We start from the raw sequence: 54055 nt of genomic DNA on the forward strand, positions 1-54055 counted from the left end.
ACGCCGATGTTCGTCACCGATATCCACGCGCTCGGCCTGGAGACGGCGCAGGGTCTGCTGCTGGCCGAGGCCTTCTACTGGGACCTGAACGACCGCACCCGCGCCTTCCTGAACCGGGTCAAGCCCAAGGTGCCGAACAACTGGCCGAACCAGGAACAGGCCGGCACCTATTCCGGCGTGCTGCATTACCTTAAGGCGGTGGCCGACCTCGGCCTGCCGGCGGCGAAGGCGAGCGGCGCCGAGGTGGTGCGGCGGATGCAGGCCATGCCGACCGACGACGACTGCTTCGGCCCCGGCACGCTGCGCGCCGATGGCCGCAAGATCCACCCCTCCTACCTGTTCGAGGTCAAGGCGCCGGGCGAGAGCCGGGGTGCCTGGGACTACTACAACCTGCGCGGCACGCTGGCGGCGGAGGAAGCCTTCCGGCCGCTGAAGGAGGGCGGCTGCCCGCTGGTCTGAGGCCGCGCGCGGGGTCGCCCTCTACCGCAGCACCTGCGCGACCCTCTCCGCCTCCTTCTCCGGCATCTGCGCCGCGAGGGTGCCGATCAGACGGAGCAGCTCGGCCTGCTCCGGCCCGTTCCCCCGGGCCAGGAAGGTCGCCACCGGGATCTCGGAGACGGCCCCGCCGGAGGGAGCGTTAGGCTCGTGCCGCACGAGCGCGCCCCGGTCCGGGTCCTGCACGAGGTACCAGGAATCGCCATTGGAGCTGCCATGGATCAACCGCTCGGCCTTGGGCATCGGGACGCCTCCTTGTTTCCAGGAGGATGAACGTCTCGGCCGGCTTTTCGTCGCCGTCCTGTCCCGCGCTTTGGCCAATCGCTCCGCGGAGAACCCGCAAGTCCGGGATGAGCGCATGACGCCCCATGGCGGGACGGTGCCGCTGAGAGCCTGAGTTACGGCTCGGATCGGAGGAGGGAGGATGGTGCCCAGAGCCGGAATCGAACCAGCGACACTGCGATTTTCAGTCGCATGCTCTACCAACTGAGCTATCTGGGCCCATGGCCGGGGCGCCGTATCGGCCGCCCCCGGTAGAGGAGGCGCTGATTAAACCAAGGGTCAGGGCTTGTCCAGAGGCCGGGCCGGCGCCCTTGGAAAAAGCCCAGCGGAAAAAACCCAGCGGAAAAAACCCAGCGGAAAAATCTCAGCCCGGATCCTGCCGCCCGCCCAGCGGCACGATCTCGACCATGGCGGTGCCCTGCTCGCGCATGCCGAGCTGGGTGGCGACGCGCGGGCTGACATCGAGCACCCGGCCGCGCTTGAACGGCCCGCGATCCTCGATGGTGACGACGGCGGTGCGCCCGTTCTCCAGGTTGCGGACCCGCGCCCGGGTGCCGAGCGGCAGGGTGCGGCTGGCGGCCGAGGCGGAATTGCGATGGAAGCGCTTACCATTCGCCATCCGCTTGCCGTGGAAGCGCTCGGCGTAGAAGGAGGCGTGGCCGCGCTGTGGCTTGGCCTGCGGGCCCGCCACGCCGCGCTGCGCCGTCGTCTCGCGCCGCTCCCGCGCCCCGGCGGGCTCCGGCGGCAGGGCAAAGGCGAGGCCCAGCCCCAGGCAGGCTGCAAGCATGGTGAAACGTCGCATCCTATCCTCCTGTTCCGGCGAGCTTCCTAGAAATCCTTACGCTTGGCCCGTGGAATGGTTGCCCCGGGCCACCTACCGCTCCCCGTCCTCCTCCACCTCGGCGGGGGGGCCGGGAATGGCGTAATCGCCGTTCAGCCAGCGGCCGAGGTCGATCTGCTTGCAGCGGGTCGAGCAGAAGGGGCGGGTGTCCGGCTGCGGGGGCTTGCCGCAGACCGGGCAGCCGGCCTTGCGGGCGGGGCGGCGGGTTTCATCCGGCATGGACGTGCTCCTGTCCGGGGGGGCAGAGCGGGTCGGGCCGCAGGTGCAGCGGCCCGGCCGCGCGGTGGAACTCCTCCAGCGCGCCGGGCCAGTCGCGCAGGGCGGCCAGCACGGCGGGGGAGGCGGTCAGGGTCAGCGGGGCGCCGGGGCGGGCGGCGGCGTCCCGCAGGCCGCGCCGCAACGCCAGGAGGCCACGGCTGAGGGGCGAGGGCGGCAGGCCCACCACCTCGTGCCAGGGCCGGTGGGTGCGGCGGCGCTGCAACTCGATCAGGCCCAGCCCGGTCAGGCCGATCAGCCGCAGGTCGGGGTCGGGCGCGGCGGCCTCGGCCATGGCGGGCAGCAAGGCCTTGCGGCGCGCCACCGCGAGCCCCGCCATGTCGATCAGGATGGCGCCGGCGAGGTGCCGCAGCCGGATCTGCCGCGCCGCCTCGGCCAGCGCGGCGGTGTTCAGCGCCCGGTGCGCGGCGGCGTCGCGCCGGCCCGCCGCGCTGCCCGCGTCGATGTCGATGGCGACGAGGGCCGGTGTCGGATGGATCGTCAGCCGCCCGCCGCCCTCCAGTGGAACCTCGGGCGAGGCCAGCAGGTCGAACGCCGTCTCCAGCGCGTCGTCGAAGGCCGGAGCGGTGGAGAAGGCCACGCGCTCCGGCCCCAGCGCCGCGCGCAGCCGGGCGGCGCTGGCGGCGTCATCGGTGCACAGCAGGGCCGTGGGATGCGCGGCGGCGAGGCGCAGCGGCGCGTCCGGACCGCGCTCCAGCAAGCGCGGCGGGCCTTCGGGCGCGCCGTCCCCCGGCCGCAGCGCCAGGCGCGGCCCCTTGCCGCCCTGCGCCGCGCGGGTGACGGCGACGCGCAGCCACTCGCCCTCGCCGCGGCCCTTGGCGCCCGCGGAATCGGGCAGGAACCCGGTCTCGCCCCCGGCCATGGCCAGGAAGGCCCCGGCCATGGCCGGGGCGCGGGCGGCGAGGCGGGCGATGTGCAGATCGCCGATGCCCTCCGGCCGGCCCGGCCGCTCGATGAAGGCGGCCTCCAGCCGGCCATCGGCCAGGAGGGCGGTCCGCTGCTCGCCGGGCGAGGCGGAGACCAGGATCAGGGGCGCAGCCACCCGATGCCCCGCAGCAACTGCGCGGTCTCGTGCAGCGGCAGGCCGACGACGTTGGAATGGCTGCCCGACAGGAAGCGGACGAAGGCCTCCGCCGATTCCTGGATGGTGTAGCCGCCCGCCTTGCCGCGCCATTCCCCGCCGGCGAGGTAGGCCTCGACCTGCTGCGGCGTCAGGCGCTGGAAGGTGACCGTGGTCTCCACCAGCCGGGTCAGCACGCGGCCCTCCGGCAGGGCGAGGGCGACGCCGGTGTGCACGCGGTGGCGGCGGCCGGAGAGCAGGGCCAGGCAGTCCCGCGCCTCGGCCTCGGTCTCGGCCTTGGGCAGGATGCGGCGGCCGACCCCCACCACCGTATCGGCGGCGAGCACGAGATGCCCGGGCCAGCGGGCGCGCGCGGCCTCGGCCTTCTGGCGCGAGAGGCGGCCGGCGAGCTGGCGTGGCAGTTCGTCCCGCGCCGGCGTCTCGTCGATCCCGGGTGCCCAGATCGCCGCGGGGGTGATGCCGATCCGCGCCAGCAGGTCGCGGCGGCGCGGGCTGGCGCTGGCCAGCAGCAGCGGCGGGCGGGCGGGCCCGGAAGGGGGAGGGGGCAGGGCGCCCTCGCGGGTCGCTTCCAGGGCCGGCGGGCCCGCCACGGACATTACTTGAACCGGAAGGTGATACGGCCCTTGGTCAGGTCGTAGGGCGTCATCTCCACGTTCACGCGGTCCCCGGCCAGGACGCGGATGCGGTTCTTGCGCATCTTGCCGCTGGTATGGGCCAGGACCATGTGCTCGTTGTCGAGCTTCACGCGGAACATCGCGTTGGGAAGGAGCTCGACGACCTGGCCGCTGAACTCGATCATATCTTCTTTTGACATCAGGCCTCTTTCGGCATGGTTTCGGCTTGGGGGCGCACGGGAATGCGCCAGCGGCGCGGACCATGATGGCCCCTGCCCTGGCGGTCAAGAATGGCCGGGGCGGCGCGAGGCCGCGCCCGCCCTCCGGTCGGAGGCAGAAATGGCGTCAGGCGGCCGATTCTTCAACCATCGGAGCGCGCGGCTCACCCGGGCCCGTCACGTGGGCTCGCCGCCGCGCTGGCCCAGCCGGAGGGCCAGGCTGCGGGCATGGGCGGTCAGGCCCTCCGCCTCGGCCAGGGCGATGGCGGCGGGGCCGACCGCCTCCAGGCCCCGCGCCTCGGCGCTGATCCAGGTGGTGCGCTTGAGGAAGTCGAAGACCGACAGGCCGGAGGCGAAGCGCGCCGTGCGGCCGGTCGGCAGCACATGGTTCGGCCCGGCGACGTAGTCGCCCAGCGCCTCCGGGCAATGCGGGCCCAGGAAGGCGGCGCCGGCATGGCGGATGCGGGCGAAGAGCGCCTCGGGCTCGGCCACCATCACCTCGAGGTGCTCGGGCGCCAGCCGGTCCACCAGCGCCGCGCCCTCCTCCCAGTCGCGCACCACCAGGATGGCGCCGTGGCGGCGCCAGCTCTCGGCAGCGATGGCGGCGCGCGGCAGGCTGGCCAGCTGCTCCCGCACCGCCTGCTCGACGGCATGCGCCATCTGCCCGCTGGTGGTGATCAGGATGGCCTGGGCGCTTTCGTCGTGCTCGGCCTGGGCCAGCAGGTCGATGGCGATCAGCGCCGGGTCCTGCGAGGCATCGGCCAGCACCACCACCTCGGACGGGCCGGCGATCGAATCGATGCCGACCCGGCCGAAGACCTGCCGCTTGGCCTCGGCCACATAGGCATTGCCCGGCCCGGCGACGCGGTCCACCGGCGCGATGCTCTCGGTGCCCCAGGCCAGGGCGGCGATGGCCTGGGCGCCGCCGACGCGCCAGATCTCGGTGACGCCGGCCCGTTGCGCGGCGGCCAGCACCAGCGGGTTCAGCGCCCCGTCCGGCGTCGGCACGCAGATGGCGACGCGCGGCACCCCGGCGACGCGCGCCGGGATGGCGTTCATCAGCACCGAGGAGGGATAGGCCGCCTTGCCGCCCGGCACGTAGAGACCGACGGCATCGACCGCGCTCCAGCGCAGGCCGAGGGTCAGGCCCAGCGGATCGTCCATCTCGAGGTCGCGCGGCAGCTGCGCCTGGTGGAAGCGCTCGATGCGGGTGGCGGCGAGGTCCAGCGCGTCCAGCAGCTCGGGTGCGCAGGCGGCGGCGGCGGCCGCGATCTCGGCCTCGCCGACGCGCAGCGCCGCGGCATCGCGCGGGGTCCAGCGGTCGAAGCGGGTGGTCAGGTCGAGCAGGGCGGCGTCGCCGCGCGCGCGGATCTCGCCGATGATGCTGGCGACGGCGGCGTCGACCCGGGCGGTGGTGTCGCGCGCCTGGTCGAGCAGGGCGCGAAAGCCGGCCTCGAAGCCGGGCTCGGCGGTGGAGAGGCGGATCATGCGGCGACCTCGGCCAGGGCGGCGCGGAAGCGGGCGAGCCAGACGCCGATCGCCTCGGGCTGGGTCTTCAGCGCGGTGCGGTTGACGATCAGGCGGGAGGTGACCTGGGCGATGACGTCGGTCTCCACCAGCCCGTTGGCCTTCAGCGTCGAGCCGGTCTGCACCAGGTCGACGATGGCGCGGGAGAGGCCGAGCGAGGGGGCCAGCTCCATGGCGCCGTTCAGGTGCACCACCTCGGCCTGGATGCCGTGCGCGGCGAAATGGCGGCGGGCGATGTTGGGGTACTTGGTGGCGACGGCGAGGCGGGATTCGCGGGTCAGGCCGCCGGCGCCCGCCATCTCCTCCGGCTCGGCCACGCTGACGCGGCAGCGGCCGATGCCGAGATCGAGCGGCGCGTAGATCTCCGGATAGTCATGCTCCATCAGCACGTCCGCCCCGCAGATGCCGATCTGGGCGGCGCCGAAGGCGACGAAGGTGGCGACGTCGAAGGAGCGGACGCGCACCACGTCGAGCGCCGGGTCGTTGGTCTCGAAGCGCAGGCGGCGGCTGGACTCGTGGTGGAAATCCTCAGCCGGCACGATGCCGGCGCGGACCAGCAGCGGCCCGACCTCCTTCAGGATGCGCCCCTTGGGCAGGGCCAGCACCAGCGGCTGGGCGGCATTCCCGGCGACCGGGGTGAGGGGCGAGATCGGCAGGTCCATGACGGGTTGTATCACCGCTTCCGAGACGGAGCCATGTCAGCCGGGCAGACGTTCTATGTCCGCGCCGACCCCGGCGAGCTTGCGCTCGATCCGCTCATAGCCGCGGTCGAGGTGGTAGACGCGGTTGACCACCGTGTCGCCCTGCGCCGCCAGCCCGGCGATGATCAGCGAGACGGAGGCGCGCAGGTCGGTCGCCATCACCGGCGCCCCGGTCAGGCGGGAGACGCCGCGCACGATGGCCGAGGAGCCGTGCGCGTTGATCCGCGCGCCCATCCGCGTCAGCTCCGGCACATGCATGAAGCGGTTCTCGAAGATCGTCTCGGTGATCATCGAGGCCCCCTCGGCCACCGCCATCAGCGCCATGAACTGGGCCTGCATGTCGGTGGCGAAGCCGGGGAAGGGCTCGGTCACGGCATCGACGCCGCGCAGCCCGTCCACCCGCTGCACGCGGAGCCCGGTCTCCTCCTGGATCAGCTCCACCCCGGCCTCGCGCAGATTGGCCGAGACGGCACCGAAGATCTCGAGTCGCACCCCCTCCAGCAGCACCTCGCCCCCGGTGATGGCGGCGGCGCAGGCGAAGGTGCCGGCCTCGATGCGGTCGGGCAGGATCGGATGGGTGGCGCCGCCGAGGCTCTCCACCCCCTCGATCACCAGCCGGTCGGTGCCGATGCCGTCGATCCGCGCGCCCATGGCGGTCAGGCAGCGGGCGAGGTCGCAGATCTCGGGCTCGCGCGCCGCGTTGACCAGCGTGGTGGTGCCGCGCGCCAGCGTCGCGGCCATCAGCAGGTTCTCGGTCGCGCCGACCGAGACCTGCGGGAAGAGGATGCGGGCGCCGCGCAGCCCCCCCTCGGGCGCGCGGGCGTCGATATAGCCGCCCTCGAGGTCGATGCTGGCGCCCATGGCCTCCAGCCCCTTGAGGTGCAGGTCCACCGGCCGGGTGCCGATCGAGCAGCCGCCGGGCAGCGACACCCGCGCCTGGCCGTAGCGGGCGAGCAGCGGGCCGAGCACCAGGATCGAGGCGCGCATCTTGCGGACCAGGTCGTAGGGCGCCTCGAACTGCGTGGCGGCGCCCTCCAGCAGCAGGCGGCGGCCGGCGGTGTCGTGCTCGACGCGCGGCCCGTGCTGGGCGAGCAGCTGGCGCATGGTGGTGACATCGGCCAGCGCCGGCGCGTTGGTCAGCACCAGCGGCTGATCGGTCAGCAGCGCCGCCGCCATCAGCGGCAGGGCGGCGTTCTTGGCGCCGCCGATGGCGAGGCTGCCCCTGAGGGTGCGGCCGCCGCGGATGCGGATGCGGTCCATGCGCCTTACTCCCTTACTTCCTTGCGCCGCTCAGAGGCGCGGCAGCGCGACGCCGCGCTGGCCCATGTACTTGCCGCGGCGGTCGGCATAGGACACCTCCGGCGCCCCGGCCCCCTGCAGGAAGAGGAACTGGCAGATCCCCTCATTGGCGTAGATGCGGGCCGGCAGCGGGGTGGTGTTGGAGATCTCGATCGTCACCTGCCCCTCCCATTCGGGCTCCAGCGGCGTGACGTTCACGATCAGGCCGCAGCGGGCATAGGTGGACTTGCCGAGGCAGATCACCAGCACGTCGCGCGGGATGCGGAAATACTCGACCGTATGCGCCAGCGCGAAGGAGTTGGGCGGGATGATGCAGGTCGGGCCGCGGCGGGTGACGAAGCTGTCCTCGGCGAACTTCTTCGGGTCCACCAGGGCGTTGTCGACGTTGGTGAAGACCTTGAACTCGTCGGCCAGACGCGCGTCGTAGCCATAGGAGGAGAGGCCGAAGGAGATCACCCCCTCGCGCCGCTGGTTCTCGACGAAGGGCTCGATCATGCCGTGCCCCGTCGCCATGCGGCGGATCCAGCTGTCGGGCATGATGGGCATGGCGGCGGCGTCCTGGCACAAGGGCGGGCGGCAACGGGGGCGGGCGGCAAAGGCGGGCCGGGATAGCGCAGCGGGCTGGCCTCGGCAACCGAGGGCCGCCGCGTCAGTCCTGCGGCTTGGGCGGGGCCGGCTCGGCGGGGGGCGGGGGGTCGGCGCGGCCGCGGCTCTGCGCCTTACGGCGGCGGAGGTTCTCGCGCAGCGCGGCGGCCAGGCGGGCCTCGCGCTCGGCCCGTGCCTGCTCGGCGGGAGAAGGCGGCTTGCCGGGGGACTCGGTCATCGTCGGGTGCGGGGAAAACGGCCGGGGAAGGGGCGGCTGGTGCTGCTGGACAGGATTGAACTGTCGACCTCTCCCTTACCAAGGGAGTGCTCTACCACTGAGCTACAGCAGCGGGCGCCGGGAAAGCGAGGCGGTTCCTAGGAGGATGCGCGGCCCCGCGCAAGCCCCTTTGTGCCGCGCGGCGGCGGAATCCCGCGCCGCGCGGCCGGCCCGTCTCAGCGCATCGGCCAGGCGTAGAGCAGGCCGCCCTCGGTCCAGAGGGCGTTCATGCCCCGCTCCAGCCCGAGCGGCGTCTTCGGGCCGATGTTGCGGTCGTAGATCTCGCCGTAGTTGCCGACCTTGCGGATGGCGTCATAGGCCCAGTTCTGCGGCAGCTTCAGGTTCTGCCCGGTGTCGGGGGTGACGCCCAGCAGGCGGCGCACCTCGGGATTGCTGCTCTCGGCCCGCATCTTCTCCGCGTTGGTGCTGTTCACGCCCAGCTCCTCCGCCTGCACCACCGCCATGGTGACCCAGCGGATGACGTCGAACCATTCCGGGTCGTCGCGGCGGACCACGGGGCCATAGGGTTCCTTGGAGATCCGCTCGGGCAGGATGACGTAGTCGCCCGGGTTGGGGGCGGTGGAGCGGGCGGAGGCGAGCTGCGTCGCATCGGTGCCGATGGCGTCGCAGCGGCCGGAGAAGAAGGCCTGGGCCGCGACGTCGATGCGGTCGAACAGCACCGGCTGGATCTGCACCCCGGCGGTGCGCGCCCAGTCGGCCGTGACCACCTCGTTCGTGGTGCCCTGCAGCAGGCAGACGGTGGCGCCGCCGAGTTCCGCGATGCCGCCGAGGTTGGCCGCCTTCCTCACCATGAAGCCGTGGCCGTCATAGAGGTAGGGATGCACCATCCGCAGGCCGAGGGTGGTGTCGCGCGACAGGGTCAGGGTGGTCTGGCGGATCAGCACGTCCACCTCGCCGGCCTGGGCGGCGGTGAAGCGCTGCTGCGCCGTCAGCGGCAGGAAGCGCACCTTGGCCGGATCGCCGAACAGGGCGGTGGCGACGAAGCGGCAGAGATCGGCGTCGAGCCCGCGCCAGACGCCCTGGCTGTCGGGCTGCGAGAAGCCGGCGCTGCCGACGTTCACGCCGCAGTTCAGGGTGCCGCGCGCCTTGATGGCATCGAAGGTCGCGCCGGCGCGGGCGGCCCCGGGCAGGGCGGACAGGCCGAGCAGCGCCGCGGCGGCGAGCAGGCCGGCGCGGAGGGATCGCAGGGACATCGGAAGCCTCGTTGTTTTTGTCTGGAGACGATCCTTCCGGTCCGCGGGCGAGGCGTCAATCGGGTGCATCCTGAAAAGGCCGGCGCGGCAGGGCGCCGCCGCGCCGGAGTGCCTGCCGGCTAGCCGCCGGCGTCCGGCCCGGCCCGGCGCGCCGTCACCTCCCGGCGCAGCGCCTCGTAGAGACCCAGCGCCGCGACGGCGAAGTTCGGCAGCGCGCTCTGCAGCTCCGGCGAGAGGGTGATGCCGAAGCCCGAGGCCATGATGAGGAACAGGCCCCGCCAGGTGCTGGGCTGGGCGATCTGGTTGCGGATCCATGCGCTCATGGGGAAGGCGCTCCTGCTGGAAGGGCGGAGGGTCAGAGGCTGTCGATGGTCAGGGCGTTGGCGGCGACCGTGACGGTGCCGGGGCCGGTGATCGCGGCCGGCTGCGCCAGGCTGCCATAGGCGAGGGGGTTGCCGCCCGAGAGGGCGTCGTAGAGGCAGAGATGCGTCAGGTTGAGCGTCGTCGCCACGCCGTTCACGGTGAAGCTGGCATTGAAGACGAAGCGGATGACGTCGGCGTTGCGCTGCAGCCCGGTGCCGGTGAAGGTCACGCGCTGGCGGGCATAGCCGTTGCCCACGGGCTCGCCGCTCAGGCCGGCGGCGGTGGCGCCGGTGCCGAGCGCCAGATAGACCGTCGAGGGCAGGCTGGGCGAACGGGCGCAGAGCGCGCGCGCCAGCATGTTGCGGGCATAGTCGGTCAGGGTGGGCATGGGTCTCGGTCCTTGTCGGGAGAGGGGGGACGGGAGGCCGCGCTCAGGCCGCGGCGGTCAGGGCCTGGAGCGCGGCGTCAGGCAGGCGCACCGGCCGGTGCTCGATGGCCTCGATCTCGCCATTCGCCGCCCGGTCGAGGGCGGCGGCGGCATGGCCGGCGAGCAGGCGGCCGAGGCCGCCCGGCAAGGCCGCCGTGGCGCCGGCGACGACGCCGCCGTTCAGGCAGGCGGCGAGGCCCGTGGCCGACCAGGCGAGGCCCAGCCGGAACGGCACGCCCGGCGTCATCTCGCCCAGGGCCAGGCTGGCGAGCGTGGCGCCGCCCGCCTGCGCCAGGGCGCGCAGCGCGGTGCCGCCGGCGGGGTTGAGCAGGGCGAGGCGGTTGCCATCGGTGCCGTCGTCGAGCTGCAGCAGCCCCTGATCCGCCAGGGCGTTCGTGGCCGGCAGCAGGGCGCGCAGCAGCACCGTGCCGGCGCCGCCGAGCCCGCCCTGCGGCGTCCAGGAGGGCTGGTCGGCAGCGCGCGCGGCGACGCCGGGCTGGCCGGCCGGCGGCAGGACCGGCGTGGTGGCGCGCCCGCCCGCCTCGAGCTGCGGCGCGCCCAGGCGCAGCGTCACGTCGAGCGCCACGCCCGCCTCCACCGACAGGGTGAATTCCGGCGTCACCTGCGTGGTGGCGGCGAGGGCGACGCTGTGCTGATGCACCGACCGCTGCCCGGCCAGCGCGCCGGGGCCGGGTGCCATGGCCGGCCCCGTCGTGCTGGTGAGGAAGCCGCCGCCGCCGCTGCGCTCGACGATCTGCGTGCGGGCGACGGAGGTGCCGAGATTGCCGGCGAGCAGCCGCAGGAAGCAGGAGAGCGTCCAGCCCTGCCCCTGCGCCGCCGCCACGTTGGCGGCTTCCATCGACAGCCGCACGGCGCCGGTGGCGGTGGGGGTGCCGTAGAGGCGGAGGTCCATGCAGGGCAGGCCGTCCTCGCTGCCGACATCCATCACCCCGATCCGCAGGCCGAGCGAGATGACGGTGGCCCAGAAGCTGGGCAGGCTGGCGCCGGCGCCGAGCTGGCTGCCCACCGCCGCGCCCTCCATCCGTGGGTTGCGGATGGCGTTGCCGCCCGCCGCCTCGACCAGCAGGCGCCCGGCGGGCCCCTGGAAGCGCGGCTGGTTCGCCGCGACGGACCGGAAGGCGCCGGAGGCATCCGCCGCCAGCGCGCCGCCGGCGCGCAGCGTGGCGAGCCGGCCGGCATAGCCGGGCCCGAGCAGGCGCAGCCCGCCCGGCCCGCCGAGCAGGCCCGGCATGACCATCCCCGGCGTCATCAGGGCGCCCCCGCCCCGGCCAGGTGGCAGATCCGGGTGGTGCCTCCGTCCGGGGAATAGGTCATCAGCGTGGCGACGCCGCCGGCGCGGATGCGCGTGTAGCCGTCGCTGTTGGTGGGCGCGGTGTTGCCGGTGAAGCCCGCGAGGCTCAGCGCCAGGTCCGCGCCGGTGCGGTTGATGACGCTGCAGCTGAAGCCGTCGCCGGTGTTCGCCCAGCTCAGCGACAGGGCGGCGCCGGGATTGGCGATCAGCATCCGCCCGTTATGCGCGGCATGGGTCAGCACGGTGGTCGTGGCCAGCGCCAGGGTGGTCATGCGCCGCGCGGTGAACTGGCTGTCGACATACTGCTTGGTGGCGGCCTGCAGCGCCGATGTCGGGTCGGCCGGCAGGACCACCGGGCCGGCGACCGTCAGCGTGCCGTTGCCGGCCAGCCGCAGGCGCTCCGCCACGCTGCCGCCGGAGCGCGTCTCCAGCACCAGCGCGCCCGATTCGCTGCCCGCCGCCACCGTCTCGGCGACCGCGACCAGCCGGCCGAAGACCTGCTCGCTGCCGCCGCTGTTGTTGCCGCTGGCCTCCAGCACGGCGAGGCGGTCGTTCGCCGCCGGCGTGGTGGAGAGGCGGCGCAGGCGCAGGGTCTGTGCCGCGGTCATGCCGCTGCCGCCGAAGATGAAGGACGGGTTAAGGTTTCCGCTGTCGCCGGCGAAGACGCAGTCGTTGCCGCTGACGGCGATGCTCGCCACCGTCACCGCCGCGGTGGCGGCGCCCGCCTTGTACAGCCGCAGCTGGGCGCCGGCGGAGGTGCCGCGCTGGTGCAGGTTGACGGCGCCGTCGGTATCGGCCGAGAGCCGCGTCTCGATGGCGCCGGTCGCGCTGACAGAGGCGAGCTCGACGCGCCCGGCGGCGATGCGCTGCGTGGTCTGCACCGCGCCGCGGTTGCCGAGCAGCTGCAACCGGCGCATCGCCGCCGCGCTGTCGGCGGTGAAGGTGACGGCGCCGGTGTCGCAGCCGGCGACGATCACCGGCCCGGCCGAGGCGCCGAGATGGATGGTGCTGCCGGTCACGTTGCTGGTGCCGGGAGGGCCGGTGAAGTCGCAGCCGATCAGCGAGACCTGGCCGGACAGCACCTCGGCGACGCGGCGCGCGCCGCCGGTGACATTGACGCCGATCACCTCATGCTGCTCAGAGCCGGTGGTCATCACCTGCAGCGAGCAGCCCTTGGAGGAGATGAAGCCGCCCATCCACTTGTTGCGCAGCGCGGTGCCGCGAATGCGGATGCCGATCGTCTGCGGGTCGGCCATGTCCACCCAGGCATCGGTGCCGGTGTTGATGAAGCTGCAGGAATGCACCTCGTCGCCGATGTCGAAGCCGATGTCGTGGCCGTACTCGAAGCAGTTCTCGAAGCTGGCCATGTCGCAGTCATAGGCCTGGTAGGCGATGCCGGGGCGGCGGTTCGCCGTGAAGTAGACCGCGCCGCCCGAGGTCCAGCCCGCGGTGAAGCTGCTGCCCTGCAGGTCGAGGGTGGTGGCGTCCACCGCCGTCACGGTCCAGCGGCCCCAGAGCGAGGGCGCGCCGGAGGCGCCGACCTCGGCGATGTTGACGAGGTCGCCGGTCGCCAGCCCGTGCGCCGTGGCGGTGGTCACGCGGAACAGCCCCGCCGGGCCGGCCGCGACGCCGGCGACGGGGACGCGCTGCGCCGACCAGCCGCGCGAGGCGGTGACCAGCGGGTGCCAGTTCACCTCGCTGATGCGCGAGACATCGTAGGAGCGGCCGAGGTAGAGGCCGTTGGTGCAGTCCCCGAGCACCTGCTCGACGCGCAGGCGCGCGTTGCCGTCGCTGCGGATGCCCCAGTCGAAGCCGAGGATGAGCAGCCGCGAGAGCAGCGCGTCGGCGCCGTTGCCGGCGGAGTTGCCGCTGCCGCCGTCGCCCACGGTGATCGCCGTCCCGGTGAAGGCGGCGGCGGCGGCGAAGCCCTCGCGCAGCGTCCGCGGCGCCGTCAGCCCCTCGCGCAGCACGGCGATGCCCTGCAGCCCAGCGTTGCGGCGGATGCGGATGGTCCGCGCGGGGCTGAGCAGGATCGCGTAGCCGAGGGTGGTGAAGTCGCCGTCCTGGCGCCAGCCGCCGCTGCCCGGGCGGCCCTGCAGGAAGACGCCGTCCTTCACCTCCAGCTCTGCCGCGGCCACCCGGTAGCGGCGCGGGCCGAGCAGGACGGCGCCGCCGCCCGCCGCGGCCGCGGCATCGAGCGCGGCCTGGATCGCCGCCGTGTCGTCGGTGAGGCCGTCGCCCACGGCGCCGTAGTCGCGCACATGGCGGGCGCGTTCCACCAGGATGCCCCCGCGCAGCTGCGCGATGCTGGCGCCGCGCGTCTCGGCCAGCGTGGCCGCGCCCTGCACCACGGGCGTCAGATCGGCGTCGCTGAGGGTGGCGGCGGCGGGCAGTTCGCTGATCTTCTTGTCGGACATCGGGAGATCCTTGGGGGGAGGGGCGGGAAGGGCGTGCCGGGTCAGAGCAGGAGTTCGCCGCCGCTCTCTCCGGAGATGCTCGCCCCCGTCTCGGTCAGCAGGGCGAAGGGCTCGGTGACGACGAAGCTGGCGGAGGTGTGCGTCGCCAGCGGCTCCAGCGGGTCGCGGACGCGGATGCGGTAGCCGGTGCCGGGCGCGGGGGCGGTGAAGCTGGCCGAGGCCGCGCCATTGGCGACGCTGCTGGTCACGGGCCCGGCCACCACGCCGCCGCCGGCATCGAGGATGCTGAACTCGAGCGCCGCGATCGGCCCGCCGACGCGCGCGCTGACGGCGAAGCCCCGGCCGATGTAGAGGCCGGCCGGCACCGCATCGAGCGCCACGCTGCGCGTCGCCGCATCGACCGGCGGCAGGCTGAAGGCGAGGCCGAGGGCGGAGGAGGCGGCCAGCCGCAGCGGCGCCGCCGAGGCATCCAGCACCACGCCGTTGCCGACCCGGCCGCTGCTCTGCACCGGCAGGAAGTTCAGCGAATCCGCCGCCTGCGCCACGAGGATGTGGCCGGGCAGCAGCCGGTCCGCCGCGCTGGCGAAATAGCCCTGCGCCAGGATGGCGGCGCGGGTGTCGGTGGTGACGTAGAGCCAGAGCGTGAAGCTGCCGGTGCTGCTCAGCGGCGACAATCCGCGGGGATCGAAGGGCATGCGCATCTCCTGGTGCGGGCGCGGCGACCGGCACGAAAAAAGCCCCGGCGCCGGGGGGGCGCGCGGGGCGGGAGGGACGGGGCTCGAAGACCTCGGGGGGCGGGCCGGGGCGCGGGCGGTGGGCGCAACTCGGCCGTTGATGCAGCGGAGTTAGCGGAGGGGGGGAGGGGATGTCAAGAAAATAATCCTAGATTGATGGGTACATTTTCTTTCCGGCCCGGCCCTTCCGGCGTGGACCCGCGCCGCGACCGCCACTAGCCTGGGCGCGCTCCGCAACGCCGCAGGATCACCGCCGCATGCTCCGACGCTTCCTCGCCCTGACCTTGCCCGTCCTTCTGGCCCTGGGGGCGCCAGGTCCGGTGGCGGCGCAGCAGCCGCCGGTGCTGAACGTCTACAACTGGTCCGACTACATCGATCCCTACGCGGTGGCGCGCTTCCAGCAGGAGACCGGCATCCGCATCCGCTACGATGTCTTCGACAGCCTGGAGACGCTGGAGGGCAAGCTCTCCGCGGGGCGCTCGGGCTACGACATCATCGTGCCGACGAGCGAGCCGACCTTCGCCCGGCTGGTGCGCGCCGGCGCGCTGCTGCCGCTCGACCGCGACCGGATCCCGAACTGGGGCAACCAGGATCCCCTCCTGCTGCGCCAGGTGGAGGCGAGCGACCCGGGCAACCGCCATGGCGCCATCTACCTCTATGGCACGGTGGGCCTCGGCATCCGGCTCGACCGCGTGCGCGAGCTCCTGCCCGGCGCGCCGCTCGACAGCCTGGACCTGCTGATGAAGCCGGAGAACGCGCAGCGCCTCGCCCGCTGCGGCATCGCGGTGATGGACAGCGCGACGGATGTCTTCCCCTCGGTGCTGCGCTGGCTGGGCCGCGACCCGAACGCCACCGACGCCGCCTCGCAGCGCGCCGCCGAGGAGGCGCTGCTGGCGATCCGCCCCTATGTCCGCGCCATCACCGCCAGCGGCAACATCATGGACGCACTGGCCACCGGCGAGTACTGCGTCGCCCTGACCTATTCCGGCGATGTCATCCAGGCGCGGGCGCGCGCCCAGGCCGCCGGGCGCGGCGTCGAGATCGGCTACGTGCAGCCGAGGGAAGGCGCGCAGCTCTGGTTCGACATGCTGGCCATCCCGGCCGATGCGCCGAACCCCGCGGCGGCGCATGCCTTCATCGACTTCCTGCTGCGGCCCGCGGTGATGGCCGGCATCACCAACCAGGTGCGCTACCCCAACGCCGTCCCGGCGGCGACGGCGCTGGTCGATCCCGCCGTGCGGCAGGACCCGAATGTCTATCCGACGACCGAGATGCTGCAGCGGACCTTCATCGCCACCACCCTGGCGCCGGCGGTGGAGCGGGGGCGCAGCCGCAGCTGGAACCGCATCAAGGCCGGGCGCTGAGCCTTGCCGGCCATCCCGCCGCTGCTCTCGCTGCGTGGCCTGGTCAAGCGCTTCGGCGACCATCTGGCGCTAGACGGGCTCGACCTCGACGTCGCGCCCGGCGAGTTCCTGACGCTGCTCGGCGGCTCGGGCTCGGGCAAGTCCACGCTGCTGCGCGTCATCGCCGGCTTCGAGACGGCCGATGCCGGCCGGCTCGACCTCGCGGGGCAGGACCTCGCGCCGCTGCCGCCGCATGCGCGGCCGCTGAACATGATGTTCCAGTCCTACGCGCTGTTCCCGCATCTGAGCGTCGCGGCCAATATCGCCTATGGCCTGCGGCGCGACGGCGTGCCGCGGGCCGAGCGCGAGCGCCGCGTGGCCGGGGCGCTCGCCCTGGTCGGGCTGGAGGGGCTGGAGGGCCGCATGCCGCAGCGCCTCTCGGGCGGCCAGCGGCAGCGCGTCGCCCTGGCCCGCGCCCTGGTCAAGCGGCCCCGCCTGCTGCTGCTGGACGAGCCGCTGGGCGCGCTGGACGCGCATCTGCGCGAGCGCACCGGCTTCGAGCTGCGCGCCCTGCAGCGGGCGACCGGCGCCGCCTTCATCATGGTGACGCACGACCAGCAGGAGGCGCTGTCGCTGGCCGACCGCGTGGCCGTGCTGGAGGCCGGGCGGCTGGTGCAGCAGGGCCCGCCGCGCGCCGTCTACGAGCGCCCGGCGACGCGCTTCGTGGCCGGCTTCCTCGGCGGCGCCAATGTGCTGGAGGGGCGGCCGGACGGGCGCGGCGGCTTCGACTGCCCTGCCCTCGGCGTCGCGCTGCGCCCGGCGGCGCTGCCGGCGGCGACCACGGCCCTGGCGCTGCGGCCGGAGCGCATCGCCCGCGCCACGGCCGCGGGCGAGAACACGGTGGAGGGCGTGGTGGAGGAGGTGGCCTTCCGCGGCGATGACAGCCTGCTGCTGGTGCGCGCCGGCGGCGGCGCCCTGCTGCGCGTCGGCCATGCCGAGGAGGACGGCCCGCCGCCGCCGCGCGGGGCCGTGCTGCGCCTGGGCTGGGAGGCGGCCGCGCTGGTGCCGCTGGCCGCGTGAGGGCGACGCCCGCCGCGCTGCTGACGCGGCTGCTGCCGGCCGCCTGGCTGCTCGCGCTGGTCGCGGCGCCGCTGCTGCTGGTGCTGGCCATCGCGCTGTCCTGGCCGGCCGACGGCGTGCCGCCCTTCACCCTGCCCTGGAGCGGGGGGCAGGGGAGCGAGGGGCGGGGCGCCAATCCGGAGGCCTTCGCGCTGATCCTGGGCGACGGCTTCTACGGCGGCGCCTTCCTGGGCTCGGTCCAGGCCGCCGGCGCCACGGCGGCGCTCTGCCTGCTGCTCGGCTTCCCCATGGCGCTCGGCATCGTCCGCGCCGGCCCCGCCTGGCGCGGGCCGCTGCTGCTCGCCATGCTGCTGCCCTTCTGGACCGGCTTCCTGCCCCGCCTCGGCGCCTGGATCGGCATCCTGCGCGACGAGGGCTGGATCAACGGCGTGCTGCTCTCCCTAGGGCTGATCGAGGCGCCGCTGCCGCTGCTCTACTCCACCCCGGCGCTGCTGCTCGGCATGCTGCACGCCTACCTGCCCTTTGCGGTGCTGCCCCTCTACGCCAGCCTCTCCCGCCTCGACCCGGCGCTGGAGGAGGCGGCGGCGGATCTCGGCGCCGGCCGCTGGACCGCCTTCGCCACCGTGACCCTACCGCTGGTGGCGCCCGGCGCGGCGGCTGCCTTCCTGCTGGTCTTCATCCCCGCCGCCGGGGAGTACGTCATCCCCGAGCTGCTCGGCCCGCCGGGGGCGCAGATGGTCGGGCGGGTGCTGTGGCAGGAGTTCTTCCAGAACCGCGACTGGCCGGTGGCGGCCGCCCTGGCGGTGCTGCTGCTGCTCGCCCTGCTGCTGCCGATCCTGCTGTTCCAGCGGCTGGAGGCGCGGCGGTGAGGCGCCGGCCCCTGTCCCTGCCCTGGGCCTGGATCGGCCTCGGCTGCGGCCTCGCCTTCCTCTGGCTGCCGGTCGTGCTGCTGGTGGTCTACGCCTTCAGCGCCGACCGCATCCCGTTCCAGTGGGGCGGCTTCTCGCTGCGCTGGTTCGAGGCCCTGGCGGCGAACGGGCGGCTGCTGGAGGCGGCCTGGTTGTCGCTGCGGGTGGCCCTCGGCGCCGCCAGCCTGGCCACGCTGCTGGGCGGCGCCCTCGGCTGGGTGCTGGCGCGGCATGGCCCGTTCCGCGGCCGGGCGATCCTCGGCGGGCTGGCGGGGGCGCCGCTGGTGCTGCCGGACGTGGTGATCGGCCTTTCGCTGCTGCTGCTCTTCGTGCTGCTGGAGGGGGCCACCGGCTGGCCGGCCGAGCGCGGCGCGCTCACCATCCTGCTGGCGCACGCCACCATCGGCGCCGCCTATGCCGCGGTGCTGGCGCAGGCGCGGCTGGCCGAGATGGAGCCGGAGCTCGAGGATGCCGCGCGCGACCTCGGCGCCGGCCCGGCCACCGCCTTCCTGACCGTCACCCTGCCGCTGATGGCGCCGAGCCTGCTGGCCGGCTGGCTCCTCGCCTTCACCCTGTCGCTCGATGACGTCGTGGTGGCGAGTTTCGTCTCCGGCCCGGCGGGGACCACCCTGCCGATGGTGATCTTCTCCATGCTGCGCCTCGGCCTGACGCCGGAGGTGAACGCCCTGGCCGTGGTGATCCTGGGGCTGGCCGGGCTGGCGGGCGGCCTCGGGCTGCTGGCGCTGCGCCTCCTGCGGCGGCGGTGAGGCCGCGCCGCGCCGCCGCTTGTATCGGCCGCGGCACGACCCAGATGCCAGAAATGTGGACGACCCGGCCGGGCTGACGGCGCGGCGGTCAGACCTCCATCGGGCCCTCCGCAGCGAGGCACAACGCCGCCGCGCCATGACGCGGCGCGAGGGGAGGCTGACCATGGCGACCACCTTGATCCTGGAGCGCGGCGGGGCGCCGAGCGTGCCGGCCATCCGCCGCATCGGCGTGGCCGATGTGCGGGAGGCGCTGGCCGCCGGCTGGCGTGACTTCAAGGCCAACCCGACCCAGCTCGTCTTCCTGGCGGTGATCTACCCGGTGATCGGGCTGATCGCCGCCCAGGCCATGGCCGGGCGGTCGGTCATGCCGCTCTTCTGGCCGATGCTTTCCGGCTTCGCGCTGATCGGGCCGGTGGCGGCGCTCGGCATCTACGAACTCAGCCGGCGGCGCGAGCGCGGCCTGCCGGTGAGCTGGTCGAATGCCTTCGACGTGCGCCATTCGCCGGCCATCCTGTCGATCCTCGGGCTCGGGCTGATGCTGCTCGGCCTCTTCCTGCTCTGGCTGCTCGCCGCCCGGCTGATCCATGGCATGACGATGGGGGCGCTGCCGCCGGCCCTGTCGGTGGCGGAGTTCGTCCAGCAGCTGTTCCGCACCCCCGAGGGCTGGCGGCTGATCGTGCTGGGCAACCTGGTGGGCGGGGTCTTCGCCCTGGCGGTGCTGGCGCTGACGGTCGTCTCCTTCCCGCTGCTGCTCGACCGGGCGGCGGAGGGCCGCGCGGTGGATGCGGGGACCGCGATCCGCACCTCGCTCCGGGCGGTGCGCGCCAATCCGGGGCCGATGCTGCTCTGGGGCCTGATCGTGGCGGGCCTTCTGGCGCTGGGCAGCCTGCCGCTCTTCGTCGGCCTCGCCGTCGTGCTGCCGGTGCTGGGCCACGCCACCTGGCACCTCTATCGCCGCGTGGTGGCCGACTGAGCGGCCGGCCGAGTCGTCCGGCCGGGGCCGCCATGCGGCGGCGGGGAGGGCGCTCCGGCCCTGGCGCGGGTTGCCGCCGCCGCCCGGAGAGGGGTAGGGTCCGGCGTCTTTTCGTCCTGGATCCGTCCCCACCATGAAGCTGACCGCCGAGCGGCTCGACCGCATCGCTCCCTCGCAGACCATCGCCATCACCGCCAAGGCGCGGGCGCTGAAGGCGGAGGGCAAGAACGTCATCGGCCTGTCCTCCGGCGAGCCGGACTTCGACACGCCGCAGAACATCAAGGACGCGGCGATCGCGGCGATCCAGAAGGGCGAGACGCGCTACACGGACGTCTCCGGCACCCGCGCGCTGCGCGAGGCCTGCGCCACCTACTTCCGGCGCGAGCACGGCGTCGACTACAAGCCGGAGGAGATTGTCGTCTCCACCGGCGGCAAGCAGGTGATCTTCAACGCGCTGCTGGCGACCATCGACGATGGCGACGAGGCCGTCATCCCCGCCCCCTGCTGGGTCAGCTATCCGGACATCGTCTCGCTGGCCGGCGGCAAGCCGGTGATCGTGCCCGCGGGCCAGAACCAGGGCTTCAAGATCACGCCCGAGCAGCTCGAGGCCGCGATCACGCCGAAGACCAAGTGGCTGATCCTGAACAACCCCTCCAACCCGACCGGCGCCGCCTACGCGCCCGCCGAGCTGAAGGCGCTGGCCGAGGTCCTGCTGCGCCACCCGGATGTCTGGGTCTTCACCGACGACATCTACGAGAAGCTGGTCTATGGCGGCTTCAAGGCCAGCACGCTGGTCGCCGTCGAGCCGCGGCTCAAGGACCGCACCGTGACCATGAACGGCTGCTCGAAGGCCTATGCCATGACCGGCTGGCGCATCGGCTTCGCCGGCGCGCCGCTGGCGCTGATCAAGGCCATGGACAAGCTGCAGGGCCAGTCCACCTCCAACACCTCCTCGATCTCCCAGGCCGCCGCCATCGAGGCGCTGACCGGGCCGCAGGATTCGGTGGAGGCGATGCGCAAGGTCTACGAGCGGCGGCGCGATCTGGTGGTGGGGCTGCTGAACCAGGCGCCCGGCATCCACTGCCTGACGCCCGAGGGCGCCTTCTACGTCTTCCCCTCGGTGCATGGCTGCCTCGGCAAGACCACCGCCTCGGGCAAGCGGATCGAGACGGATGAGGATTTCGTCACCGCGCTGCTGGAGGATGAGGGCGTCGCCGCCGTGCACGGCTCGGCCTTCATGTTTCCGGGCCACTTCCGCATCAGCTACGCGACCGACGATGCCTCGCTCACCGAGGCCTGCGCGCGCATCCGGCGCTTCTGCGCCGGCCTGAAGTAGGCGGGAACGGGGACGGGGCGCATTTCCGCCCCGTCCCCCCTTGTTCCCATCGTCGCACTCAGGCGGCGCGGCGGTCGCCGTGGCTGCCTTCCTTCACCTCCTCGACGATCTTCGCCACGAAGGCTTCCAGGTCGCCGGGATTGCGGCTGGTGACGATGCCCTTGTCGGTCACCACGGGCTGGTCGCTCCACTCGGCGCCGGCATTGACCACATCGGTGCGGATCGAGGCGAAGGAGGTCATCTTGCGCCCCTTCGCCAGCCCGGCCTCGACCAGGATCCAGGGCGCGTGGCAGATCGCCGCCACCACCTTGCCGCCGCTGGCGAAGGCCCGGACGAGATCCAGCACCGCGGGCTCGGCCCGCAGCTTGTCGGGGTTCATCTGGCCCCCCGGCAACACGATGGCGTCATAGTCCGCGGCCTGCACCTCGGCGAGCCCGCGGTCCACCGGAACGGCCTGGCCCCAGTCGGGCGGCGTCCTGGACCCGTCCCAGCCGCGGATGCGGCCCGGCTCGCGCGTGCCCTCGGGCGCCGCGACATGCACCTCGGCGCCCTGGGCGCGGAGCTTCTCCAGCGGCACGGTCAGCTCCGATTCCTCGAAGCCGTCGGTGGCCAGGATCAGGATCTTCGCCTGCTTGATATCGGGCATGGTGAGCCTCCTTCGCGGTCTGGGGTCGCGAGGGAAACGGCGTTCCCCCCGGCCGGGTTCCGCGACCGCCACCCGATGCGGACAGGGCTGGGTGGCGGTGGCCGCACGGCAACCGCCACGGCGGAAACGGTCAGGGGACGTCAGAGCGCCTTGTAGAAGAACAGCTGGTCGCCCAGGCTGCCATCCGGATTGCGCACGAAGCCCGGGATGCGCCCGGCCTCCACCCAGCCCAGCGCGCGATAGAGCCGCTCGGCGGCATCGCCGGCGCGGCCGTCCAGCGTCAGCAGGCTGCGGCCGATGCCGCGCGCCGCCTGCTCGGCCCGCTGCAGCAGCGCCCGGCCGACGCCCTGGCGGCGGAAGTCGGGATGCACCAGCAGCTGCGCCACCACGGCGCGGTGCGGCTGGGTCTGGGGGGTGCCTAGGTCGAGCTGCACGGAGCCGGCCATCCGCCCTTCCTTCCAGGCCACCAGCAGCAGGCGCGAGCCCATCGCCACCTCGGCCGAGACGCGGCGCCAGGCGGCGCGCGCCACCTCGGGCGCCAGCGGCGCGCGATAGTCGAGGCAGGCGCCGTCGGCCACGCAGGTGACCAGCATCTCGGCCAGGTTGCGCTCGGCGCTGGCGGCGGCGGCGGCGTCCAGCGCCTCCACCACCAGGCCCCGCGCCGGCTTGGCGTAGCGGAACTCCAGCGATTTCGAGATGTCGTCGAGGATGCGGATCGAGCCGGCCCGGACATAGCCGCGCTTCTCGTAGAAGCGGTGCGCCGCCTCGAAGCGGGTGTCGGTCCAGAGCACCAGCCGCTCGGCGCCCTCTGCCTGGGCATGCGCCTCGGCGCCGCCCAGCAGGGTATGCGCGAGGCCGCTGCCGCGCTGCGACGCCTCGACATACATCTTGCAGATCTCCCAGGCGCGGTCGGAGCCGAGCGGGCGGGTGGCGACCATGCCGACGATCCGCCCGCCCGTCTCCGCCACCCAGACGGCGCCGCCCGCCGTGGCGAAATAGGTGGCCAGCGCGCGCAGCTCCGGCACCTCGCCATCCACGTCCAGCACGCAGTTGGGGTACTCGGCCCAGGCCGTGCCGATCAGCCGGATGTAGCCCTCGGCATCCTCGTCGCGGCCCGGCCGGATGGAGAGGGGACGGGTCGCGGGCGAGACGGCGGTCACGACAGCTCCCGGCAGAACTCCACGATGCGGCGGCAGGCCTCGCGCAGGCTCTCTGTATCGGTGGCGTAGGAGACGCGGATATAGGGGCTCATGCCATAGGCCGCGCCCTGCACCGTCGCCACGTGCTTCTCCTCCAGCAGCGCCAGGGCGAAGTCGGTGTCGTTGCCGATCGCGCGCCCGCCCTTGCTGGACTTGCCGAGGCAGCCGGCGATGTTCGGATAGACGTAGAAGGCGCCCTCGGGCTTGTGGCAGGACAGGCCCGGCGCCTCGGCCAGCAGCCCGCAGACCAGGTCGCGGCGCTCGCGGTAGATCGCGGCGCGCTCGGCGATGAGATCCTGCGGCCCTTCCAGCGCGGCCACGGCGGCGGCCTGGCTGATCGTGCTGATGCCGCTGGTGAGCTGGCCCTGCATGTTCGCCATCGCCTTGATCAGCGGCTTCGGCCCGCCGGCGAAGCCGACGCGCCAGCCGGTCATGGCATAGGTCTTGGAAGTGCCGTTGACGGTCAGCACCCGCTCCTTCAGCCGCGGCTCGACCTCGGCGATGGTGCAGAACTCCAGCCCGTCATAGACCAGGTGCTCATACATGTCGTCGGTCATGATCCAGACATGCGGATGCCGCAGCAGCACCTCGGCGATGGCCTGCATCTCGGCGCGCGAGCAGGCGGCGCCGGTCGGGTTGTTCGGGAAGTTCAGGATCAGCCACTTGGTCCTGGGCGTGATCGCCGCCTCCAGATCCTCCGGCCGCAGCTTGAAGCCGTTGTTCTGCGGGCAGCTGACGAAGGTCGGCGTGCCGGTGGCGAGCTTCGCCATGTCGGCGTAGCTGACCCAGTAGGGCGCCGGGATCAGCACCTCGTCGCCGGGGTCGCAGGTGGCCAGCAGCGCGTCCATGATGATCTGCTTGCCGCCATTGGCGACCAGGATCTCGTCCAGCGCGTAGTCGAGGCCGTTGTCGCGGCGGAACTTCATCTGCACCGCCTTCTTCAGGGCGGGCGTGCCGTCGGTCGGCGGATACTTGGTGTCGCCGCGCAGCGCCGCCTGGTGCGCCGCCTCGATGGCGTGGTCCGGCGTCGCGAAGTCGGGCTCGCCGCTCGCCAGGCTGATGACTTTGTGGCCCTCGGCGGCGAGCGCGCGGGCGCGCACGCCCATGACGACCGAGGCGGAAACGGCGATGTCCTTCAGGCGACCGGCGAGGGCAGGCATCAGCGGGATGAACTCCGACATGTCAGCGAGGGGATGCAGCCTAGGCCCGCCGTCGCCCCGCGCCAAGCGCCCCGGACCCCGATCGGCGCCGCCCCGCTCAGGGCCGGGCGGCGCCGACCCGCCAGCCGGCGGCCTGCATCCCGGCGATCGCCGCGTCGAAGGAGGCGATGCGCTCCGGACCGGCCGGATGGGTCGAGAGCAGGCCGGTCTCGCTGCGGCCGGACAGGCGCGCCATGGCCAGGAGCATGCTGCGGGCCTCGGCCACGTCGTAGCCGGCGCGCCGCAGGATGGCGGCGCCGAGCGCATCGGCCTCGCGCTCCTGCGCCTTGCTGTAGGAGATCACGGCGAGCTGCGAGCCGATTCCCGCCGCCCCCTGGGCCAGCCCGTCCGTGGCGACGCCCGCATAGGCGCCGGCGAGGGAGGCCAGGATGCCGCCCAGCGCGGCGCCGAGCTGGGCGCGCTGCGTCGTGCTCTGGACGTGGTTGGCGGCGTGGTGCGCCATCTCGTGAGCGATGACGAAGGCCAGCTCGCCATCCGTGCGGGCATATTCGGCGACGCCGCGCTGGACGACGATATCGCCCTCGCCGGTCGCGGCGGCGTTCAGCTCGCGGCTCGGATCGTAGATGAAGCGCCACTGGCAGCTCCGCCCGAGCTCCTGGCAGACGGCGCTGCCGGCGGGCGCCAGGCGGCGCGCCACGCGGGCGATGGCCAGGCGGGATTCGGCATCGCCCAGCTCGCGCCGGACCGGCGCCTGGCCCTGGCCGATCTCGGCGAGGACCGCCTGCTGCTCGGCGGCCGAGATGGCGGGGGGCTGGTACAGGGCCGGCGCGCAGCCGGCGAGAAGCGGCAGGAGCAGCCAGGGCAGGGCAGGGCGGATCATGATCCTCCGTCCGGTGTCAAGTGTTGTCCGTGTGGGGCGGGGTCAGGCGGCGGGGTCGAGGAAGCCGTCGAGCGCGGCCAGCACCGCCTCCGGCGCCTCCTCCGCCATGTAATGGCCGCTCGGCACCGGCCCGCCGGAGACGGGGCCGGCGGCATAGGCGCGCCAGATGTCGAGCGGGGCATACCACTGGCCGATCCGGCCCCTGGCGCCCCAGAGCGCCAGCAGGGGGCAGCGGATCCTCTCCCCGGCGGCACGGCTGGCGCGGTCGTGCTCCAGGTCGATCCCGGCCGCGGCGCGATAGTCCTCGCAGATGGCGGCGACGGTGCCGGGCTGCCGCAGCGCGGCGAGATAGTCGGCGCGCGCCTCGGGGTGGAAGAAGCTCCGGTCCTTGGGCTCGCGCGAGGTCTGCAGGTCGAACCAGTCCTCGACGTCGCGCAGGATCATGCGCTCCGGCAGGTCGTGCCGCTGGGCCAGGAAGAACCAGTGATAATAGCCCAGGGCGAAGGCCATGTCGGTCCGCTCGAAATGCTCGAGGGTCGGCACGATGTCGAGCACCGCCAGGCGATGGACGGCCTCCGGCGCGTCCAGCGCCAGGCGGTGCGCCACGCGGGCGCCGCGGTCGTGCGCCATCACCTGGAAGCGCGCATGGCCCAGGCCGCGCATCAGCCCCAGCATGTCGACGGCCATGGCCCGCTTGGAATAGGCGGCGTGGTCATCGCTGACCGGCGGCTTGCCGGAGAAGCCGTAGCCGCGCAGGTCGGGGCAGATCACCGTGAAGCGTCGCGCCAGGGCCGGGGCCAGCCTGTGCCACATCAGATGGGTCTGCGGATTGCCGTGCAGCAGCAGCAGCGGCGGTCCCTTGCCGCCATGCCGCAGGCGCAGCCGCTGCCCGGCGATGTCGCGTTCCTCCAGCGTGAAGCCTTCGAAGAGCATGGTCTTCCTTTCCTCCGCCCGTGAGAGGGCCGCGACGCGATGTCAGCCAAGCACGGTATAGAGGCCGCAGCCCAGGCCCAGCACGCAAAGCACCATGGACAGGCCGGGCCAGACCGGCCGCGGGCCGCGCAGGGCCAGCAGCAGGTTGAACAGCAGGGAGAGCGCGAAGCCGAGGCCGACCACCAGCAGCGGCCGCATGTAGAGCCCCCAGACCAGCAGGCCGATCCAGAGGAAGAAGGCGAAGCGCGCCAGCAGGCGCCAGGCGGCGTCGGCGCCGTCCGAGGCGGGGCGCAGTTCCGGCACGCTGGCGCGGCTGTGGATGAAGGCGCCGCCGGAGAGCAGCATCAGGGCAGGCAGGAAGGGATCCATGACCGTCGCGGTAGCTTGGCCGCGCCGGATTGCCAAGCCGTCATGTCGGGCCATGCCCGCCGCCGCCCGGCCGGCCGGATCGCGGCGCGGCGCGGGAGAGGGGGCAGTGGCCGCACTCCCCACGGCCGGGCAGGCGGTAGAGCAGGCAGCAGACGGTCCGGCGCGGCTCCGGGCCGTGCGGCCCCTCGACCAGCCGCAACGGCTCGCGCAGCGGGTTCGGCGTCCCGTCGGGGCGGTGGTCCGCCGCCAGGATCGCGAGGCCGGGCCGGGCGGCTTCGGCATCCTCCGCCGCCGCCTCCCGCACGGCCCAGGCGAAGTAGCCGGCGGCATTGGCCCAGAGCAGACGGGGCGCGACCCGCAGCTCCGCCGCCCAGGCCGCGATCAGCGGGGCCAGATGCTGATCGGCCAGCGCGGCGAAACGCCGGAAGGGATCCTCGGGGGCGGGTGCCGGCCGCCCGCCATGGGGCAGCACCACGGCGACCGGAAAGCCCTGCGGATCGAGTTGCACCGCGGCCCCGGCGACGGCCAGCGGAAGCCGCCGGAAGGCCAGCAGGCTGGTCACCACCACGGGCGGGATCAGGGTGTGGAAGTAGTGGCGGCTCCAGAGGGAGAGCAGGGCGCGAGGGTCGCTGCCGGCATGGCCGGAGCAAAGGTCAAGGCTGCGGCGCATGCCCCCCGGCGCCATCAGCGCGCGCAGCGGCACCGCCTCCGCCGCCGCCTCGTCCTGCCTCCGGGGCGGCACCAGGCGCCGGCCCGCCCGGCCGGCGGCGCCCCGCAGGAAATCGAAAGGCTCACTCTGCAAGGCGGTCTCCGGGCTCGGCCGACGGGACAATGATGAGGATGAGAGGCGTTTGCAAGAAGCCTCGGTGCGGCGGCATGGCCCTTCAGAGAGGATAGGAGGCGCACCCGCCGCTACGGTTTTATTAAGGAATCAATTGCAACTATAGGTAGCTATGCTAGAGAGGCTTCGCGTTTGGAGGTTCGGGATGAGCGAGACCTGGATCATAGCTTTCCTGTCGATGGTGATTGCCGCGCTGTCCGGCGGGTGGCTCGCCACCATCATGTGAGGTGGCGGCCGCCTGTCGTTCCGGGCTCTTCTTCCGCCGCCCCGCGCGGCCTGCCGAAGCCCTTCTGGAAACGCGATGCCCGACGAGACATTGTCCCTCCGGACCGATCTCGTGGAAGGCGCGCGCCATGTTCTCCTCTTCTGCCTCTCGGATGGCCTGTGTTGCCCTCCTGACCCTTGCGGCCTGCGCGGGACCCGATGCGGGCACCTTCGATCAGCGCATGGCGACCTATGTCGGTGGACCGGAGTCGCGCCTGATCGAGGATCTCGGCGTTCCGCAGCGCGTCTATGAGACGGAAGGCCGGCGCTTTCTCCAGTTCCAGACGGCCTCGGCGCCGGCCAGCACCGTGAGCCCCAGCCTCGGAATCGGCTTTGGCGGCGGCAGCGGGCGCTGGGGTAGCGGCGTCGGCGGTGGCCTCGGCCTGGGCTTCGGTTTTGGCGGAAGTTCGGTACCTGAGTTCTGCGCCGTGACCTTCGAGGTGCGCGACAGTCGCGTGCTGAACTTCGATCGACGGGGCGACGGCTGCCGCTAGGGCGGCACCGGACCCGAGGACGACCGGAATGCCTGACCGGAATGCCTGACCGGGGCTGGGCTGTTTGCTAGCCTGCGTCCCGCGGCGCCACTCCGGCGACCGCAGGAGGATGACCATGAATCGCTTGGCGAAGGCCATGATCCTGACCTGCCTGCTCGCCGGCTGCGCGCCGCCGGGCGAAGGGCCCGCGACGACCCAGGCCGTCGAAACCACGCGCAAGGCCTATCCGGTCTATTTCGAGGCCTGGTCGGGCGCACTGGATGCGCCGGCGCGGGAAGGGCTGCGGCAGGCGGCGGCGCTGGCCCGGGCGTATCCGCAGGTTCCGCTGCTGGTGGTGGGTTTCGCCGATCCGGCCGGGACGCCCGAGGCCAATACCCAGCTCTCCCGGCTGCGCGCCACCGTGGTCGCGGATGAACTCAAGGCGCAGGGCGTCGAGGCCGCGCGCATCCGCACCGAATGGCGGGGCGCCACCACGCCGGCCATGTCCTCGATCGAGAGCCGCCGGGTCGAGGTACGCATCGATCCGGGCTGAGCGCCCAAAAAGAAGGCCGCCAACCCTCGCGGGTGGCGGCCAAGTCATACAGGGAGGCTTCACGTCTGGGAGACGTAGGGTCCTGGGACCCCCCGGCCAAAATCGCCGGACACCGGCAACTTAGGCATGGCGGCGCCATGCTCCCAGCCCGATTATTGCCGTCCCGCCATGCGCTCAGGGCATGGAAGCCTCAGGACTGCAGATTCGCCAGCTCCGACACCAGGAAATCGCGGAACACGCCGACGCGCTTGGAGTGCCGCATCTCCTCGGGATAGACGAAGTAGGAATCGACGCGCGGCGACTTCAGGTCGGTCAGCACGGGGACCAGGTCGCTGAGCTCCTCCCCCATGTAATCGGGCATGGCCGCCAGGCCGAGGCCCGAGCGCACCGCATGCAGCATCGCCGGCAGGCTGTTCACCTCGACCGCGGCGCGGCGCGGGCTGCCCGGACGCCGCCCGGCCTCCAGCAGCCAGTTGATGCTCTCCACCGGCGGCCGGTAGTCGCCATAGACGATCAGCCGGTGGGCATCGAGATCCTCGGCGCGCTGCGGCGCGCCGGCCTGCTTCAGGTAGTCCGCCGAGCCGACGATGCGCCAGCCGAAGGTCGCCACATGGCGCTGGATCAGATCGGGCTGCTTCGGCGGATGCATGCGGATGGCGACATCGGCCTCGCGCATGGCGAGGTCGAGATCGGCGTCGTCGAGCAGCAGCGTCACCGTCACGTCCGGATGCTGCGACATGAACTTGCGCAGGCGCGGCGCCAGCCAGGTGGCGCCGAAGCCGGTGGTGGTGGTGACCTTGAGGCGCCCGGCGGCGCGCTCGCGGCTCTCCGTCAGCAACGCCTCGGTCATCGCCAGCTTGGCGAAGACCTCGCGCACCGTGCGGTTCAGCGTCTCGCCCTGTTCGGTGAGGATGAGGCCGCGCGCATGGCGGTGGAAGAGCGGCACCTGGAGGGCCTCCTCCAGCGCCTGGATCTGGCGGGAGACGGCCGATTGGCTGAGGTTGAGCGATTCACCCGCATGGGTGAAGCTGCCTGCCTCGGCGACCGCGTGGAAGACCCGGAGCTTGTCCCAATCCAGCGGCATGGCGTCAGGCGGCTTCGGCCTGGGCGGCATCCTCGCCGAGGGCGAGGAACTTCTCCGCCTCCAGCGCGGCCATGCAGCCGGTGCCGGCGGCGGTCACCGCCTGGCGGAAGACGCGGTCCTGCACGTCGCCGGCGGCGAAGACGCCGTCCCGGCTGGTGCGCGTCGAATCAGGCGCCGTCACCACATAGCCCTCCGCATCCATCTCGAGCTGCCCCCTGAACAAGGCGGTGGCCGGCGCATGGCCGATGGCGACGAAGACGCCATCCACCGCCAGCTCCCGCCGCGTGCCATCCTTCTGCCGCAGCCGCAGGCCGCGGGCGACGGGCGTGCGCCCGCCGGTCTCGGCCAGCACCTCCTCGACCGCCGTGTCCCAGTGGATGGTGACATTCGGCCGGGCGAAGAGGCGCTTCTGCAGGATACGCTCGGCGCGCAGCGAGTCGCGGCGGTGGATCAGCGTCACCGACCTCGCCAGGTTGGAGAGGTAGAGCGCCTCCTCCACCGCCGAATTGCCGCCGCCGATCACCGCCACATCCTTGCCGCGGTAGAAGAAGCCATCGCAGGTCGCGCAGGCCGAGACGCCGAAGCCGGACAGCTCCTTCTCCCCCGGAATGCCCAGCCACTTGGCCTGGGCGCCGGTGGCGATGATCAGCGACTCGGCCTCGTAGATGTCCCCGGAATCGCCGGTGCAGCGGAAGGGGCGGACGGAGAGATCGACCGCGGTGATCAGGTCATGGCGGATGGCGGCGCCGACATGCTCGGCCTGCTCGCGCATCTGCTCCATCAACCAGGGGCCCTGCACCGGCTGCGCGAAACCCGGGTAGTTCTCGACCTCGGTGGTGATGGTCAGCTGGCCGCCCGGCTGCATGCCCGCGACCACCAGGGGCGACAGCCCGGCGCGGGCGGCGTAGATCGCCGCCGTGTATCCGGCGGGGCCGGCACCGAGGATCAGGAGGCGGGTGCGGTGCAGTTCGGGCAAGGCTTATGGTCCTGGGAATCGCTCTGGTGACGCAGGATATCGGAAAGATAGGCGCCTGCCGCAACCCGATGCCTTGAATACAGGGGCGCGTGCAAGGATATTGCGCCTCGAACGCCGCGTGAGCAATGAAACGGTTCCGATGAAGCCCGAGACGACCGACAATCTTGATACCGTGGATCGGCAGATCCTGGCCGAGCTGCAGAATGACGGTCGGATGACCAATGTGGAGCTGGCGCGGCGCGTGGACCTCTCCGCGCCGCCCTGCCTGCGGCGGGTGCGGCGGCTGGAGGAGGCGGGGATCATCCGCGGCTATCACGCCGATATCGACCCGGTGGCGCTGGGCTGGGAGATCACCTTCTTCGCCCTGGTCGGGCTGGAGAGCCAGAAGCACGCCATCCTGGCCGGCTTCGAGGCGGATGTGACCACCTGGCCGGAGGTGCGGGAATGCCACATGATCCGGGGCGGCGGGGACTTCCTGCTGCGGCTGGTGGCGCGCGACACGGCGCATGAGAACCAGCTCACCAACCGGCTGACCGCGGCGGCGCATGTCGGCCGGGTGACGACGCTGCAGACCATCCACACGGCCAAGGAGGTGCCGGGCGTGCCGCTGGAGCGGTGATCCCGGCCGGGCGGCCTATTGCGCGCGGCGCACGGCGTAGCCCGCCGCCATCATGGCCGAGACGATCGCCTGGCCCTGAACGGCGTCGCGCACCTCGATCATCAGCTCCAGCTCGGTCGACTGCACGGTGGGCGCGCCGAAGAGCTGCTGATGCTTCACCTCGATGACATTGCCGCCGGCATCCGAGATGCGCTTCGAGATATCGGCCAGCACGCCGGGCCGGTCGGGGATGTCGAAATGCAGCCGCATGATCCGCCCGTCCCGCAGCAACTGGCGCAGCAGCACGTTGGACAGCGCCCGGGCATCGATATTGCCGCCGCAGACCGGCGTGCCGACGCGCCGGCCGGCGAAGCGGGCCGGATGCGCCAGCAGCGCCGCGACGCCGGCCGCCCCGGCGCCTTCGGCCACCACCTTGGCGCCCTCGGCCAGCAGGGCGATCCCCTGCTCCACCGCGCGCTCCGGCACCACCAGCATCTCGATGCCCAGGCGCCTCAGCAGGGCATAGGGCGTCTCGCCGACATCGCGTACCGCGATGCCCTCGGCGATGGTGGGGCCGCCCACGGCCACCGCCTGGCCGGCCAGGCGCTGCGCCATGGCCGGATAGCCCTCGACCTCGACGCCGTAGACCTTCAGGGCCGGGTTCGTCTCCAGGGCCGCCACGGCGCAGCCGGCCAGCAGCCCGCCGCCGCCCACCGGGAAGACCAGCGTGTCCAGCCCCGGCGCCTCCTCGATCATCTCGATCGCCATGGTGCCCTGGCCGGCGATGATCCCCGGATCGTCATAGGGATGGATGAAGGTCAGCCCCTCCCGCAGCGCCAGGGCATGCGCATGCGCCGCCGCCTCGGCCAGGGTCTCGCCATGCAGCACCACCGTCGCGCCCCAGCCCTCGGTGCGGACCACCTTGGTGGAGGGGGTGAACCGCGGCATGACGATGGTGGCGGCGATGCCGAGCAGGCTGGCGTGGCGCGCCACTGCCTGGGCATGGTTGCCGGCGGACATGGCGATGACCCCGGTGGCCCGCTCGCGCGCCGTCAGCAGGGCCAGCCGATTGGCAGCCCCGCGCTCCTTGAAGGCGCCGGTGGCCTGGAGATTGTCGAGCTTGAGCCAGACCTCGCAGCCGGCCACCCGGTCGATGGCCGGGGCGCGCACCAGGGGGGTGCGCGACACCGCGCCCCGGATGCGCGCGGCGGCCTCCCGCACCTCGGCCAGGGTCACGGCGGTGTCGAGGGGGGCTTCGGCCAGGGCTCCCGGCAGGCTGCGTCCCGGCATGGCGGTCAGCGGAAACGGACCTTGGTGATCTCGTAGGCGCGGGCGCCGCCCGGCGCCGGCACCTCGACCGTGTCGCCCACCGACTTGCCGAGCAGCGCCTTGGCCAGCGGCGAGGAGAGCGAGATCGAGCCCTGCTTGGTGTCCGCCTCGTGCTGGCCGACGATGCGGTAGGTCTTCTCCTCCTCCGACTCGTCGTCGATGATCGTCACCGTCGCACCGAAGCGGACCTGGTCGCCGGAGAGCTTGGAGACGTCGATCACCTCGACCGAGGGAATGACGCTCTCGAGTTCGGCGATGCGGCCCTCGATGAAGGACTGCCGCTCGCGGGCGGCATGATACTCGGCGTTCTCCGAGAGGTCGCCATGGGCGCGCGCCTCGGCGATCGCCCGGATCACGGCGGGGCGCTCCTCGGACTTCAGGTGCCGCAGCTCTCCCTCAAGCCGGTTGAGCCCCTCGGCGGTCATCGGGAACTTCTGCACGGCAGTCCCTTCCTTCATACGCAGCAGTGACCGCCGGGCAAGATGTCCGGCGGTTGTGCGGCGCCCTTGCCAGTCTCCACGACTGCCGGCGCCCACGACGGAAAGACAGAGCGGGCGGAGCCCGGGTCCGACCCGGACCCGCCCCCGCCCCGCGAATGATCGTTCTGTTTCAGAACGAAGGAGGAAAATAGGCCTGGAGCGGCGCCACATCAAGGGTTCCGGCCCGGAGCGCGGCGATGGCGTGCACCGCCGCGCGGGCGCCCGCCATGGTGGTGTAGTGCGGCACGCCCTGGGTCAGGGCGCCGCGGCGGATGTCGAAGCTGTCGGCCACCGCGCGGCCGGAGCCGGTGGTGTTGATGACGAGCTGGATCTCGCCGTTGCGGATGGCGTCCACGCAATGCGGCCGCCCCTCCATCACCTTGTTCACCACCGAGACGCCGAGCCCGGCCTCGCGCAGCGCCGCCGCGGTGCCGCGCGTCGCCATCACCTGGAAGCCCATCTCGTTCAGCCGGCGGGCGAGCGAGATGACCGACTTCTTGTCGCTGTCCTTGACCGAGAGGAAGGCGGTGCCGGCCTCGGGCAGCTTCACCCCGGCGCCGAGCTGGGACTTGGCGAAGGCGCGCTCGAAGGAGGCGTCGAGGCCCATCACCTCGCCGGTGGACTTCATCTCGGGGCCGAGGATGACATCGACATTGGGGAAGCGGTTGAAGGGGAACACGGCCTCCTTCACCGCGACGTGGCGGCTGATCGCCTCGTCATCCAGCGTGAATTCGGCGAGCCTCGCGCCGGCCATGACGCGGGCGCCGATCTTGGCCACCGGCACGCCCGTGGCCTTGGCGACGAAAGGCACGGTGCGCGAGGCGCGGGGATTGACCTCGAGCACATAGATCTCGTTGTCCTTCACCGCGTACTGCACGTTCATCAGGCCCTTGACCTTGAGGGCCTTGGCCATCGCCTCGGTCTCCGCCTTCAGCTCGGTGATGATGGCCGGCGAGAGGGAATAGGGCGGCAGGGAGCAGGCGCTGTCGCCGGAATGGATGCCGGCCTCCTCGATATGCTCCATGACGCCCGCGACATAGACCTCGCCCGCCTCGTCGGCGATGCAGTCCACATCGACCTCGATGGCGTCCTGCAGGTACTGGTCGATCAGGATCGGGTTCTCGCCCGAGACCTTCACCGCCTCCTGCCCGAAGCGCAGCAGCTGCTCCTTGTTGTAGGCGATCTCCATCGCGCGGCCGCCGAGCACGTAGGAGGGGCGGACGACGACGGGGTAGCCGATGCGCTCGGCCTCCTCCACCGACTCGTCCAGCGTGCGGACGATGCCGTTCTGCGGCTGCTTCAGGCCGAGACCCTTCAGCAGCTGCTGGAAGCGCTCGCGGTCCTCGGCGATGTCGATCGCCTCGGCCGAGGTGCCGAGGATGGGGATGCCCGCCTTGTGCAGCGCCTGGGAGAGCTTCAGCGGCGTCTGGCCGCCATACTGCACGATGCAGCCCAGCACCTCGCCCTTCTCCTGCTCGCGGCGGATCAGGCTGATCACGTCCTCGGCGGTGAGCGGCTCGAAATACAGGCGGTCGGAGGTGTCGTAGTCGGTGGAGACTGTCTCGGGGTTGCAGTTGACCATGATGGTCTCGAAGCCCGCGTCGCGCAGCGCGTAGCAGGCATGGACGCAGCAATAGTCGAACTCGATGCCCTGGCCGATGCGGTTGGGACCGCCGCCCAGGATGATGATCTTCTTCCTCTCCGTCGGCCGGCTTTCGCAGACCGGCGTGCCGAAGCCGCCCTCGTAGGTCGAGTACATATAGGGCGTGTCGGAGGCGAACTCGGCCGCGCAGGTGTCGATGCGCTTGTAGACCGGCAGCACGCCGAGCCGCTCGCGCAGCGCCTGCACCGCCGCCTCGGCCTGGCCCGACAGCACGGCGAGGCGCCGGTCGGAGAAACCCATGGCCTTCAGGCGGCGCAGCCCGGTCGCGTCCCGCGGCAGGCCATCGGCGCGCACCGCCTCCTCGGCGCGGACGATCTTCTCGATCTCGCGCAGGAACCAGGGCTCGAACTTGCAGGCCTGGTGGATCTCCTCGACCGTCAGGCCGGCGCGGAAGGCCTGCGCCACGTCCAGCACGCGGTCGGGCTTCGGCGTGGCCAGCGAGGCGATATGCGCCTCCTTCGAGCCGTCGCCGGGATTGCCGATGTCGTCGAGACCGGAGAGGCCGGTCTCCAGCGAGCGCAGCCCCTTCTGCAGCGCCTCGTTGAAGGAGCGGCCGATGGCCATCGCCTCGCCCACCGACTTCATCGAGGTTGTCAGCGTCGCCGGCGTGCCGGGGAACTTCTCGAAGGTGAAGCGGGGGATCTTGATGACGACATAGTCGATGGTCGGCTCGAAGCTCGCCGGCGTCACCATGGTGATGTCGTTCTTCAGCTCGTCCAGCGTGTAGCCGACGGCGAGCTTGGCGGCGATCTTGGCGATCGGGAAGCCGGTGGCCTTGGAGGCGAGCGCGGAGGAGCGCGAGACGCGCGGGTTCATCTCGATGACCACCATGCGGCCATCGGCGGGGTTCACACCGAACTGCACGTTGGAGCCGCCGGTATCGACGCCGATCTCGCGCAGGCAGGCGATGGAGGCATCGCGCATGCGCTGGTATTCCTTGTCGGTCAGCGTCAGCGCCGGGGCGACGGTCACGGAATCGCCCGTGTGCACGCCCATCGGGTCCAGGTTCTCGATGGAGCAGACGATGATGCAGTTGTCCGCGCTGTCGCGGACCACCTCCATCTCGTACTCCTTCCAGCCCAGCACGCTTTCCTCGATCAGCACCTCGCTGGTCATGGAGGCGCTGAGGCCGGCGGAGACGATCTGTTCGAACTCCTCGCGGTTGTAGGCGATGCCGCCGCCCGTGCCGCCCAGCGTGAAGGAGGGGCGGATGACGCAGGGGAGCTTGACCTCCTCCAGCCCGGCGCGCGCCTCCTCCATCGTGTGCGCGATGGCCGAGCGCGGGCTCTCGATGCCGATCTTGGTCATGGCATCGCGGAACTTCAGCCGGTCCTCGGCCTTGTCGATCACCTCGGCCTTGGCGCCGATCAGCTCGCAGCCGTACTTCTCCAGCACCCCGGCCTCGGCCAGCTTCAGCGCGGTGTTCAGCGCGGTCTGCCCGCCCATGGTGGGCAGCAGCGCATCGGGGCGCTCCTTGGCGATGATCTTCTCGACCATCTCGACCGTGATCGGCTCGATATAGGTCGCGTCCGCCAGGCCAGGGTCGGTCATGATGGTGGCGGGGTTGGAGTTCACCAGGACCACCCGGTAGCCCTCCGCCCGCAGCGCCTTGCAGGCCTGCGCGCCGGAATAGTCGAACTCGCAGGCCTGGCCGATGACGATGGGGCCGGCCCCGATGATCAGGATGGACTTGATGTCGGTACGCTTCGGCATCGGGGGGACCCTATCTGCGAAAGTGCCGGCCGGGGGCCGGGATCAGCCGTGGACGGACATTCCGCCATCCACGGGGATGGCGGTGCCGGTGATGAAGGCGGCGGCGTCGCTCGCCAGGAAGGCGGCGATGCCGCCGAAGTCGCCGGGCCTGCCCCAGCGCTTCTGCGGTGTGCGGGCGAGCACGCTGTCGTTCAGCGTCGGGATGTCGCGCTTGGCGCCGGCGGTCAGATCGGTCTCGATCCAGCCGGGCAGGATGGCGTTGGCGGTGATGCCGTCCGGCCCCCAGGCGACCGCGAGGGAGCGCGTGTACTGCACGATGCCGCCCTTGCTGGCGCCATAGGCCGGGGAGAGCGGCAGGCCGAAGATCGACATCATCGAGCCGATGCAGAGGACGCGGCCATGGCCGCTGGCCTTCAACGCCGGATAGGCCTCGCGCGTCAGGCGCATGGCGCTGGTCAGGTTGATGTCGATCACCGCCGCCCAGTCCTCGTCGGTCACGTCCTGCGGCAGGCGGCGGATGTTGGTGCCGGCGTTGTTCACCAGGATGTCGAGCTGCCCGCTGGTCTCGGCCAGCGCGGCCTGCATGACCCGCGCCGGCTCGCCGGACCGGCTGAGATCGGCCTCGAGCGCGAAGGCGCCCTGGCCCAGCTCCGCCACGGCCGCGGCGTTCTTGTCCGGATTGCGGCCGACCACGATGACCCGCGCCCCGGCCGCGGCGAGGCCGCGCGCCATGCCGAGCCCGATGCCGCCATTGCCGCCCGTGACCAGGGCGACGCGCCCGGTCAGATCGAACATCCCAGACATTCCTGCTCTCCCTCTCGCGGCGGCCTCGCGCTTCAGGCCGCCTTGTGCTTCTCGATCATCTCGACAAAGCGGTGGAAGAGATAGTGACTGTCGCTCGGGCCCGGGCTGGCCTCGGGGTGATACTGCACGGAGAAGGCCGGGCGGTCGCTCGCGGCGATGCCCTCGTTCGAGCCGTCGAAGAGGCTGACATGCGTCACCCGCACCCCGGAGGGGAGGGACTTTTCGTCCACCGCGAAGCCGTGGTTCTGGCTGGTGATCTCCACCTTGCCCGTCGCCAGGTCCTTGACCGGCTGGTTGGCGCCGCGATGGCCGCGCTCCAGCTTGTAGGTCCGGGCGCCCAGCGCCAGCGCCAGGAGCTGGTGGCCGAGGCAGATGCCGAAGACCGGGGTGCCGGCCTCCAGCACGCCGCGGATGGCCGGCACGGCATAGGCGCCGGTCGCCGCCGGGTCGCCCGGGCCGTTGGAGAGGAAGACGCCGTCCGGCTGATGGCGCAGGATCTCCTCCGCGGTGGCGGTGGCGGGCAGCACCGTCACGGCGCAGCCGGCATCGGCCAGGCAGCGCAGGATGTTGCGCTTGGCGCCGTAATCCACGGCGACCACCTTATGCCTGCGCACCGGGTTCTTCTCGAAGCCCTGGCCCCAGGACCAGAGGCCCTCCTCCCAGGCATAGGGCTGGCGGCAGGAGACCTCGCGCGCCAGGTCCATGCCCTCGAGCCCGGGCCAGCCGGCGGCCTGCGCCTTCAGGGCCGCGAGGTCGAAGCGGCCATCCGCCGGATAGGCCAGCACGCCGTTCGGCGCGCCGCCGTCGCGGATGCGGGTGGTCAGCGCCCGCGTGTCCACCCCGGCGATGCCGGGGATGCCGTGGCTCTTCAGCCAGTCGTCCAGGTGGCGGGTGGCGCGGTAATTGGCCGGCTCGGTCAGGTCGAGCTTGACCACCAGGCCGCGCGCGGCGGGGGTGATGCTCTCGCTGTCCTCCGCATTGGCGCCGACATTGCCGATATGCGGGAAGGTGAAGGTGATGATCTGCCCGGCATAGGAGGGATCGGTCAGGGTTTCCTGATAGCCCGTCATGCCGGTGTTGAAGCAGATCTCCCCGACGCTCGCCGTCCGCGCGCCGAAACCCACGCCCCAGAAGACGCTGCCATCGGCCAGCACCAGGACCGCGGTGGCGCCCGCCGGCGGCTGGCCCGGCGGGGTGCCGGACGCGTCGGGGGTCGGGGTCGCAGCGGCCATGCTCGTCGTCTCCGGGCTCGGGTCGGGTTGCGGGGCGGGGGGCATGTCCTGGCTGGTGGCGGCCAGGACGGCCAGCGGCAGGCCCGAGGCGGCGCTGAGGGCGGCCCAGTGCTTGGGCGGGATGGCGCGGGCCTGTCGCCACTTGCGCACGGCCTCGGTGCCGACGCCACAGGCCTTGGCCACCGCCTCGGCGCCACCCATCAGGGCAAGGATGTCTTCCACGGTCCGCATGGGACGGTTATCTGGGAAAAAATTTCCCAAAACAAGGATTCCTTGACGCCATTCGATGATTCTTCGTCCGTCAGGCAGATAGGGGAAAAATTTCTGGGAAGAATTTTCCCAGGCGACGAGGCTGTGTGTCGCCCCTTCACCATTGTCCTGCCGGGGCGGGCGGGCTTTATAGCCCCGCATCAGGGCCGGCCGGCCTCACCTCCCGGCGAGCCGGCCGCGAGAAGGAGAAGACCGATGAGCCTGCGCGCGCGCTTCACCGAGAGCCTGAAGGCCGCCATGCTGGCCAAGGACGCGGCGCGGACCTCCGCTATCCGCATGATCCTGGCGAAGCTGAAGGACACCGACATCGCCGCGCGTCCGGCCGGGGTGGAGCAGGTGCCGGAGGAGCAGATCGTCGCCATGCTGCGCGGCATGGTGAAGAGCCGGCGCGAGAGCGAGGCGATGTACCGCCAGGGCAACCGTCCCGAGCTGGCGGAGAAGGAGGCGGCCGAGATCGCGGTGATCGAGGGCTTCCTGCCGCAGCAGATGGACGAGGCGGCGATGCGCGAGGCGGTGGCCGCCACCGTGGCCGAGACCGGCGCCGCCTCGGTGAAGGACATGGGCAAGGTGATGGCGGCGCTGAAGGCGCGGCACGCCGCGACGATGGACATGGCCAAGGCGGGGCCGATGGTGAAGGCGGCGCTGGGCGGCTGAGGCCGTGCATCGGGGCGGTGAACCCATTAAGGGTGGACCGCCATGTCGCTTCCGCCCGATTTCCTGGAGGAGCTCCGCCTCCGCACGCCGCTCCCGGGACTGATCGGGCGCAATGTCCGGCTGACCCGGGCCGGGCGGAACTGGCGCGGCTGCTGCCCCTTCCACGGCGAGAAGACCCCCTCCTTCTACGTCTATGACGACCACTACCACTGCTTCGGCTGCGGCGCGCATGGCGATGCCATCGCCTATGTCATGCAGAGCCAGGGCGCGAGCTTTCCCGAGGCGGTGGAGCGGCTGGCCTCCGAGGCCGGGATGGAGGTGCCGAAGGCGACCCCGCAACAGGCCCGGCGGGAGGCGCGGCAGCGCGACCTGCATGCCGTCATGGAGGCCGCCGCGGAGGCCTTCCAGCGCCGGCTGCGCCTGCCGGAGGGCCGCGCCGGGCTCGACTACCTGCGGCGCCGGGGGCTGACCGAGGAGACCATCCGCCGGTTCGGCCTCGGCTGGTCCGGCGGCGGGCGCGGCGCCCTGGCGGCGGACCTGAAGCCGCAGGGCATCGAGCCGCGCCAGCTCGTCGAGGCCGGGCTGATGCGGGCCGGCGAGGACGAGGCGGCGCCCACCGACCTGTTCTTCAACCGGGTGATGTTCCCGATCCGCGACCGGCGCGGCCGCATCGTCTCCTTCGGCGGCCGCCTGCTGGGCGACGGGCAGCCGAAATACGTCAACGGGCCGGAGACCGGGCTGTTCTCCAAGCGGCGCAACCTCTACGGCATCGACCTGGCGCGCGACGCCGCCTTCCGCGGCGCGCCGGTGGTGGTGGTGGAGGGCTACATGGATGTCATCGCCCTGCACCAGGCGGGCTTCGGCGGCGCCGTCGCCCCGCTCGGCACGGCGCTCACGGAGGAACAGCTCACCACGCTGTGGCGCCTGACGCCGCAGCCCGTGCTCTGCTTCGACGGCGACGCCGCCGGCGCCCGGGCCGCCGCCCGCACCGCCATCGAGCTGGCCCTGCCGATGCTCGACAGCCCCGAGCGCCGGCTGGGCTTCGTCACCCTGCCGGCGGGGGAGGATCCGGACACGCTGGTGGGGAAGGGGGGCGCGCGCGCCTTCCAGGCCGTGCTGGACGCGGCACGGCCGCTCTCCTCGGTGCTCTACGACATGCTGGCGGCGCAATCCCCCGGCGCCTCGCCCGAGGCGCGGGCGGCGCTGCGGCACCGGCTGGTCGCCGCCGCCGGGAGCATCCCGGACAAGATCCTCGGCGCCGAGTACCGCCGGCAGCTGCTCGACCGCTTCTTCGAGGAGGGCCGCCGCGCCGCGCCCGCCCGGCCTGTCTCCCGCGCGGCCGGTCGGGAGATGGGGCGGGCGGGCGGGCGCCAGGGCTGGGGCGCCCCGCCGCCGCTCAACCTGCCCCGCCCGGACATCGACCCCGCCCGGGTGCGGCTGGAGCAGGCGCGCTGCCTGCTGGCGCTGGTCGTGGCCCATCCCTGGCTGCTGGCCGAGGTGGAGGAGGCGCTGGGGCAGCTCGACCTGCCCTCCGGCCTGCCGGACCGGCTGCGCGGCGTCCTTCTCGCCTGGCATGGCGGGGCGGAGGCGCCGGACCCCGAGGCCCTGGCCGGGCACCTGCGGCAGGCCGAGCCGGAGGGGCTCGACTGGGTGCGGCGCTTCGACGGCATGCCGGCCGCCGCCGCGGCCGATGCCCTGCCCAAGGCGGTGGCCGAGGCCTGGTGGCACTTCTTCGGCCGCTTCCGGGGCGAGGCCGCGCTGCTGCAGGAGCGGCAGGAGGCGGCCCGCGACTTCGCCGCCTCGGGCGATGCGGCGGCGCAACGGCGCCTGATCCGTCTGAACGAATTGCTGGCGGCGCAGCGGCGCGGCGAGATGGAGGACGAGACCGCCGGCGAGGGCGGCTGAACGGGGGCGTGGCAATCTCCGGGGTGCTCTTGTGCTGCGGGGTGCGGGGGCGTTATGGCCCCGGATGGAGGCGGCGATCGGGGGTGCAACCCGGCGCGGTATTCGGCCCCCGCCACGGCGGGGCCCTGGGACCCAGACGAGAGTTCCGGTTGTCCTCGCGGGCTGCCGGACAGCGTCAGACGGAGCGGATCGGCATGGCGAGCAAGGTCGCGAACAGCACCGACACGGTCGAGAACCGCGATGAGGCCGTCGAGGGGGCGCTCCTCGACACGGTCGCGGCGGCGGTCAAGAAGCTGGTCGTGCGCGGCAAGGAGCGCGGCTACGTCACCTATGACGAGTTCAACCAGGCGCTGCCGGACAGCCAGGTCTCCTCCGAATTCATCGAGGACACCATGGCGATGCTGAGCGATCTCGGCGTCAATGTGGTGGAGGCCGAGGAGCCCGAGGACACCGAGACCGCCGCCGCCAAGCCCGCCGCCAAGGCGGAGGGCGAGGAGGAAGAGGAGGAGGAGGACAGCTCCGGCAACGTCAACGAGGAAAGCCTCGGCCGGACCGACGATCCCGTCCGCATGTACCTGCGCGAGATGGGCAGCGTCGAGCTGCTCTCCCGCGAGGGCGAGATCGCCATCGCCAAGCGCATCGAGGCGGGGCGGGACGCGATGATCGGCGGGCTCTGCGAGAGCCCGCTCACCTTCCAGGCCATCCTCACCTGGCACGAGGCGGTCAAGGACGGCCGCATGCTGCTGCGCGACGTGATCGACCTCGAGGCGACCAACGCCGCCGACAGCCCCGACGTGCCGCCCGCCGCCGAGGCGGAGGAGTTCGAGGAGGGCGAGGAAGGCGAGGGCATGGGCCTCTCCCTCTCCGCCCTGGAAGAGAAGCTGAAGCCCGAGGCGCTGGCGACCTTCGAGGCCATCGAGGACCTCTACACCAAGCTGCAGAAGCTGCAGTCGAAGCGGATGGAGGCCTATACGGCCGGCGAGGAGTTCGCCGCCCGCACCGAGAAGACCTATGAGCGGCAGCGCCAGGAGCTGGTCGCGCTGGTGCAGCGGGTGCAGCTGCACAACAACCGGATCGAGGAGCTGGTGGACCAGCTCAAGGGGCTGAACCGCCGCATCACCGGGCTGGAGGGGCAGGTGCTGCGCCTGGCCGAGGCCAGCAAGGTCAAGCGGGACGACTTCCTGGACCACTGGCGCGGCGCGGAGATCGACCCGGCCTGGTTCGAGCGCATCGCGGCCCTGCCGCAGAAATCCTGGAAGAATTTCGTCGAGCGCTCGCGCGCCGAGGCGGAGCAGATCCGCGGCCAGATCGGCCAGACCGCGGCGCTGACCGGCCTGCCGGTCGGCGAGTTCAAGCGGGTCTATGCCACGGTCAGCCGCGGCGAGCGCGACATGACCCAGGCGAAGAAGGAGATGATCGAGGCCAACCTGCGCCTCGTGATCTCCATCGCCAAGAAGTACACCAATCGCGGCCTGCAGTTCCTGGACCTGATCCAGGAGGGCAACATCGGCCTGATGAAGGCGGTGGACAAGTTCGAGTACCGCCGCGGCTACAAGTTCAGCACCTATGCGACGTGGTGGATCCGCCAGGCGATCACCCGCTCCATCGCCGACCAGGCGCGCACCATCCGCATCCCCGTGCACATGATCGAGACGATCAACAAGCTGGTGCGGACCAGCCGCCAGATGCTGCACGAGATCGGCCGCGAGCCGCAGCCGGAGGAGTTGGCCGAGAAGCTCGGCATGCCGCTGGAGAAGGTCCGCAAGGTCCTCAAGATCGCCAAGGAGCCGATCAGCCTCGAGACGCCGATCGGCGACGAGGAGGACAGCCACCTCGGCGACTTCATCGAGGACAAGGCGGCCATCATCCCGCTCGATGCCGCCATCCAGTCGAACCTGCGCGAGGCCACCACCCGCGTCCTGTCGAGCCTGACGCCGCGTGAGGAGCGCGTGCTGCGGATGCGCTTCGGCATCGGCATGAACACCGACCACACGCTGGAGGAGGTCGGGCAGCAGTTCAACGTGACGCGCGAGCGCATCCGCCAGATCGAGGCCAAGGCGCTGCGCAAGCTCAAGCACCCGAGCCGCAGCCGGAAGCTGCGCTCCTTCCTGGACAGCTGAGGATGGCCCTGTCCCTGGTCGAGCCGGCGCAGCGGGTGGTGGTGGATGTCACCTTCCTGCGCATGGCCGCCCCGCCCCGGGAAGCGGCGCCCGCCCTGCCGGCCGGGCTGCGGCTGGAGCGCCTGGCGCGGTGCAGCGTGGCCTTCTACCGCTACCTCTACAACACCGTGGGGCAGGATTACGTCTGGTGGCTGCGCCGGGCCGCCAGCGACGCCGAGATCGCCGCCATCCTGGCCGATCCGGGCGTCTCCATCCATGTGCTCTACGAGGGCGGCGAGCCGGCGGGCTTCTTCGAGCTGGAGCACCGCGCCGCCGCAGGCCAGACCAACATCGCCTATTTCGGGCTGCTGCCGCATGCGGTGGGCCGCGGGCTCGGCAAGGCCTTCCTGCGCGCGGCGGTGGATGCCGCCTGGGCCGAGGGCGGCGCGCTGGTCACGGTCAACACCTGCACCGCCGACCATGCCCGCGCCCTGCCGAACTACCTGGCGGCGGGCTTCACGCGGCTGCGGACGGTGCGGGAGGTCTGGCCGGTGCCGCTGCGCCTCGGCCTGAAGGTGCCGGAGCGGCTGCTGGCCTGACCCGGCCTCGCCCCCTGGCCGGTGGGGAGAGGCACCGCCGTCATCCCCCCGCCCGGCCGGGGCCCGTTACTTCGCCGCGGTGATCTGCCGGGTCAGGATCTCGGCCGCCTGGGCGGCGTCGCCCCAGCCCTTCACCTTCACCCACTTGCCAGGCTCCAGGTCCTTATAGCGGGTGAAGAAGTGCTCGATCATGTCGCGGGTGATCTTCGGCAGGTCGTCCATCTCCTTCACCTCGGTGAAGACGAGGGAGATCTTGTCGTGCGGCACGCAGATGAGCTTCTCGTCCTGGCCGCTCTCATCCTCCATGAACAGCACGCCGATCGGCCGGGCGCGGATCACCGCGCCGGGCACCACCTGGGCGGGCACCAGGACCAGGGCGTCGGACGGGTCGCCGTCATCGGCCAGGGTGCCGGGGACGAAGCCATAGGCGGCCGGATAGGCCATCGGGGTGAACAGGAAGCGATCGACGATGACGGCGCCGCTCTCCTTGTCCACCTCGTACTTCACCGAGCTGCCCTGCGGGATCTCGATCACGACGTTGATGTCGTGCGGCGGGTTCTTGCCGGTGGAGAGCTTGGTCACGTCCATAAGGGGCCATCCATCATCTGGCGTCGGAGCCACGGCTGTTAGCAGGGGCCGGCGGCGGCGTCCATGCGGGAGGCCGGGTTGGGATGCCTGGGCGTCTGGGCCCTTGCCGGGCCCCCGGCCGGTCGCGCAGCATGGCGGCCGGAGGATACGAGCATGACCACCCGCCGCCGCCTGCTGGCCACCAGCCTGGGTCTTCCCCTGGGTCTTCCCCTGGGTCTCGCCCTGGCCGCTGCCGGGCCGGGGCGGAGCGCCGGGGCGCAGGAGGCCGCGCCACCGGTGCCGCGCCGCGACTTCACCGTCCAGGGCTACACGACGCGCGGTGGCGCCACCCTGCCGGCCATCCGCACCGGCTACCAGACCGCCGGCAGGCTCAACGCCGCCGGCGACAACGCCGTGCTGATCACGCATTTCTTCAGCGGCAACGGCCAGGCCTTCGGCCGTAACGACCCGGACGGGCCGCTCGGCTGGTGGGACGCCGTCATCGGCCCCGGCCGCCCGATCGACACCGACCGCTACTTCGTCGTCGCCGCGGACAGCCTGGTGAACCTCAACGCCCCCGACCGCTACACCGTGACCACCGGCCCCGCCTCGGTGAACCCCTCGACCGGCCGGCCCTGGGGCATGAGCTTCCCGGTGGTCTCGATCCGCGACTTCGTCGAGGTGCAGAAGCGGCTGCTGGAGCATCTGGGCGTGAGGCGGCTGGCCCTGGTCGCCGGGCCGAGCATGGGGTCGCTGCAGGTCATCGAATGGGCGGCGGCCTATCCCGAGATGGTCGAGCGCGCCATGCCGGTGATCGGCACCGGGGAGATGGATGCCTGGATGCTGGGCTGGCTCGACCTCTGGGCGGCGCCGATCCGCACCGATCCGAACTGGCGGGGCGGCGACTACTACACCCAGGGGCGCGACCCGCCGATCCGCGGCCTGACCGAGGCGCTGAAGCTCGTGACGCTGCATTCGCGCGACCGCGGCTGGGCGGCGGCGCAGTTCGGCCGCCGCCCCGCCGAGGGGCAGGACCCGGCGCGGCGCATCCAGGACCGCTACGCCATCGAGACCTGGCTGGAGGGCGCGGCGGCGGCGCGGGCGCGGCTCTCGGACGCCAATTCCTTCCTCTACCTGGTGCGCGCCAACCAGCTCTTCCTGAGCGAGTACGGCAGCACGGCGGAGGCCCTGGCGCGCAGCCGGGCGCGCTGGCTGGTCGTGCCCAGCCGGGGCGACCGGGTCTTCCCCCTCGAATACAGCCGCGAGCTGGTGGCCGGGCTGCGCGCCGCCGGCCAGGCGGTGCAGGAGGCCGAGCTTTCGGGCGGGCTCGGGCATCTGGAGGGCGTGGCCAACATCGCCCAGGCGGGAGAGGCCATTCGCGGCTTCCTTGCCGCCTGAGCGCCGCCGGTCTAGCTCTTGGCCGGAAGGGGCGCGATTCGCCGCCCCCGCCCTCCCGGCGCGCCCGTAGCTCAATGGTCAGAGCGGGCCGCTCATAACGGCTTGGTTGCGGGTTCGAGTCCTGCCGGGCGCAGGGGAGGGGGCAGGGAAGGGCGCGGGGAAACCCTTACGCTTGGCGCGCGGCGCCATGCTGGCTAGAACCGGGGCCGAACCTCTGCCCCGGGATATGTCCGACCATGGCCGCTCACCAGTACGTCTACGTGATGAAGGATCTCACCAAGTCCTACCCGGGCGGGCGCGAGATCTTCAAAGGCATCACCCTCTCCTTCCTGCCCACCGCCAAGATCGGCGTGCTCGGCCCGAACGGCGCCGGCAAGTCCACGCTGATGCGGATCATGGCGGGCATGGACCGCGAGTTCGGCGGCGAGGCCTGGGCGGCCGAGGGCGTCAAGGTCGGCTACCTGCCGCAGGAGCCGCATCTCGACCCGGACAAGACGGTGGGCGAGAACGTCCGCGACGCCTTCGGTTCGCTGGCGGCGGATCTGGAGCGCTTCAACGAGATCTCGATGAAGTTCGCCGAGGAGATGAGCGAGGAGGAGATGAACACCCTCCTCGCCGAGCAGGCCGAGCTGCAGGAGCGGATCGACGCCGCCAATGGCTGGGATCTGGACCGCACCATCGACATCGCCCTCGATGCGCTGCGCTGCCCGCCCGCCGACAGCCCGGTGACCAACCTCTCGGGCGGCGAGCGGCGCCGCGTCGCGCTCTGCAAGCTGCTGCTGGAGAAGCCCGACCTCCTGCTGCTCGACGAGCCGACCAACCACCTCGACGCCGAGAGCGTGTCCTGGCTGGAGAAGACGCTGCGCGAGTACCAGGGCGCGGTGCTGATCGTCACCCACGACCGCTACTTCCTCGACAACGTCACCAACTGGATCCTCGAGGTCGATCGCGGCCGCGGCATCCCGTATGAGGGCAACTACTCCGCCTATCTCGCCGCCAAGCGCAAGCGGCTGCAGCAGGAGGAGAAGGAGGAGAGCACCCGCCAGCGCCAGCTCGCCGAGGAGCAGGAGTGGATCGGCCGCAGCCCCGCCGCCCGCCAGGCCAAGAGTAAGGCGCGCATCCAGGCCTATGAGGAGCTGCTGGCCAAGAGCCAGGAGCGCGCGCCCGACCCCACCGAGATCCAGATCCCGCCCGCCCCGCGGCTGGGCAACACGGTCATCGAGGCCGAGGATCTGCGCAAGGGCTTCGGCAACAACCTGCTGATCGACGGCCTGTCCTTCAAGCTGCCGCCCGGCGGCATCGTCGGCGTCATCGGCCCGAACGGCGCCGGCAAGTCCACCCTGTTCAAGATGATCACCGGCAAGGAGAAGCCGGATGGCGGCACGCTGCGGATCGGCGAGACCGTCTCCCTCGGCTATGTCGACCAGTCGCGCGACACGCTGGATGACAAGCGGACCGTCTGGCAGGAGATCTCCGACGGGCAGGACCTGATCACCATGGGCAAGCGCAGCGTGCCCTCGCGCGCCTATGCCGCCGCCTTCAACTTCAAGGGCTCCGACCAGCAGAAGCCGGTGGGCGTGCTCTCGGGCGGCGAGCGGAACCGGGTGCATCTGGCGAAGATGCTGAAGGAGCCGCACAACGTCATCCTGCTCGACGAGCCGACCAACGACCTCGACGTGGACACGCTCCGCGCGCTGGAGGAGGCCTTGCAGGACTTCGCCGGCTGCGCCGTGATCATCAGCCACGACCGCTGGTTCCTCGACCGGCTGGCCACGCACATCATGTCCTTCGAGGGCGACAGCCACGTCGAATGGTTCGAGGGCAACTACCAGGCCTACGAGGCCGACCGACGTCGACGTCTTGGCGCGGCGGCCGATCAGCCGCACCGGATCAAGTACCGGCCGCTCACCCGGTAAGCCGGTGGACATGCCGGCGCGGGTGGAATCCCCGCACACGGTGCGCACCGCCCGCCTGGTGCTGCGCCCCGTCGAGCCGCGGCATCTGGCCGATCTTGTCGCCCTGAAGGGGGACGAGGCGGCCTTCGGCCTGATGCTGCACGGCCTCCGCACGCCCGAGCGGGCAGCGGAGGAGTTGCGCGACGACATCGAGTTCTGGTCGGTGCGGGGCTACGGCACCTGGGCGGTGCACCGTGGCGAGGACGAGGCCTTCCTGGGCATCGTCGGCCTGATGGAGCGGCCGGACGGGCGGGGGGTGGCGCTGCGCTTCGCCCTCTGGCCCTGGTCGCGCGGGCGTGGCTATGCGCGGGAGGCGGCCCGTGCGGCGCTGGACTTCGGTCATCGCGCCGGGCTGCCGCGCATCATCGCGGTGGCGCGGGAGAGCAACCTGGCCTCCCGCGGGGTGCTGGGGGATCTTGGCCTGCGGGCCTGCGGCCGCTTCATGCACCAGGGCCATCCGATGATGGTGTTCGAGAGCCTGCGCGCCCCGCCGCCCCTGGCGCAGCAGGGGGGCTGAGGAGAAGGGGAGGATTGTGGCGACGCGGTCACAGCCCGCGATGAACACAATCCCGCCACAATTCCTTCCATCGAGATTATCGAGTTTTTTCAATTGATTATGATCAAGATGTAAGGTTTCGCTTGGATGAAATAAGGCGGTCCCGCCTTATTTTCACTTGTGTCGCTGCGTCGCACAAAAGATAAGGAGGCCGGGGAGCAAACGGACCAGCGCCTGAGGGGGCCTGATGTCGTCGTTCCGCAGCATCCTGACCGGTCTTTTCGTCGGCCTCCTGGCGCTGGGCGCCAGCCCGCCCCTTCGCGCCCAGTCGGTGGAGCCGCTGTCTCCGGCCGAGGCCGGCTTCACGCTGCGCGCCGCTTTCGGAGGCGCCATGCCCTATGCCCGGCGGGAATCCTTCGTGGTGGCGACGCTGGCCGGTCCCGCCGCCGGCCGCCGCCTCTCCCTGGCCAGCACCCTGCCGCTCTCCGGCCTGGTCCGGCCGGTCTTCGACGCCCGGCCGCAATACGTGCTCGGTGCCGGCCTCGGCCTGGCCGAGATCGGCGGCGCCCGGCTGTCGCTCGACGGGCTGATCTCGGCGGGGGCGGAGCCGCCCGCGGGGGAGGAGCGCCGCCCGCTCCTGGGCCTCGCCCGGTTGCGCCTGGTGTTCTGAGCCGGCGCCTCAGCCGGCGGCGGCCAGCCGGGCCATCGCGGTGGCGGTGGCGTCGTCGGCCGGGAAGAAGGCCTCGATCGTCACTTCCGACAGCGTCACATCCACCGCCGTGCCGAACACGGTCGTGGTGCTGAGGAAGCTGAGCGGCCCGGCCACGCCTGCCAGCCGCAGCGGCACGGCGATGCCGCCCTCCTCCACCGGCGCCGCCCGGGCGCCTCTCGCCTGCGGCGGCGGTGGATAACCCTTCAGCTCCTCCAGCAGCCGCAGCAGCGCGGCGTCCGATGAGGCCTGCACCTCGTGCGCCAGCCGCGCCAGCAGGTGCGCGCGCCACTCGGCGAAGTTCAGGATGCGCGGCGCCAGCCCTTCCGGGTGCAGGCTGAGGCGCAGCACGTTCACCGGCGGCTGCATCAGAGGGCCGGACACGCCGCCCAGCAGCCGGAACACGGCGGCATTGGCCGAGAGCAGGGTCCAGTACCGGTCCACCGCCAGGGCCGGATGCGGCATGTGGCCATGCAGGATGCGCTCCACGGCCTGCCGCGCCGCCGCCAGCTCCGGCGCCTGCAACGGCCGCTCGCCATAGGCCGGCGCGAAGCCCGCCGCGGCCAGGATGGCGTTGCGCTCGCGCAGCGGCACGCGGAGCTGCTCCGTCAGGTGCAGCACCATCGCGCGGCTGGGCATGGCGCGGCCGGCTTCCAGGTAGCTCAGGTGCCGCTGCGAGATCTCGGCCTCCAGCGCCAGCGCCATCTGGCTCAGCCGCCGCTGCTGCCGCCAGTGGCGCAGCAGCGCGCCGGCGGTGGGACGCTCCGTGCTCATCATGCGCCGAACCTAGCCAGCCCTCCCGCCGCCCGACAATGACCTCCGAGGTTATCGCGCCGCTCCCGCCTCCCGGCCCAGCATCGGCCCGCCGGCACCGCATCCCGTGGCGCCGCGAGCGACCGAGGAGCTTGCCATGACCACGCCTATTCCCTCCCTCCGCGCCCTACTGGGGCTCGATGCGCTGAGCTGCGCCGGCATGGGCGCCGTGCTGCTGGCGGCCCCCTCCGCGCTGGGCGGCTGGATGGCATTGCCGCCGGCGCTGCTGAGCGGGGCGGGGCTGGCGCTGCTGTCCGTGGCGGCCTTCATGGCCTGGCTGGCGCGCGGGCCCGGCGTGCCGCGCTGGGGGCTGCGCCTGGTGGTGGCCGGCAACCTGCTCTGGGTGGCGGCGAGCCTGCTGCTGCCGTTGCTGGGGCTGGTCTCCCCCAACGCGGCGGGCTGGGCCTTCCTGCTGGGCCAGGCGGGCTTCGTCGGCATCATGGCCTGGCTGGAGGCCACGGCCGGGCGCGCCCCGTCGGTGGCGGTCTGATGCGCGCGGAGGATCGGGCCATGACCTGCCATGCCGTCGGTCTGCTGCACGCGGTGGAGATGGGCCCGGAGATCGTGGCCTACCTCGAAGGGATCGACGCCACGCTGGCGCCCTTCGGCGGCCGCTTCCTGATCCATGGCGGGCCGCGGGAGGCGCTGGAAGGGCAGTGCGACCGCGACCTGATCGTCATCGCCTTTCCCGACCGGGCGGCGGCCCGCGCCTGGTACGCCTCGCCAGCCTACCGGGCCATCCTGCCCTTCCGCCAGCGCCATGCGAAGGGAGAGGTCTTCCTGATCGACGGGGTGGAGGAGGGGCACCGCGCGGCCGACATCCTGCGCGGGGCCTGAAGCCTCAGGCGCCGCGCCGCCGGCGCAGCAGCCGCACCCCGAGCAGGGCGCCGCCGATCACCAGGAAGGACAGGGCGGTGGAGACGGTGCCGAGCGCGTAGAGCACCGGCGTCGTCACCGTTGTGGTCATGCCCAGGATCTCTAGCGGCAGGGTGTTGCCGCTGCCGGCCGTGAGCAGGGTGCGGGCGAATTCGTCGAAGGACAGGGTGAAGCCGAACAGGGCGATGCCGACCACGCCGGGCGCGATGATCGGCAGCACGACGTGCCGGAAGCCCTGCCACGGCGTGGCGCCGAGGTCGCGCGCCGCCTCCTCCCAGCTGCGGTCGAAGCGGTTGAACACGGCGAAGATGATCAGCAGGCCGAAGGGCAGCGTCCAGGTGAGCTGCGCGCCGAAGGCCGAGGAATACCAGGCCGGCTCCCATTCCATCAGCGTGAACAGCAGCCCGATGCCGAGGGAGACCAGGATCGAGGGCACGATCAGGCTGGCCAGCGTCAGGTAGAACAACGCGCCGCTGCCGGCGAAGCGGCGGCGGAAGGCCATGCCGGCGGCGAGCGAGACGACCACCGTGCAGGCCGTGACCATTGCCGCCAGGGCCAGGGTGCGGCGCATGGCGGCGCCGAGGTCGCCCACCGCCTGGGGCTGGAACAGCCGCGTGAACCAGACCGTGCTGACACCGTTCATCGGGAAGGTCAGCCCGCCATCCGGCCCCTGGAAGGAGAGGATGGCGATGGTGATGGTCGGGCCGTATAGGAACAGCAGGAAGGCGGCGAAGAGCGCGCCAAGCAGCAGGCGCGCGGCACGGCCGGGCATCTCAGAGCTCCTTGCGGATATCGATGGCGCGCAGCATGGCGGCGACCAGCAGCAGCACCATGGCCAGCAGCACCACCGCATTGGCCGCGGCGGCGGGATACTGCATCAGCCCGATCTGGTTCGAGATCATCAGCCCGACCGAGGCGCTCTGCCCGCCGCTCATCAGCCGCACGGTGGCGAAGTCGCCCATCACCAGCACGACGACGAAGATCGAGCCGATGCCGATGCCCGGCTTGCAGAGCGGCAGGATGACGCACCAGAGCGTCTGCCAGAAGCCGGCTCCCGCATCGCGCGCCGCCTCCAGCAGCCGGTGGTCGATGCGCATCATGGTGTTGAAGACCGGCACCACCATGAACAGCGTGTAGAGATGCACGAAGGCGAGGATGACGGCGAAGTCGGAGAACAGCAGGAACTCCAGCGGCCGGTCGATGGCGCCGAGCCCGATCAGCGTGTTGTTCAGGATGCCGTTGCGCCCGAGGAAGGGGATCCAGGCGATCATGCGGATCAGGTTGGAGGTCCAGAACGGCACCGTGGTCAGCACGAAGAGCAGCATGCGCCAGGTCGGGTCCCGCACCACGAAGGCCAGGAAATAGGCCAGCCAGAAGCCGAGCAGCAGCGTGATCGCCCAGGTCAGGCCGGCGAACCAGAGGGTCTTGAGATAGGTCTGCCACGTGACCCAGGAGGAGAACACCTCCCGGTAGTTGGTCAGCACGAAGTCGGGGATCAGGCTGAAGCTGTCGTAATCGTAGAAGCTGACGACCACCAGCATCGCCATCGGCACGACGAGGAACACGGCCAGCACCAGAGCCAGCGGCGCGGCCTGCAGCCAGGGCATCCATCGGGACATGAAGGGCATCACTCCGGGCCGGAAGCCCGGGAGGGCGCGCGGCCCCCCGGGATGGTGTCGCGCGGGACAGGCCGCGCGGGAAGCCTCAGGCGGCGATGAACTCGTTCCACTTCTGGACCATGTAGCGGTCCTGATCCATCACCGAGTTCCAGCAGACCACCCGGCCCATGCGCTCGGCGAAGGCGCCGCCGTCGCGCACCGCGCCCGCCTTCTCCATCTCGCGGCCATCGGGCGAGAGGATCGGGGCGGTGGCGGGCTTGCCCTCCATCCAGTAGCCCCACTCATTCTCGCTCATGTTCTGCTTCGCCGTCTCCAGCACCGCCGAATAGTAGCCCTGGCGGTTGAGGAAGGCGCCGGCCCAGCCGGAGAGATACCAGTTGAGGTATTCATAGGCGGCGTCGAGCTGCAGCCCCGAGACGTGGCGCATGACGCCGAGGCCCGAGCCCCAGGCGCGGTAGCCCTCCGCCAGCGGCTGGTAGGTGCAGGGGATGCCGCGCGAGCGGACCGCGGCGACGGCGGGCGACCACATGGACTGGATGACCACCTCGCCCGAGGCCATCAGGTTGACGCTCTCGTCGAAGGTCTTCCAGAAGGCGCGGAACTGCCCGGCGCGCTTGGCCTCGATCAGGAAGGCGATGGTCTTGTCGATCTCCTCGCGCGTCATGTTGCCCTTGTCGCCGTATTTCACGACGCCGGCGCTCTCGGCCACCATGGCGGCGTCCATGATGCCGATGCCAGGGATGTTGAGGATCGAGGCGCGGCCCTTGAAGGCCGGGTCCATCAGGTCCTTCCAGTGGCTGATCGGCCGGCCGACCAGATCGGGGCGGATGCCGAGCGTGTCGGCGTTGTAGATGGTGGGCAGCAGCGTCATCAGCTCGGTGCGCTTGCCGGCGAAGCTCTTGGCATCCCTGCTGTCCACGAAGCCGACGGAGAAGGGCGAGGTGCCCTGGCCCATCTGGCTGTCCGGCGTCAGCTTCCCCGTGGTGAAGATCGGCACGAGCTTGTCGATCAGCTTGATCCGCGTCGTGTCGATCGGCTGCACCGCGCCGGTCGGATAGACCTTCTTGATCGAGAAGTACTCGATGTCGGCGATGTCGAAGCTGCGCGCCTGGGTGGCGGCGCGCTGCGCCACGGCATCCGTGTCGGTCACGGTGAGCTGCAGGGTGAAGCCGAGATCCTTCTTCACCTGCTCGGCGATCGGGTTCAGCCCGGACACGCCGGTGCCGATCTGGCGCAGCGTCACATCCTTGATGTTCTGCGCCCAGATCGTCGGGAATCCGGTGATGGCGCCGCTGCCCAGCGCGGCGCCGGCCAGCGCCAGGGCGCCGCGGCGGGTGAGGGCGGTCTTCGTCTCGTGCATCGTCAGGCGCTCCTGTCAGGCGGGGGGCAGGGCATGCGCGTCCTGCGCAGACCAGCCGAGGGTGGCGGCCTCCCCGGGCGCGACCGGGGCGGCGTGGAAGCTGGCATCGGGCAGCAGCGCCTCGGCCGTCTGCCCGTCCGCCGCGCGGAGCACGACGCGCACCGCGCTGCCCTGGTACTCGACGGCGGTGACCTGTCCGGCGAGGTTGAGCCCGGCGCGGTCAGGCCCGGCGAGGTCAGGCCCGGCGGCGGCCGGGGCGAGGCGCGTGCGGTCCGTGCGGATGGCGAAGCGGCCCTGCGGCAACTCCAGCACGTTGTGGCCGCCGATGAAGCGGGCGACGAAGGCGCTGGCCGGGCGCTCGAAGATCTCGCGCGGCGGCGCGGCCTGGGCAATGCGGCCATGATCCATCACCACGGCGAGGTCGGAGAGCGCCATGGCCTCCTCCTGCCCGTGCGTGACATGGATGAAG

57 protein-coding genes and 3 tRNA genes (2 of these 60 running past the window's edge) are annotated in these 54055 nt (G+C 72.0%); 21 read left to right on the top strand and 39 right to left on the bottom strand.

What is annotated here, in order from left to right:
- Positions 1-459, top strand: partial view of an ABC transporter substrate-binding protein gene (locus D9598_RS08595; RefSeq protein WP_198366037.1) — the final stretch only. The gene continues 768 nt to the left of window position 1, outside the view; only the last 459 of its 1227 coding nucleotides appear in the window; its start codon lies beyond the left edge, outside the window; the stop codon is at positions 457-459.
- Between the two features lie 21 nt (positions 460-480).
- On the opposite strand, the gene D9598_RS08600 is transcribed toward D9598_RS08595, so the two are convergent.
- The 19 genes from D9598_RS08600 to D9598_RS08690 all read right to left on the bottom strand — a co-directional run bounded on the left by D9598_RS08600 (position 481) and on the right by D9598_RS08690 (position 14624).
- Positions 481-738, bottom strand: coding sequence for a hypothetical protein (locus tag D9598_RS08600; RefSeq protein WP_198366038.1), 258 nt, complete (start codon positions 736-738; stop codon positions 481-483).
- A 182-nt stretch (positions 739-920) separates the two neighbouring features.
- A tRNA-Phe gene (locus tag D9598_RS08605) sits at positions 921-996 on the bottom strand.
- Between the two features lie 145 nt (positions 997-1141).
- Complete coding sequence (locus D9598_RS08610) at positions 1142-1579, bottom strand: septal ring lytic transglycosylase RlpA family protein (protein ID WP_232477026.1); 438 nt, start codon at positions 1577-1579, stop codon at positions 1142-1144.
- A gap of 72 nt (positions 1580-1651) precedes the next feature.
- Positions 1652-1837: a DNA gyrase inhibitor YacG gene (gene yacG / locus D9598_RS08615; protein WP_198366039.1), complete on the bottom strand. Its 186-nt coding sequence runs from the start codon at positions 1835-1837 to the stop codon at positions 1652-1654.
- Positions 1827-2936, bottom strand: coding sequence for a ribonuclease E/G (locus tag D9598_RS08620; RefSeq protein ID WP_198366040.1), 1110 nt, complete (start codon positions 2934-2936; stop codon positions 1827-1829). The genes yacG and D9598_RS08620 overlap by 11 nt, the downstream gene beginning before the upstream one ends.
- Positions 2921-3571 carry a nucleoside triphosphate pyrophosphatase gene (locus D9598_RS08625; protein WP_198366041.1) on the bottom strand — a complete coding sequence of 217 codons (651 nt, stop codon included), beginning with the start codon at positions 3569-3571 and terminating at the stop codon, positions 2921-2923. The genes D9598_RS08620 and D9598_RS08625 overlap by 16 nt, the downstream gene beginning before the upstream one ends.
- Positions 3571-3789, bottom strand: coding sequence for a translation initiation factor IF-1 (infA, locus tag D9598_RS08630; RefSeq protein ID WP_007003972.1), 219 nt, complete (start codon positions 3787-3789; stop codon positions 3571-3573). The genes D9598_RS08625 and infA overlap by 1 nt, the downstream gene beginning before the upstream one ends.
- A gap of 195 nt (positions 3790-3984) precedes the next feature.
- Positions 3985-5295: a histidinol dehydrogenase gene (gene hisD / locus D9598_RS08635; protein ID WP_198366042.1), complete on the bottom strand. Its 1311-nt coding sequence runs from the start codon at positions 5293-5295 to the stop codon at positions 3985-3987.
- Entirely contained in the window at positions 5292-5996 is a 705-nt protein-coding gene (gene hisG / locus D9598_RS08640; protein ID WP_198366043.1) for an ATP phosphoribosyltransferase, read from the bottom strand. Before hisG ends, hisD begins: the two co-directional genes overlap by 4 nt.
- Positions 5997-6032: 36 nt before the next feature.
- Positions 6033-7295, bottom strand: coding sequence for a UDP-N-acetylglucosamine 1-carboxyvinyltransferase (gene murA / locus D9598_RS08645; RefSeq protein WP_198366044.1), 1263 nt, complete (start codon positions 7293-7295; stop codon positions 6033-6035).
- A gap of 30 nt (positions 7296-7325) precedes the next feature.
- The gene (dcd, locus tag D9598_RS08650; protein ID WP_198366045.1) at positions 7326-7880 is read right to left on the bottom strand and encodes a dCTP deaminase; all 555 of its coding nucleotides are present in this window, start codon (positions 7878-7880) and stop codon (positions 7326-7328) included.
- A gap of 103 nt (positions 7881-7983) precedes the next feature.
- On the bottom strand, positions 7984-8157 hold the full coding sequence (locus tag D9598_RS08655) for a hypothetical protein (protein WP_198366046.1): 174 nt from the start codon (positions 8155-8157) through the stop codon (positions 7984-7986).
- A 37-nt stretch (positions 8158-8194) separates the two neighbouring features.
- Positions 8195-8269 (bottom strand) — tRNA-Thr (locus tag D9598_RS08660).
- A gap of 103 nt (positions 8270-8372) precedes the next feature.
- Positions 8373-9410, bottom strand: coding sequence for an amino acid ABC transporter substrate-binding protein (locus D9598_RS08665; RefSeq protein ID WP_198366047.1), 1038 nt, complete (start codon positions 9408-9410; stop codon positions 8373-8375).
- Positions 9411-9529: 119 nt separating this feature from the next.
- A complete protein-coding gene (locus tag D9598_RS08670) occupies positions 9530-9733 on the bottom strand; it encodes a hypothetical protein (protein WP_198366048.1) in 204 nt (67 codons plus the stop codon).
- 32 nt (positions 9734-9765) lie between these two features.
- Entirely contained in the window at positions 9766-10161 is a 396-nt protein-coding gene (locus tag D9598_RS08675; protein ID WP_198366049.1) for a hypothetical protein, read from the bottom strand.
- 43 nt (positions 10162-10204) lie between these two features.
- The gene (locus D9598_RS08680) at positions 10205-11470 is read right to left on the bottom strand and encodes a hypothetical protein (RefSeq protein ID WP_198366050.1); all 1266 of its coding nucleotides are present in this window, start codon (positions 11468-11470) and stop codon (positions 10205-10207) included.
- On the bottom strand, positions 11470-13929 hold the full coding sequence (locus tag D9598_RS08685; RefSeq protein ID WP_198366051.1) for a glycosyl hydrolase family 28-related protein: 2460 nt from the start codon (positions 13927-13929) through the stop codon (positions 11470-11472). The genes D9598_RS08680 and D9598_RS08685 overlap by 1 nt, the downstream gene beginning before the upstream one ends.
- A gap of 41 nt (positions 13930-13970) precedes the next feature.
- Entirely contained in the window at positions 13971-14624 is a 654-nt protein-coding gene (locus tag D9598_RS08690; protein WP_198366052.1) for a hypothetical protein, read from the bottom strand.
- A gap of 296 nt (positions 14625-14920) precedes the next feature.
- Here D9598_RS08690 and D9598_RS08695 point away from each other — a divergent pair, with 296 nt between their 5' ends.
- The 6 genes from D9598_RS08695 to D9598_RS08720 all read left to right on the top strand — a co-directional run bounded on the left by D9598_RS08695 (position 14921) and on the right by D9598_RS08720 (position 21070).
- On the top strand, positions 14921-16027 hold the full coding sequence (locus tag D9598_RS08695) for an extracellular solute-binding protein (protein WP_198366053.1): 1107 nt from the start codon (positions 14921-14923) through the stop codon (positions 16025-16027).
- A 3-nt stretch (positions 16028-16030) separates the two neighbouring features.
- Positions 16031-17086, top strand: coding sequence for an ABC transporter ATP-binding protein (locus D9598_RS08700; protein WP_232477027.1), 1056 nt, complete (start codon positions 16031-16033; stop codon positions 17084-17086).
- Positions 17083-17955: an ABC transporter permease gene (locus tag D9598_RS08705; RefSeq protein WP_370591969.1), complete on the top strand. Its 873-nt coding sequence runs from the start codon at positions 17083-17085 to the stop codon at positions 17953-17955. The genes D9598_RS08700 and D9598_RS08705 overlap by 4 nt, the downstream gene beginning before the upstream one ends.
- Complete coding sequence (locus D9598_RS08710) at positions 17952-18761, top strand: ABC transporter permease (protein ID WP_370591970.1); 810 nt, start codon at positions 17952-17954, stop codon at positions 18759-18761. Before D9598_RS08705 ends, D9598_RS08710 begins: the two co-directional genes overlap by 4 nt.
- A gap of 163 nt (positions 18762-18924) precedes the next feature.
- Entirely contained in the window at positions 18925-19734 is an 810-nt protein-coding gene (locus D9598_RS08715; RefSeq protein WP_198366054.1) for a DUF2189 domain-containing protein, read from the top strand.
- Between the two features lie 133 nt (positions 19735-19867).
- Entirely contained in the window at positions 19868-21070 is a 1203-nt protein-coding gene (locus D9598_RS08720) for a pyridoxal phosphate-dependent aminotransferase (RefSeq protein WP_198366055.1), read from the top strand.
- 58 nt (positions 21071-21128) lie between these two features.
- On the opposite strand, the gene D9598_RS08725 is transcribed toward D9598_RS08720, so the two are convergent.
- The 7 genes from D9598_RS08725 to fhuF form a co-directional block, all read right to left on the bottom strand.
- Complete coding sequence (locus D9598_RS08725; RefSeq protein WP_198366056.1) at positions 21129-21716, bottom strand: type 1 glutamine amidotransferase domain-containing protein; 588 nt, start codon at positions 21714-21716, stop codon at positions 21129-21131.
- Between the two features lie 140 nt (positions 21717-21856).
- Positions 21857-22876 (bottom strand): GNAT family N-acetyltransferase, encoded by a 1020-nt coding sequence (locus D9598_RS08730; RefSeq protein WP_198366057.1) that lies wholly within the window; start codon positions 22874-22876, stop codon positions 21857-21859.
- Complete coding sequence (locus D9598_RS08735; RefSeq protein ID WP_198366194.1) at positions 22873-24075, bottom strand: pyridoxal phosphate-dependent aminotransferase; 1203 nt, start codon at positions 24073-24075, stop codon at positions 22873-22875. Before D9598_RS08735 ends, D9598_RS08730 begins: the two co-directional genes overlap by 4 nt.
- Positions 24076-24172: 97 nt before the next feature.
- On the bottom strand, positions 24173-24955 hold the full coding sequence (locus tag D9598_RS08740) for a M48 family metalloprotease (protein ID WP_198366058.1): 783 nt from the start codon (positions 24953-24955) through the stop codon (positions 24173-24175).
- Between the two features lie 42 nt (positions 24956-24997).
- Positions 24998-25888 carry an alpha/beta fold hydrolase gene (locus D9598_RS08745; RefSeq protein WP_198366059.1) on the bottom strand — a complete coding sequence of 297 codons (891 nt, stop codon included), beginning with the start codon at positions 25886-25888 and terminating at the stop codon, positions 24998-25000.
- A 42-nt stretch (positions 25889-25930) separates the two neighbouring features.
- Positions 25931-26257 carry a multidrug DMT transporter permease gene (locus D9598_RS08750; protein ID WP_198366060.1) on the bottom strand — a complete coding sequence of 109 codons (327 nt, stop codon included), beginning with the start codon at positions 26255-26257 and terminating at the stop codon, positions 25931-25933.
- Between the two features lie 40 nt (positions 26258-26297).
- The gene (gene fhuF, locus D9598_RS08755; protein ID WP_198366061.1) at positions 26298-27059 is read right to left on the bottom strand and encodes a siderophore-iron reductase FhuF; all 762 of its coding nucleotides are present in this window, start codon (positions 27057-27059) and stop codon (positions 26298-26300) included.
- A gap of 485 nt (positions 27060-27544) precedes the next feature.
- Between fhuF and D9598_RS08760 the strand changes: the two genes are divergently transcribed.
- Positions 27545-27856, top strand: coding sequence for a hypothetical protein (locus tag D9598_RS08760; RefSeq protein ID WP_198366062.1), 312 nt, complete (start codon positions 27545-27547; stop codon positions 27854-27856).
- A 115-nt stretch (positions 27857-27971) separates the two neighbouring features.
- Positions 27972-28388, top strand: a complete 417-nt coding sequence (locus D9598_RS08765; protein ID WP_198366063.1) for an OmpA family protein — start codon at positions 27972-27974, stop codon at positions 28386-28388.
- A gap of 190 nt (positions 28389-28578) precedes the next feature.
- Here the strand turns inward: D9598_RS08765 and D9598_RS08770 are convergent, their stop codons facing one another.
- Positions 28579-29472 (bottom strand): LysR family transcriptional regulator, encoded by an 894-nt coding sequence (locus D9598_RS08770; protein ID WP_198366064.1) that lies wholly within the window; start codon positions 29470-29472, stop codon positions 28579-28581.
- A 4-nt stretch (positions 29473-29476) separates the two neighbouring features.
- Positions 29477-30448 (bottom strand): thioredoxin-disulfide reductase, encoded by a 972-nt coding sequence (gene trxB, locus D9598_RS08775; RefSeq protein WP_198366065.1) that lies wholly within the window; start codon positions 30446-30448, stop codon positions 29477-29479.
- Between the two features lie 139 nt (positions 30449-30587).
- Here trxB and D9598_RS08780 point away from each other — a divergent pair, with 139 nt between their 5' ends.
- The gene (locus D9598_RS08780; protein WP_198366066.1) at positions 30588-31067 is read left to right on the top strand and encodes an Lrp/AsnC family transcriptional regulator; all 480 of its coding nucleotides are present in this window, start codon (positions 30588-30590) and stop codon (positions 31065-31067) included.
- 15 nt (positions 31068-31082) lie between these two features.
- Here D9598_RS08780 and D9598_RS08785 read toward each other — a convergent pair whose 3' ends face one another.
- From D9598_RS08785 to carA, 5 genes are all read right to left on the bottom strand, one after another.
- Positions 31083-32336 carry a threonine ammonia-lyase gene (locus D9598_RS08785; RefSeq protein WP_198366067.1) on the bottom strand — a complete coding sequence of 418 codons (1254 nt, stop codon included), beginning with the start codon at positions 32334-32336 and terminating at the stop codon, positions 31083-31085.
- 5 nt (positions 32337-32341) lie between these two features.
- The gene (greA, locus tag D9598_RS08790; protein ID WP_198366068.1) at positions 32342-32815 is read right to left on the bottom strand and encodes a transcription elongation factor GreA; all 474 of its coding nucleotides are present in this window, start codon (positions 32813-32815) and stop codon (positions 32342-32344) included.
- A 169-nt stretch (positions 32816-32984) separates the two neighbouring features.
- Positions 32985-36230 (bottom strand): carbamoyl-phosphate synthase large subunit, encoded by a 3246-nt coding sequence (carB, locus tag D9598_RS08795; protein WP_198366069.1) that lies wholly within the window; start codon positions 36228-36230, stop codon positions 32985-32987.
- A gap of 42 nt (positions 36231-36272) precedes the next feature.
- On the bottom strand, positions 36273-37025 hold the full coding sequence (locus D9598_RS08800) for an SDR family NAD(P)-dependent oxidoreductase (RefSeq protein WP_232477029.1): 753 nt from the start codon (positions 37023-37025) through the stop codon (positions 36273-36275).
- A 41-nt stretch (positions 37026-37066) separates the two neighbouring features.
- On the bottom strand, positions 37067-38497 hold the full coding sequence (gene carA, locus D9598_RS08805; RefSeq protein ID WP_198366071.1) for a glutamine-hydrolyzing carbamoyl-phosphate synthase small subunit: 1431 nt from the start codon (positions 38495-38497) through the stop codon (positions 37067-37069).
- Between the two features lie 234 nt (positions 38498-38731).
- Between carA and D9598_RS08810 the strand changes: the two genes are divergently transcribed.
- The 4 genes from D9598_RS08810 to D9598_RS08825 all read left to right on the top strand — a co-directional run bounded on the left by D9598_RS08810 (position 38732) and on the right by D9598_RS08825 (position 43793).
- Positions 38732-39190, top strand: a complete 459-nt coding sequence (locus D9598_RS08810; protein WP_198366072.1) for a GatB/YqeY domain-containing protein — start codon at positions 38732-38734, stop codon at positions 39188-39190.
- A 42-nt stretch (positions 39191-39232) separates the two neighbouring features.
- Positions 39233-41095, top strand: a complete 1863-nt coding sequence (dnaG, locus tag D9598_RS08815; protein WP_198366073.1) for a DNA primase — start codon at positions 39233-39235, stop codon at positions 41093-41095.
- A gap of 194 nt (positions 41096-41289) precedes the next feature.
- Positions 41290-43215 carry an RNA polymerase sigma factor RpoD gene (gene rpoD, locus D9598_RS08820; RefSeq protein ID WP_198366074.1) on the top strand — a complete coding sequence of 642 codons (1926 nt, stop codon included), beginning with the start codon at positions 41290-41292 and terminating at the stop codon, positions 43213-43215.
- A 2-nt stretch (positions 43216-43217) separates the two neighbouring features.
- Positions 43218-43793: a GNAT family N-acetyltransferase gene (locus tag D9598_RS08825; protein ID WP_198366075.1), complete on the top strand. Its 576-nt coding sequence runs from the start codon at positions 43218-43220 to the stop codon at positions 43791-43793.
- 66 nt (positions 43794-43859) lie between these two features.
- Here the strand turns inward: D9598_RS08825 and ppa are convergent, their stop codons facing one another.
- Positions 43860-44381 (bottom strand): inorganic diphosphatase, encoded by a 522-nt coding sequence (gene ppa, locus D9598_RS08830; RefSeq protein ID WP_198366076.1) that lies wholly within the window; start codon positions 44379-44381, stop codon positions 43860-43862.
- Positions 44382-44534: 153 nt separating this feature from the next.
- Here ppa and D9598_RS08835 point away from each other — a divergent pair, with 153 nt between their 5' ends.
- The 5 genes from D9598_RS08835 to D9598_RS08855 all read left to right on the top strand — a co-directional run bounded on the left by D9598_RS08835 (position 44535) and on the right by D9598_RS08855 (position 48879).
- Positions 44535-45758 carry a homoserine O-acetyltransferase gene (locus tag D9598_RS08835; protein WP_198366077.1) on the top strand — a complete coding sequence of 408 codons (1224 nt, stop codon included), beginning with the start codon at positions 44535-44537 and terminating at the stop codon, positions 45756-45758.
- Positions 45759-45818: 60 nt separating this feature from the next.
- Positions 45819-45891, top strand: a tRNA-Ile gene (locus D9598_RS08840).
- A gap of 103 nt (positions 45892-45994) precedes the next feature.
- Positions 45995-47674 carry an energy-dependent translational throttle protein EttA gene (ettA, locus tag D9598_RS08845; protein ID WP_198366078.1) on the top strand — a complete coding sequence of 560 codons (1680 nt, stop codon included), beginning with the start codon at positions 45995-45997 and terminating at the stop codon, positions 47672-47674.
- A 10-nt stretch (positions 47675-47684) separates the two neighbouring features.
- Positions 47685-48230, top strand: a complete 546-nt coding sequence (locus D9598_RS08850) for a GNAT family N-acetyltransferase (RefSeq protein WP_232477030.1) — start codon at positions 47685-47687, stop codon at positions 48228-48230.
- 226 nt (positions 48231-48456) lie between these two features.
- Positions 48457-48879: a hypothetical protein gene (locus D9598_RS08855; protein ID WP_198366080.1), complete on the top strand. Its 423-nt coding sequence runs from the start codon at positions 48457-48459 to the stop codon at positions 48877-48879.
- 9 nt (positions 48880-48888) lie between these two features.
- Here D9598_RS08855 and D9598_RS08860 read toward each other — a convergent pair whose 3' ends face one another.
- A complete protein-coding gene (locus D9598_RS08860; RefSeq protein WP_232477031.1) occupies positions 48889-49695 on the bottom strand; it encodes a helix-turn-helix domain-containing protein in 807 nt (268 codons plus the stop codon).
- Between the two features lie 133 nt (positions 49696-49828).
- Here D9598_RS08860 and D9598_RS08865 point away from each other — a divergent pair, with 133 nt between their 5' ends.
- A complete protein-coding gene (locus D9598_RS08865; RefSeq protein ID WP_198366081.1) occupies positions 49829-50221 on the top strand; it encodes a hypothetical protein in 393 nt (130 codons plus the stop codon).
- Positions 50222-50241: 20 nt separating this feature from the next.
- The gene (locus D9598_RS08870; protein ID WP_198366082.1) at positions 50242-50568 is read left to right on the top strand and encodes a DUF1330 domain-containing protein; all 327 of its coding nucleotides are present in this window, start codon (positions 50242-50244) and stop codon (positions 50566-50568) included.
- A gap of 4 nt (positions 50569-50572) precedes the next feature.
- Here the strand turns inward: D9598_RS08870 and D9598_RS08875 are convergent, their stop codons facing one another.
- From D9598_RS08875 to D9598_RS08890, 4 genes are all read right to left on the bottom strand, one after another.
- The gene (locus tag D9598_RS08875) at positions 50573-51379 is read right to left on the bottom strand and encodes an ABC transporter permease (RefSeq protein ID WP_198366083.1); all 807 of its coding nucleotides are present in this window, start codon (positions 51377-51379) and stop codon (positions 50573-50575) included.
- A gap of 1 nt (position 51380) precedes the next feature.
- The gene (locus tag D9598_RS08880) at positions 51381-52226 is read right to left on the bottom strand and encodes an ABC transporter permease (protein ID WP_198366084.1); all 846 of its coding nucleotides are present in this window, start codon (positions 52224-52226) and stop codon (positions 51381-51383) included.
- A gap of 85 nt (positions 52227-52311) precedes the next feature.
- Complete coding sequence (locus tag D9598_RS08885) at positions 52312-53586, bottom strand: PotD/PotF family extracellular solute-binding protein (protein WP_198366085.1); 1275 nt, start codon at positions 53584-53586, stop codon at positions 52312-52314.
- 15 nt (positions 53587-53601) lie between these two features.
- Positions 53602-54055: the end of an ABC transporter ATP-binding protein gene (locus tag D9598_RS08890; RefSeq protein ID WP_198366086.1), read on the bottom strand. The gene runs 560 nt beyond the window's last position; the window shows 454 of its 1014 coding nt (coding positions 561-1014); its start codon lies off the right edge, out of view; it ends in the stop codon at positions 53602-53604.

The organism is Roseomonas sp. KE0001, from assembly GCF_016107285.1.
Taxonomy (GTDB): Bacteria; Pseudomonadota; Alphaproteobacteria; order Acetobacterales; family Acetobacteraceae; genus Pseudoroseomonas.

Bases quoted from the DNA above. Each gene is read 5' to 3' on its own strand.
- D9598_RS08600 (WP_198366038.1), bottom strand. From the start codon at position 738: ATGCCCAAGGCCGAGCGGTTGATCCATGGCAGCTCCAATGGCGATTCC.
- D9598_RS08610 (WP_232477026.1), bottom strand. From the start codon at position 1,579: ATGCGACGTTTCACCATGCTTGCAGCCTGCCTGGGGCTGGGCCTCGCC.
- yacG (WP_198366039.1), bottom strand. From the start codon at position 1,837: ATGCCGGATGAAACCCGCCGCCCCGCCCGCAAGGCCGGCTGCCCGGTC.
- D9598_RS08625 (WP_198366041.1), bottom strand. From the start codon at position 3,571: ATGTCCGTGGCGGGCCCGCCGGCCCTGGAAGCGACCCGCGAGGGCGCC.
- infA (WP_007003972.1), bottom strand. From the start codon at position 3,789: ATGTCAAAAGAAGATATGATCGAGTTCAGCGGCCAGGTCGTCGAGCTC.
- hisD (WP_198366042.1), bottom strand. From the start codon at position 5,295: ATGATCCGCCTCTCCACCGCCGAGCCCGGCTTCGAGGCCGGCTTTCGC.
- hisG (WP_198366043.1), bottom strand. From the start codon at position 5,996: ATGGACCTGCCGATCTCGCCCCTCACCCCGGTCGCCGGGAATGCCGCC.
- murA (WP_198366044.1), bottom strand. From the start codon at position 7,295: ATGGACCGCATCCGCATCCGCGGCGGCCGCACCCTCAGGGGCAGCCTC.
- dcd (WP_198366045.1), bottom strand. From the start codon at position 7,880: ATGCCCATCATGCCCGACAGCTGGATCCGCCGCATGGCGACGGGGCAC.
- D9598_RS08655 (WP_198366046.1), bottom strand. From the start codon at position 8,157: ATGACCGAGTCCCCCGGCAAGCCGCCTTCTCCCGCCGAGCAGGCACGG.
- D9598_RS08665 (WP_198366047.1), bottom strand. From the start codon at position 9,410: ATGTCCCTGCGATCCCTCCGCGCCGGCCTGCTCGCCGCCGCGGCGCTG.
- D9598_RS08670 (WP_198366048.1), bottom strand. From the start codon at position 9,733: ATGAGCGCATGGATCCGCAACCAGATCGCCCAGCCCAGCACCTGGCGG.
- D9598_RS08675 (WP_198366049.1), bottom strand. From the start codon at position 10,161: ATGCCCACCCTGACCGACTATGCCCGCAACATGCTGGCGCGCGCGCTC.
- D9598_RS08680 (WP_198366050.1), bottom strand. From the start codon at position 11,470: ATGACGCCGGGGATGGTCATGCCGGGCCTGCTCGGCGGGCCGGGCGGG.
- D9598_RS08685 (WP_198366051.1), bottom strand. From the start codon at position 13,929: ATGTCCGACAAGAAGATCAGCGAACTGCCCGCCGCCGCCACCCTCAGC.
- D9598_RS08690 (WP_198366052.1), bottom strand. From the start codon at position 14,624: ATGCCCTTCGATCCCCGCGGATTGTCGCCGCTGAGCAGCACCGGCAGC.
- D9598_RS08695 (WP_198366053.1), top strand. From the start codon at position 14,921: ATGCTCCGACGCTTCCTCGCCCTGACCTTGCCCGTCCTTCTGGCCCTG.
- D9598_RS08715 (WP_198366054.1), top strand. From the start codon at position 18,925: ATGGCGACCACCTTGATCCTGGAGCGCGGCGGGGCGCCGAGCGTGCCG.
- D9598_RS08720 (WP_198366055.1), top strand. From the start codon at position 19,868: ATGAAGCTGACCGCCGAGCGGCTCGACCGCATCGCTCCCTCGCAGACC.
- D9598_RS08725 (WP_198366056.1), bottom strand. From the start codon at position 21,716: ATGCCCGATATCAAGCAGGCGAAGATCCTGATCCTGGCCACCGACGGC.
- D9598_RS08735 (WP_198366194.1), bottom strand. From the start codon at position 24,075: ATGCCTGCCCTCGCCGGTCGCCTGAAGGACATCGCCGTTTCCGCCTCG.
- D9598_RS08740 (WP_198366058.1), bottom strand. From the start codon at position 24,955: ATGATCCGCCCTGCCCTGCCCTGGCTGCTCCTGCCGCTTCTCGCCGGC.
- D9598_RS08745 (WP_198366059.1), bottom strand. From the start codon at position 25,888: ATGCTCTTCGAAGGCTTCACGCTGGAGGAACGCGACATCGCCGGGCAG.
- D9598_RS08750 (WP_198366060.1), bottom strand. From the start codon at position 26,257: ATGGATCCCTTCCTGCCTGCCCTGATGCTGCTCTCCGGCGGCGCCTTC.
- D9598_RS08760 (WP_198366062.1), top strand. From the start codon at position 27,545: ATGGCGACCTATGTCGGTGGACCGGAGTCGCGCCTGATCGAGGATCTC.
- D9598_RS08765 (WP_198366063.1), top strand. From the start codon at position 27,972: ATGAATCGCTTGGCGAAGGCCATGATCCTGACCTGCCTGCTCGCCGGC.
- D9598_RS08770 (WP_198366064.1), bottom strand. From the start codon at position 29,472: ATGCCGCTGGATTGGGACAAGCTCCGGGTCTTCCACGCGGTCGCCGAG.
- D9598_RS08780 (WP_198366066.1), top strand. From the start codon at position 30,588: ATGAAGCCCGAGACGACCGACAATCTTGATACCGTGGATCGGCAGATC.
- D9598_RS08785 (WP_198366067.1), bottom strand. From the start codon at position 32,336: ATGCCGGGACGCAGCCTGCCGGGAGCCCTGGCCGAAGCCCCCCTCGAC.
- carB (WP_198366069.1), bottom strand. From the start codon at position 36,230: ATGCCGAAGCGTACCGACATCAAGTCCATCCTGATCATCGGGGCCGGC.
- D9598_RS08800 (WP_232477029.1), bottom strand. From the start codon at position 37,025: ATGTTCGATCTGACCGGGCGCGTCGCCCTGGTCACGGGCGGCAATGGC.
- carA (WP_198366071.1), bottom strand. From the start codon at position 38,497: ATGCGGACCGTGGAAGACATCCTTGCCCTGATGGGTGGCGCCGAGGCG.
- D9598_RS08810 (WP_198366072.1), top strand. From the start codon at position 38,732: ATGAGCCTGCGCGCGCGCTTCACCGAGAGCCTGAAGGCCGCCATGCTG.
- dnaG (WP_198366073.1), top strand. From the start codon at position 39,233: ATGTCGCTTCCGCCCGATTTCCTGGAGGAGCTCCGCCTCCGCACGCCG.
- rpoD (WP_198366074.1), top strand. From the start codon at position 41,290: ATGGCGAGCAAGGTCGCGAACAGCACCGACACGGTCGAGAACCGCGAT.
- D9598_RS08825 (WP_198366075.1), top strand. From the start codon at position 43,218: ATGGCCCTGTCCCTGGTCGAGCCGGCGCAGCGGGTGGTGGTGGATGTC.
- ppa (WP_198366076.1), bottom strand. From the start codon at position 44,381: ATGGACGTGACCAAGCTCTCCACCGGCAAGAACCCGCCGCACGACATC.
- D9598_RS08835 (WP_198366077.1), top strand. From the start codon at position 44,535: ATGACCACCCGCCGCCGCCTGCTGGCCACCAGCCTGGGTCTTCCCCTG.
- ettA (WP_198366078.1), top strand. From the start codon at position 45,995: ATGGCCGCTCACCAGTACGTCTACGTGATGAAGGATCTCACCAAGTCC.
- D9598_RS08850 (WP_232477030.1), top strand. From the start codon at position 47,685: ATGCCGGCGCGGGTGGAATCCCCGCACACGGTGCGCACCGCCCGCCTG.
- D9598_RS08855 (WP_198366080.1), top strand. From the start codon at position 48,457: ATGTCGTCGTTCCGCAGCATCCTGACCGGTCTTTTCGTCGGCCTCCTG.
- D9598_RS08860 (WP_232477031.1), bottom strand. From the start codon at position 49,695: ATGATGAGCACGGAGCGTCCCACCGCCGGCGCGCTGCTGCGCCACTGG.
- D9598_RS08865 (WP_198366081.1), top strand. From the start codon at position 49,829: ATGACCACGCCTATTCCCTCCCTCCGCGCCCTACTGGGGCTCGATGCG.
- D9598_RS08870 (WP_198366082.1), top strand. From the start codon at position 50,242: ATGACCTGCCATGCCGTCGGTCTGCTGCACGCGGTGGAGATGGGCCCG.
- D9598_RS08875 (WP_198366083.1), bottom strand. From the start codon at position 51,379: ATGCCCGGCCGTGCCGCGCGCCTGCTGCTTGGCGCGCTCTTCGCCGCC.
- D9598_RS08880 (WP_198366084.1), bottom strand. From the start codon at position 52,226: ATGTCCCGATGGATGCCCTGGCTGCAGGCCGCGCCGCTGGCTCTGGTG.
- D9598_RS08885 (WP_198366085.1), bottom strand. From the start codon at position 53,586: ATGCACGAGACGAAGACCGCCCTCACCCGCCGCGGCGCCCTGGCGCTG.